Below are 49,330 nucleotides of genomic sequence, written 5' to 3' on the forward strand. Positions count from 1 at the left end.
CGCCCCCCCCGCGCCGGGGCGCGGCGGGGCCGGCGGCGGGGGGCCGGGCGGGCGGGGGGGGGGCCCCGCCCCCGGCGCCCGGCGGCCGCCGCCCGCGCGGGGCCCCGCGGCCGGCCCGCCCGCCCCGCGCGGGGCCGCGCTCCCCCCCCCGCGCCGCCGGAGGCGGCGCCTTGATCTCATACAGGCGGACTCGGCAAACGTTCCGCTGTGCGGGTGTACCAGGGCACGGCGAATCAAGCGGCGCGACTCGGGCGAGGTCGAAACGGGTTCGGCGATTCCGATCCCAGGTCCCCCGAACGCCCGCGTATATTGACCGAGTGCTCAGAAGACTCGGATCCGGCGGCAAGCACGAAGCGCGAGTGGCCGATGCCTTCGTGACACACACATACGCGTTTGACTTTGGTAGATCGATATCGCATCGCGCGCTGGCGGCCAGGTTGTTGGATGATGGCGTAGCTGAGTTGATGGTCGAGCCGTCAAGTGGTGAAGTGCGCTTGTCAGAGACTTACAAATCACTTGCGAAGTCGTTAGATCTACTGCGTGAACTCGGCAGCTACGAGAATGAAACCGCCAGCGGTTTAACTTGGCGGTATCTTCGATCCGCGAGTTGGCGGATGAGATGGATCTTGTTCAAAGCAATCTTCGGGGTCGTGACCCGTCGGGGTCAAGGCGGTTCAGAACGTGAAGAAGAAGATCCTAAGGCGGACTTCAAAGCTGAAGCCGAGGAGATGGATCGAAAAGTTAGAGACCTGTCGATTCATGACCTGATCCGTCACGCAATCGACAAGGATCTGTACCCCGGCGAGTATTTGGCTGCCAATCCATTTTATAGGTTGAAGCTAAAGTCAGTTGATCTTAAGGTATCGCTCCTAGATTCGCCGCTGTCCATCGACGATCAGCGAGCAGATTTGGAACTCGTGCTGCATGAGTCTGGCGTAGCAATCATGTCGATCGGCTACACGGTTCAGGAGCCGGTCTCGCTTCGAATGCTTGCGTCGGCGACTAGGTCGGACAAGGCGAGGCTTACTGCCCTAAGGATTCCCGAGTCTATTGCGAAGCGGTATGCAAAATTCTGGAGAAACCCTGTCTCACTTATCAGGGGCGACTGGGAGCCAGATGTTTCTGAAGGTGAGCGCTGGGTGCGACTTCGAGTTGACAGTACTGCGCGGGTCGCGGACGTCTACGACATCGTTCATTACGCGCTGGCATCATATTTTGGCAACTCGATCTCGCCTGCCTGGTTGTGTCACACGACGATTGCGATCAATCACTGGGATTGTCGATGCAGCAGCCGGGGAGCCTGGGAAGCGTTGCACGGCAGCGAGCTGGCACGTCTCCTTGCAGGGGTTCATGATGTTGATGAGGTCCGCATTGCGACCCTTGGAGAGGAATTCATGCGGGACTTCTCCATCGAGGAATCTACATCATTTTACAGTTCGGGTGGCACGTCAATTCGAGTCCAGTGGAACTTCGATGCCTCCGATACTGGGAGGGAAGGGTTTGGGCTTCTAAATAGATTGGTGGTTATCGAGAATGCTCTGATTCGCTACTGGCAGCTTCGGGTGCTTGATGCAGAGCTGGACTTGACTGTTGGCCGATCTACGTCAGAAACAGCGGAAGATCTGCAGCGGCGGCTGATCTATGGCTTGGTAGAGCAAGATCGAGTGCTTTTCATGGCTGGCACAGCCACGGATCTTGCCGACCACATCTTCGCCGAGCTTCGAGGGCCGCGCCTCAGGCAGCAGCTGAGTGATCGGATCGATCTCCTCAGGAATCTCGTCGCTTCGCAGGAAGCGAGAAGGGCATCTCGTCGATCGATCCGCCTCGCTGCGGGGGCGCTCGTCGCGGCGATAGTCCTTGGTCTCCCCGCAATTAGTCAAGCATTTGAAGTGGCAGGGAAAGCAAATCTATTGACTCTGTCCGAAGGGGATCGTTCGGTAGTCTCCGTCTGGGTCTACGTTGCGCTAGTCGGTGCAGCCACTCTTCTTGCTCTGCCCGGGCTATGGCGCGCGCGTGACGCTCCGATCTATCCCGATAGGAAACGTTCGCGGGCGCCGGGATTTGCCTGGCCGTCGGGGCAACTTGATGTCACGATCGTTAAGCCGTGGCTCGATGAGCTGCCGGAGGGGGCCGAGCCCAAACGACGCTCATTTATCCCGATGGGTGTTAAACCGATAGATAGGCGAAATAGCCGCCTAGTCACTAGCGAGGACGACAAATAGGCTTGTTACTCAGGCCTGGATTACGCGCTTCGAAAATCCCGCGGCGACAAGGTGATCGTATGCCCGCTTCACATCATCGGGAATTGCCTGGCGTGCCGCCCAGTCATAATCTGCGTATACCCACAATCGCTGGGTGTCGCCAACAAGCATGTTGATAACGCGATCGACCCCGAGCTGGCCAGCATAGGAAACTACGTCCACTGCTTGCGAGACGCAGACGACGTCGACGTCCGGCCAACGGAGGCGGCACATGGCGTAGGCGCGTCGCTGCTGGTAGGGCCGTGAGATCAACATGACCGAGCGAACCGGCGGGACCTCGTCCTCGATCAGGGCGCGGGTGAAGTCGATGTTCTCGCCTGTGTTGGTGGCGTTGGGCTCGACGAGGATGGCTTCGTCGGGGACGCCGAGGGAGAGGGCGTGTTCGCGGTAGTGGACGGCTTCGCCGCGGGGGAAGCGTTCGATGGTGGTGGGGGCGTTGGCGCCGGTGAAGACGATTCGGGGGAAGTAGCCCTGGTGGTACAGCTCGGCGGTGTAGGTGGCGACTCCGAGGTCGTGGCTGCCGAGTCCGATGCCGAGGTCGACGGGGCGTAGCTGGTGGTGCATCTGGTTGAACTCCCACAGGGTCTCCACGTCGGCGCGGAGCTCGGCGGGGATGGTGGTGTTCGGCATCGCTGGGTCCTTCTAGTCGGGGATGTCGAAGGAGTAGGTCCAGGAGAAGCGTGAGGCTGCGTGGACGCCTCGTGCGACTTCGACGAGGGTGCCGTCGGCGGTGTAGGTGCGGCGGTTGAGGATCATCACGGGCTCGCCGGCGGGGAGGTCGAGCTGCTCGGCCTCGTCCGGGGTGGGCATGCGCGCGTAGAAGGACTCGGTCATGCGGTCGGGTTCGAGGCCCTGCATGGTGAGGACGGCGAACCCTCCCCCGCGCCCGGCCGGGCCTGGTGTGGGGTCGACGAGCGGGGTGCCTTCGACGTGGGCGGGCAGGTAGTAGCTCGTGAGGGTGTGGGTGGGCTGGTCGCCGTCCTTCACGAGCCGCGCCCGTGCGTAGACCGGTGCGCCGGGTTCGATGTCGTAGGCCTCGGCGATCTCGGCGTCCGCGTCGACGAGGGAGACGGTCTGGGTCTGGTCGGTGGGCTTCCACTCGCGGCCTGAGGCCTCGCGGTCGGCTGCGAACGCGACGACGTCGCCGTACTTCCACTTCTTCTTGCTGTAGCGGTCCACGCCCAGGCGGCGCATCGGTGGCGGGGTGCGGACGACGGTTCCGCGGCGCCGGATCGGGGTCACGAGGCCTTCGGCTTCGAGCATGGCCACGGCGTTGCGGACGGTCTTGACGTTGACCCCGTGCGTGGCGGCCAGCTCGTCCTGCTTGGGCAGGGTGTCGCCGGGCGCGTAGGTGCCCTGCTGGATCGCGTCCCGCAGGATCGCTGCCAGCTCGCGGTACCCCACCGTGCTCAATGGTCCTCCCCGGTCGACTCCGATAACGGTAGCTGTACCGCCTCAGCTACGGCCCATCCGGCCGATAGAACCCCCTCTATTGACAGTGTCAGCAGGTCTTGCTTCTATAGAGGTGGTTCTAACGCGCTGACCCTCAGTGCGGACCACGAGCAGAGGAAACAGCGATGGCGATCAAGAACAGGTTCCCGGTGTCGATGGGGGACGTCTTCCCGCACGGCGCCTACGTGGTGTCCGAGGTCGAGGCAGTGCGCGACTTCGACAAGTCCAGCCAGGGCCGCCCGGTCCAGCAGCTCGACAAGGAGTCTGGGCTGCCGGTCTGGTCGGTCTCAGTGCTCGACGCGGACCCCGACGCCCGGCGGGCGGACAAGACCGTCGTGGTCAAGCTCGCCGCCACCCACCAGCCGGTGCCGCCGGAGACCCTCGCGGGGATGCCGTTCCGGCCGGTCGAGTTCGACGGTCTGACCGTGACCCCGTACGTGCAGGAGAACGGCGGTCGCCCGCGGGTGGCCTACAGCTTCCGGGCTACCGCGATGCGCGCCCCGACCGTCGGGCACAAGCCGACGCCGCGGTCCGGGGGCAACTCGGAGGCCGCCTGAGGACCAATGACCCGACCACCGATCGAGGGTGGAGGGGAGCCCGATTCCAGCGGACTCCCCTCCGTTCTCCCTCACCCGACATCACGCCCTGAGCAGGCAGTACGGCCAGACTTGGAAGGACACCGAGGCTAGATGACCCGCACCCGCACCTACCAGCCGCCCGCCTTCGTCCCCGACCACCGCGCCGCGCCGGGGTCGATCCCGGCCATCGTCGATGCCGCGTTCGGTCGCCTGCGGTTGCAGCACCAGGCGATCGACGCGATGCCCACCAAGACCCCGCTCGACTGGGCCGCCCGCGCGGATCGGCTCGCGGTCCTGCACGAGCGCGCTGCTCGGTGGTGGCGGGTCCTGTACCGCCACAGCCCTGCCGGGGTGCCGTTCGTCTACATCGCCGCGGTGGGCGGAGCCGAACAGTTCGAGCGGGACGAGGTCCGGTTCTGGCGGGAGTCCGCTTCCGACTGGCGCGCCCGTGCCGAGCAGCGCCCGACCTCGGATGCGGCCGGGTCGCTGTCGAACTGGGCAGAGCTGGGGGTGGCCTGATGCGAGTCATTGGCTTCCCCGCCGGCGCGCTGTGCGCCCGTCCCGGCACCGATCCCGAGCTGTTCTTCCCCGACAACACCGCGCTCGACTACCCGGCCCGTGTCGCCGCCGCTCGTCGTGTGTGCGCCGGCTGTCCAGTCCGTACGGCCTGCCTGGCCGATCAGATGCGCTGGGAGGCAACGGACTCGCGGTTCGGTGTCGTCGCCGGGACGACCCCGGAGGAGCGCGACGTCCTCGCCAACCCCGGCCACTCCGATCAGGCGGACGCGGCATGACCACCTCCCGCGTCGACCGCTGCGAGGTGTGCCGGACCCCGCTGTCCGAGCGGCCCGACCCGCGCCGCCGGCGCTGCGCCGATCACCTCGGCCAAGCCGTGCTGTTCCCGCTGACCGCGGTCACCACCCGGCCCCGGCGCAGGAAGGAGACCCGCTCATGAGCCGCAAGGACTGGACCTCGCCCGCCCCGTTGGAGATCGAACGCCCACGGCTGCCGTGGTGGACCATGCTGCCCAAGCCCGTCCTGACCGTGTTGTCCCCGGTCATCGCGGTCGGGGTGCTCGCCGTCGCCGTGAACTTCGCCGCCCGCCGCGTCTACCGCTACCCGATTGCCCTCACCACGTCGGTCGGGCTCGTGGTGCTCGGGTCCTGGCACGGCTGGTGGTGGCCCCTCGGCGTCGGCATGGGCGCCGTCGCGCTGCTCGCGGGCTGGTGGTGGCGCTGGCGAGACTCGTTCACCCGCACCGCCGGGGCCCAGCTCGCCTCGGAGTTCCGTCGGGCACGCGTCTACGCGATCGTCTGGCGCCGCACGATGAGGCTGTCCGGGATTGCGCGCCGCGTCGGGCGCTCTTGGTACTACCCGCGCGTCAGGCGGGTCCGCGCCGATGGCTGGCGTGACCGCGTGCTCGTCGGGCTGCTGCACGGCCAGGCCCCGAAGGACTTCGAGGCCCGCGCCGGGGAACTGGCGCACGCCTTCGGCGCCACCTCCTGCCGGGTCCGGGTCGAGAAGCCGCGCCGGATCTGGCTCGACCTGATCCACCGCGACACCCTCGCCGCGCCGGTCGCACCGGCCCTGCTCGCCGCTGCCGACGCGGTGGTCGACCTCGGGCGCCTGGTCGTCGGGATGGTCGAGACCGGGCGGGAGTTCGTGTTGCGCCTGCTCGGGAACCATCTGCTCGTCGTCGGCTCCACCGGGGCCGGGAAGTCGTCGGTGGTGTGGGCGCTGTTGTGGGCGCTCGCTCCGGCAATCCGCTCCGGTCACGTGCAGGTGTTCGGGGTGGACCCGAAGGGCGGGATGGAACTGGGCCGTGCCTCCGGTCTGTTCACCCGCCTTGTCTACGACAACGGCCCGGACGCGGTCGAGCTGCTCGAACACGTCGCCACCCTCACCCGCCAACGCGCCGCGCACTTCCGCGAGTCGAAGAAGAAGGCATGGACGCCGGGGTCGGGGCAGCCGTTCGTGCTCCTGGTCGTCGACGAGCTCGCCGACGTCGTGGCCTACCAGACCGACCGCGGGTTGAAGGCGCGCGCGAACGCGGCGTTGCAGTCCATCACGAGCCAGGGCCGTGCGCCCGGAGTGTGCGTGGTGGGGCAGGTGCAGGACCCGCGCAAGGCCGTCCTGGACTTCCGGCACCTGTTCCCGACGAAGATCGCCATGCGCTTGGACGAGCCCGACCAGGTCAACCTCGCCCTCGGTGACGGAGCCCGCGCCCGCGGTGCCGCTGCGGACGAGATCTCCGAGGACACCCCCGGCGTCGCGTGGGTGCTCAGTGAGGGCCGCCGCCAGATCGACCGCGTGCGCGCCTTCCACCTCGACGACGCCTACCTCGACGAGCTGGACACCTACGTCCGCGACGGGTCCGGCCCTGCCGTCCTGCCCGCCCCCGCCCGGCCGGAGGTCGCAGCTTGAACACGCAGATCAAGGGGGGTGAGTGGTGATGGCGTTCAGTCGCGGCCGCTCCACCGAGATCGTCATCGCTGAGGTCTGCTTCCTCGTGCTCACCGCGGCCGCGTTCGCCGCCTCGCTCAGCCCCACCGTCGAGTTCTGGTTCAACACGGTCGCCTTCGGTCTCCTCGGCACCGGCGCCCTCTGGGCCGTGGTCGCGCTCATCCGTCGGGAGCTGCGCATCCGCCGTCGCCTCGCCGCCGTCCGCAACGAGCCCGCGCCGCCTCGGCACACCGACACCCGGCACTGGCGCACCAGCCACCCCATCGACCGGAGGGACGCCGCATGACCGCCCACACGCTGCCCGACGGCATTCCCATCAACGCCGCGGGCCACGTCGACCAGGACTCACTCACCCGCGCGCAGAAGGCGCTCCTGGCCCTTTCCGACGACGTCGCCCAGCGGCTCGCCGAGGACAACGGTGTCTGCGTCCGCCCGCTCGCCATGCGGCGGATCGATATGACGACCGGACGGGTCGACGTGGTCGCCACGCCGTGCAAGTCGACGCGGGAGGACCAGTGCCGCCCGTGCGCGGAGAAGGCTCGCCGCGAACGCATGGTCCAGGCCCGCGAGGGATGGCACCTCGAGCACGAACCGTTCGACCAGCCCGCCGACCCGACCGAGCACCAGAAGCGGCTGCTCGCCTACCGCGCCGACCTGCACGCCGCCTACACGACCGCGCGCAGCGATGGCCTGGACGAGGACTGCGAGGAGATCCGGGAGGCCGTCGCAGAGCTGGACCAAGAGATCCGCGCCGCCGGCGTTCGGGGCCGCCTCGCTCCGCTCGACCCGCTGCCCAAGGCCGTCCGGCGGACCACCCGACGTCGGCAGGACGCCCCGGACCTCCCGCGCCGCCCGGTGGAGAACCGCACCGTCGGGGAGGTGTTCGGCGGCAAGTACCGACCCTCCACCTTTCTCACCCTCACCCTGGACTCGTACGGGCGGGTCGACGGGGACGGGGCCGCGCTCGACCCGGACTCCTATGACTACCGCCGTGCGGCTCGGGACGCGATCCACTTCCCGCGGCTGGTGGACCGGTTCTGGCAGAACACGCGCCGCTGTGTCGGGTGGGAGGTGCAGTACTTCGGCACCGTCGAACCGCAGAAGCGCGGGGCGCCGCACTTCCACGCCGCCATCCGCGGCAGCATCCCGCGCGCGGAACTCAAAGCGATCGCGGCTGCGACCTATCACCAGGTGTTCTGGCCCTCCCACGACGAGATCACCCACAGCGGGGACCGGCTACCCCGCTGGGCCGACGGCGACAGGGGGTTCGTCGACCCGCACACCCGCGAGCCGCTGCCGACCTTTGACGAGGCCACCGACCCGGACGTCCTCACCGAGCCCACCCACGTCGTGACGTTCGGGATGCAGGTCCACGTGAAGGGCATCCTCGGTGGCACCGAGGAAGCCGGGCGACACGTCGGCTACCTGACCAAGTACCTCACCAAGTCGATCACCCAGGCCGCTGGGCTCACCCCCGACGCTTCGACCCGGATGCGGGAGCACCACCGCCGGCTCACCGCGGAACTCGCGATCACCCCGTGCTCGCCGCGGTGCGGGATCTGGCTGCTCTACGGCATCCAACCCAAGGGCGCCCGGCTCTCGACGAAGCCGGGGCAGTGCAAGAGCAAGGCGCACAAGCCCGAACACCTGGGCATCGCCGGTCGCCGCGTCCTCGTCTCGCGGAAGTGGTCCAACAAGAGCTTGAAGGACCACCGCGCCGAGCGCGCGGAGTTCGTTCGGCAACTCCTCGACCGCGCCGGAGTGAAGCCCTCCTACCCGGTCGACGACGGCCCGTTCGCGTGGGAACGCACCGCCCCCGGTGACACCGACATCCCGCCTCGGCAGGTCCTGCTCCTGCACGCGATCAACCAGAGACAGCGATGGCGCGCCGACTACGACGCTGCGCTCATGGCCGCAGGCGACCCACCCACCGCCGAGCGTTCGGCAACCGACGATCTTGCAGCCTGAGGGGGAGCGGATGACTGCGTATCTGACGGTCGTCGAGGCGGCCGAGCACCTGAACACCTCGGTCCGCTTCGTGCGCCGGCTCGTCGCCGAACGGCGGATCGCCTTCCACAAGGTGGGCGCTCACGTGCGGATCGCGGTCGTCGACCTGGACGCGTTCGTACAGGCCGGACGGGTGGAAGCGATCACGGACGACCGCGTGCGGCGAGACCTCAGCGGGGCTGCCTGATGCCGAACGACAAAGGCAGACGGCGCCGGTTCGGCAGCATCCGAAAGACGCCGATCGGCGAGTACCAGGCCAGCTACCTCGGCCCTGACAACCGGCGCCACTTCGCTCCGCACCGCTTCAAGCGGGAGCGGGACGCCGACCGCTGGCTGAACAAGGTCGAGTCCGTGATCGTCGCCGGCGACTGGACGAACCCCGAGCGCGGCAAGGTGGCGCTCGCGGACTACGCGGAGCAGTGGATCATCCAGCGCCCGGCGCTTCGCCCCCGCACCGTTGAGCTGTACCAGTGGCTGCTGCGGCGCTACATCACTCCGGAGATCGGGACCGTGCCCCTCGCCGGTCTGACGAGCGCGACCGTTCGGCAATGGCGCTCCGACCTGCTCACCAAGCGCGGAGTGTCCGAGACCAGCGCCGCGAAGGCGTACCGGCTGCTACGCGCTGTGCTGAACACCGCGGTGGAGGAGGACAAGCTGCTCACCGCGAACCCCTGCCGCATCCGCGGCGCCGATCGCGAGAGCCGAGACGAGCGCCCTGTCCTCACCGTGGCGCAGGTCTTCCAGATCGCGGACGCCATGCCGAACCGCCGTTGGCGAGCGATGATCCTTCTCGCTGCGTTCGCCTCGTTGCGCTGGGGCGAGACCTCGGCGCTGCGCCGCCAAGATGTCGCTCCCGACGGCAGCACGGTGCGTATCGCGTTCGCCCACTCCGAGGTCCGGGGCAAGGGCCTCGTCGTCGGCCCGCCCAAGTCTCGCGCTGGCGTCCGCACTGTCGCCGTTCCGGCCGCGATCCGGAAGGATCTCATCGACCACCTGGCCGAGTTCGTCGACGCCGGTCCCGACGCTCTGCTGTTCACAGGTGTGCAGGGGAGGGCGCTTCACCGGGGTGCGTGAGGTCAGCGGGTGAAGTGGCCCGAGCTGATGCGCACGCTCGGCCTGGCCGGTGTCCACTTCCACGACCTGCGGCACGCCGGGAACATCTGGGCGTCGAAGGCGGGCATGTCGACCAAGGACCTGATGGCGCGGATGGGGCACGACGACATGCGTGCCGCGCTCATCTACCAGCGCGCGACGAGCGATGCGGACCGGCTCATCGCCGACCGGCTCTCGGCCCTTGTCGATGAGCACCGCGGCGTCGGTTGAGCAGAGCTTGTTGCTGTGCTGTTGCTACGGACGCCGATGATCTCTGGAACGACGAAGGCCCAGCTCCGGTGTGGACACCGTCTGAGCTGGGCCTTTGTTCTGAGAGCGGATGACGGGAATCGAACCCGCGTATTCAGCTTGGGAAGCTGATGTTCTACCATTGAACTACATCCGCAGTGCGTGAGAGCCGACTCTAGCATCCCCGCTGCGGCCCTCGATCCACCTCCCCGGATAGGCTGCGGGCGTGTTGCTCTCGGACCGCGACCTGCGCAAGGAGCTCGAGTCCGGGCGCCTCGGGCTCGACCCGTGGGACGAGGCGATGCTGCAGCCGTCGAGCATCGACGTGCGGCTGGACCGCTTCTTCCGGGTCTTCCAGAACTCCCGCTACACCCACATCGACCCGTCGATCCAGCAGGACGAGCTCACCACGCCGGTCGAGACGGCCGACGGGGACAACTTCGTGCTGCACCCCGGGGAGTTCGTCCTCGGGTCGACGTTCGAGCAGGTCGGCCTGCCGGACGACCTGGCCGGGCGGCTCGAGGGAAAGTCCAGCCTCGGCCGGCTGGGCCTGCTCACCCACTCCACGGCGGGGTTCATCGACCCGGGCTTCACCGGCCACATCACGCTCGAGCTCTCCAACGTCGCGAACCTGCCGATCACGCTCTGGCCGGGCATGAAGATCGGGCAGCTGTGCCTGTTCCGGCTCTCCAGCCCCGCGGAGCGGCCCTACGGCAGCGAGGGCGTCGGCTCCCGCTACCAGGGGCAGCGGGGCCCGACGCCCTCGCGTGCGTGGAAGAACTTCCACAAGGTCGACACCCGGCGCTGAGGCCCGGTCCACAGGGTCAGACCGCGGCCACCCGCGCGTCCCACCGGAAGTTCCGCGAGGCCAGCCAGCCGAACAGGACCGGCCACACGACCAGCGAGACCAGCGCGTACGGCGTCCACGGCGCGCCGTACGCGACCCGGCTCAGCGCGCCGACCGCCCCGCCCGGCAGCAGCGCGAGCATGTCGGGCCAGCCGCCCGCCGGGATCACGGCGATGATCACCGCGGACCCGACGACCACGAAGAACAGCGGCAGCGTGGTGATCTGCGCCCGCTCGGCGGAGGGCGTCACGATCGCGGTGGCGAGCGCCGCCGTCGTCACCAGCGCGAGCCCGCCCAGCACGGCGAGCAGCAGCGCGAGCGGCGCGCCGGGCGCCGGCAGGCCGGCGACGACGTCGAACACCCCGAACAGGATCAGCTGCGCCAGGGCGAGCACGGCCGCGGGCCCGACGGTCCCGACCAGCAGCCCGCCGTCGGAGATGCCGCTGGTGCGGAAGCGCTTGAGCACGCGGGACTGCCGGCGCGCGACCAGCGTCTGCGTCCCGCCGACGTACACCCCCATGCCCAGGGCGAACACGATCTGCATGGCGACGACGTAGGTCGGCGCGTCGATCTGGCTGAAGGTCAGGAAGACGCCGAGGGCGAGCGGCACGACCAGCACGGACGTCAGCAGCGTCCGGTTGCGCAGGATCAGCTTCAGCTCGGACCAGACCAGAGCGGTGATGCGGTCCATCACGCCTCCTCGTGTGCCGACGCGGTGTGCGAGTCGGTGCGGATCGAGTGGTAGATGTCGGCGAGCGACGCCGGCGCGGCCCGCAGGTCGGACAGCCGCACCCTGTGGTCCGCCGCCCAGGCCAGGAACCCGGTGAGGTCCTGCTGCAGGTCCCTGGTGCTGACCCGGATCGTCCGGCCCTCCAGCACCGCGCCGTCGGGCGGCGTGACGCCCTCGGGGAGCGTCGCCGAGAACCCGGCCGGCCGGCTCGCGAGGATCTGCTCGAGCGTGCCGGACACGGCCAGCCGCCCCTCGTGCATGATCGCGACCCGGTCGGCCAGCGCCTCGGCCTCCTCCAGGTAGTGCGTGGTGAGGACGACCGTGCGGCCGGCCTCCTGCAGCTCCTGGATCGCGTCCCAGGTGCGGCGCCGGGATCCCGGGTCGAGCCCCGTCGTCGGCTCGTCGAGGACGACCAGCTCGGGCGAGCCCCACACCGCCGTCGCCAGGTCGAGGCGCCGCTTCTCGCCGCCGGACAGGGCGCCGACGCGCACGTCGCGGCGGTGCACCAGGTCGAAACGCTCGAGCAGCCGGTCGGGCCGGTCCGGCCGGACCGCCAGCTTCCCCCACAGCTCGAGCGTCTCCCCGACCGTCAGCTCCTCGACGAACCCGCCCTCCTGCAGCTGGATCCCCATCCGCGCCCGCAGCTCGTCCCGCTGCGTGCCGGGGTCGAGGCCGAGCACCGAGACCTCGCCCCCGCTGCGCCGCTGGAACCCCTCGAGCACCTCCAGCGTGGTCGTCTTGCCCGCGCCGTTGGTGCCCAGCAGCGCGAACACCTCGCCGCGCAGGACCTCGAGGTCGACCCCCCGGACGGCCTCGAACGTCCCGTACCGCACCTGCAGCCCCCGTACCCGGATGGCCGTGTCGCGTCCCCCCGCACCGGCCACCGCCGGCTCGCTCACCGTCTCCGTCATGACCACCACGGTGCCCGGCGGGCGGGGTCCCGCGGTAGGCGCACGCATCACACGTCCTGCTGACGGTGTGCACGGCCGGCCGTGACAGCTGTCATCGGTCCCGCCGCAGCTCGGGACCGGGCCGGGCGGCTCGGATACCGTCGTCGTGTGACGACCGACCGGCCGCCGACGGCCGAGCCGAAGGGGCGGCTCGCCGCCGAGGAGCGGCAGGTCCGCGCGGCCCGGCGGTTCAGCCGGATCGGGCTGGTCATGACCGTCGGCTGGCTGCTGCTCGTGCCGGCGTTCGTGCTGTGGACGGGGCTGCCCGGGCCCGCCTGGCTGGCCGCACTCCTGCCGCTCTACCTGGCGGCGATGGTGCTGCACCTGATCCGGATCCGGCGGTACGTACGGTCGCTCGGCACCCCCGCCCCGCCCGTGTTCGTGGTCGCCGCGTGCGCGGTGGGCCTGGCGATCACGCTCGTCGGCGTCGCCTCGTCGTGGGCCGGGTGGACCTGGGCGCTCGTGGCCGGGATCCTCCTGGGCGACGTCGTCGCGGGCCGACGGGCGCGGGTCATCGCCCTGTGGGTGCTCGCCTCGGCCGCGGTGGTCGTCGGGCTGACCTACGCCCTCGGCGCGCTCGTGCAGCCGACCATCGAGGGCATCCCGGTCTCGCCGTGGTTCGCGGCCGGGATCGCCGGGTTCTACGTGGCGAGCATGTGGTGCCTCGACGTCGAGCGGCTGTGGTGGTTCAAGGCCGTCACCGACCTCGACGACTCGCGCCGCACCGCCGCCGAGCTCGCCACCGCCCGCGAACGGCTCCGGCTCGCCGACGACCTGCACGACATCCTCGGGCACGCGCTCGAGGTCGTCGCCTTCAAGAGCGAGCTCGCCGCCCGGCTGCTGGAGGCCGACCCCGACCGGGCGCGGTCCGAGATGGACGAGGTGCAACGGGTGGCGCGCGAGTCGTTGACGGAGGTCAGGGCCCTGGTCCGGAGCACCCGGGACACCGACCTCGCCGTCGAGCTCGCCGGGGCGCGGGCGGTCCTCGGCTCCGCCGGGGTGGCGCTGGAGGTACGGGGCGACCCGGAGGCCGTCGCGCCGGCCGCCCGTAACGTCCTCGGTCGCGTGCTGCGCGAGGCCATGACCAACGTCCTCCGGCACGCCGAGCCGAGCCGCTGCACCATCGAGATCGGCGCGGACCGGCTGGTCGTGTGCAACGACGGCGTGTCCGGCCCCGGCGACGGCGCCGGTACCGGGCTCGCCGGGCTGGAGCGCTACCTGGAGGAGCACGCCGGACGGCTCGCCGCCGGCTGCGACGGGCGGGGCGGCTACCGGCTCGAGGCGGTCCTCGGGAGCGGCCGGTGATCCGGCTGGTCCTCGCCGACGACGAGTCGCTCACCCGGGGAGCCGTCGGCGCCCTGCTGAACCTCGAAGCCGACCTGACCGTGGTCGCCGAGGCGTCCTCGGGCGACGAGGCGGTGGCGGCGATCGCCGCGCAGGAGCCGGACGTCGCGGTCCTCGACGTCGAGATGCCCGGCCTCGACGGCGCCGAGGTCGCCCAGTGGGTGCAGGCGAACGCCCCGGGCGTCCGGTGCATCGTGCTGACGCGGCACGCCCGGCCCGGGGTGCTGCGGCGCGCGCTGGCGGCCGGTGCGGCGGGCTTCGTGACGAAGAGTGCGCCCGCCGCGCTGCTCGCCGACGTGATCCGACGGGTGCACGGCGGCGGCCGCTACGTCGACCCCGACCTGGCCCTGACCGCCCTGACCACGGAGGACTGCCCGCTCACCGAGCGGGAGCTGCAGGTCCTGCGCAGCGTCGGGCAGGTGGGGCCGGCGGGCACGGCCGGCGACATCGCCGCGCGGGTGCACCTGTCCGCCGGCACGGTCCGCAACTACCTGTCCTCGGCGATGCAGAAGCTCGGCGTCGCGACGCGGGTGGAGGCGCTGGAGCGGGCCCGCGACCACGGCTGGTTGTGAGGCCGCTACCGGGCGCTGCGGGTCGCTAGGCTGGGCGCCGATGGAGCGCCGCGACCCTGCAGCCCGCCCCGACCCCTCCACCGGGACGGGGGCGTGGCGCAGTGGGCGGCACGCCCCGGCGCGGTCGACCGAGGAGCCGAGCGACACCGCCGAGCCGAGGCCCGTGGAGCAGCGTCCCGACCCGGGGGCCCAGGACGTCCGGCGGGACGAGGGTGACTCCGCCGCGCCCCGGGACGGCGTCGAGCGGGACCGGGGCGAGCGGGATCGGGGCGAGCGGGACCCGGGTGAGCTGGTCCGGGTTGAGCGGGACCGGGCCGAACGGGACCGGGCCGGTTCGGAGCGGGACGACCGCGGCGCTCAGCGGGACAGGGGCGGGCCGGCGCGCTCGTCGGACTCGGCCGGAGGATCCGGATCGGGTGAGCGCGAGCCGCGCGGGGACCGGGCGCCGGCGGCGGAGGCGTTGCGGATGTTCCGCCCGCGGAGCTGGCGCGGGGCCATCGGGCTCGGGATCCTGGGCGCGGCGGCCCTGCTGTTCCTCTTCGTGGCGTTCGACGACCAGACCCGCTGGTGGGTGCCGGTCGCGGCCGGGCTCGTGGTGCTCGTGCTGCTGTCGCTCCTGCGGCTGGATCGGCTGCTCAAGGGCTGGACCTGGCACGTCGCCGGGATCGCGATGCTCGCCGGGCTCGTGCACGAGACCGCCGGGAACCCGTGGTCCTGGGCCTTCGCCGCGAGCATCGGGGTGCTGATCGCCGGACTGCTGCGGTTGCCGCGCTGGCGGCTCGCGGCCGTCGGGGCGGCCTTGTGCATGGTGTCGTTCGTGGGCTACCAGTTCCGCGCCGCCGAGGTCCGCGACCAGGAGGCGCAGATCGCGCAGCAGGCCGGCACGCAGATGCGGGCGGGCTTCGGCTACGACCGTCCCGACCTCGTGCTGACCAAGCTCGGCGAGGGCCTGACCCCGGCCGACCCGGAGGCGGTGTGCCGGCTCCTCGACCCCGCCGCCCAGACCCAGTTGGCAGAGGCCACCGGTACCGCCGACTGCACCGCCGGGGTCGGCGCGGCCGCGAGCCGGGTGCCCGCGGGCAGCCCGACCGCCGCGCCCCGCGCCTCCACCTCGCCCACCCCGGTCCCGCCGCCGGGCACCGTCCTCGCCCTCGACGGCTGCTCCACCGCCTGGGGCCTCGCAGTCCCTGCACTGGGCACCGTCGACGTGGTGCGCACCGAGAACACCGCCAAGGCCACCTGGCGGGTCGCGAGCTTCCGCCCCTGCCCCTGACCCGCGGGCCGTCAGTGGGGGCTCCCCCGAGTCGCGCTGCAGCCCCCGCGAGTCGCGCTGTGGCCCTCCGCGAGTCGCGCTCTGGCCACCGGCGAGTCGCGCTTCGACCGCCCGGCTGAAGCCTTCACGATCACCGTTCGGGACGGCACCCGGCCGCGCACGGCCGCGAAACGGTCCGAACCGACGATCACAGCTTTCCCGCGGCGTCACCGAGGGCCTCGTTCTTGGGCCCCCTCGTCCCCGCCGCGCCCCGGACGTCGACGACCCCGCCCGACGCGGCGTCCGGCGATCGTGCACCACGTCCCACACCTGCGCCCCACGCACACGCCGGCCCCGAGAACACCACCGGCCCCGCGATCGACGGATCGCGGGGCCGGTGGCGGAACTGCGTCAGGAGGAGGAGTCGCCCTTGTCGCCGGTGCCCGAGGAGGCGTCGGTGCGGGCGTGGCCGTTGGTCTCCGGCTTGGGACCGGAGCCGTTGGCGCCCGTCGACTCCTTCGACGCCTCGGTCGACCCGGTCGGCGGCTCCGACGGCCCGGCCGTCTCGGCCTCCGTCTCCGCGGTCGGCTCCTTCGCCGAGCCCTCGACCGCGGCGTCGTTCATCCCGGTGGTGACCTCGGACCTGGCCGCGTCGGGCCCCGTGGCGTCCGCCTCGGCGGCCTTCTCCGCGACCGCGTCCCCGGGCGCCTCGGCCGGCTTCACCGTCTCCGCCGCGGCGTCCGCGGAGGTCGAGGCGTTGGCGGCGCCGGAGTCGGCGGCGCCGGAGTCGGCGGCGCCGGCCGGGGTGTTCTCGGTGAGGGGGGCCGAGGTCGTCTGCTCGACGTCGCCCTCGGTCGCCTCCTCGTCGGCCGGCGTCGCGACGGCGGTGTCGACAGTGCTGTCACCGCGCTGGACCGAGGCGAGCAGCATCTGTGCGACGTCCTGGACCTGGACCTGCTCGCCCTCGCCGCCGGCCTGTTTCTGGGTCAGGCCGTCGCCGATCATGGTGCGGCAGAACGGGCAGCCGACGGCGATCGTGCCGGCCGCGGCGGCCGCGCCGTCGCCCCCGGCGGGGGAGAGGGTCTCGAGCGCCTCGGTGGTGCGGGTGACGTTGATCCGCTGCCCGATCCGCTCCTCCATCCACATCCGCGCGCCGCCGGCGCCGCAGCACATGGAGCGGTCGCCGTGCCGCGGCATCTCGGTGAGCGTGCCGACGGCGGAGACCAGCTCGCGGGGCTCCTCGTAGACCTCGTTGTGCCGGCCCAGGTAGCACGGGTCGTGGTAGGTGACCTTCCTCGACGCGACTGCGGCGTCGGGGTCGGCGACCGGGACGAGCTTGCCGGTGCGGACCAGCTTGTTGAGCAGCTGGGTGTGGTGGATGACCTCGTAGTGCCCGTCCAACTGGGGGTACTCGCGCGACAGCGAGTTGAGGCAGTGCGGGCAGGTGGTGACCATCTTCCGGGTGCCCGGCTCGCGGCCCTCGAACACCGCGTTGAGCATCTCGGCGGTCTGCTGGGCCATCATCTGGAACAGGAACTCGTTGCCCGCGCGCCGCGCCGGGTCACCGGTGCAGGTCTCCTCGGTGCCCAGGACCACGTAGTTGACCCCGGCCCGGTGCAGCAGCTCGGCGGTGGCCCGGGTGGTCTTCTTGGCGTTGTCGTCGAACGCGCCGGCGCAGCCGACCCAGAAGATGTACTCGGTGTCGGCGGAGAGCTCGCCGTCGAACACCGGGACCTCGAAGGGCAGGTCCTGGGTCCAGGCCAGCCGGTCCTTCTGGTTGGAGCCCCAGGGGTTGCCCTTGTTCTCCAGGTTCTTGAACAGCCCGGACAGCTCGGTGGGGAACTCCGTCTCGATCATGACCTGGTAGCGGCGCATGTCGACGATGTGGTCGACGTGCTCGATGTCGACCGGGCACTGCTCCACACACGCCCCGCAGGTGGTGCAGGACCACAGGATGTCCGGGTCGATCACACCGAGGACGTCCTCGCCGCCGACCAGCGGGCGCTCGGCCTCCTTGACCGCGGCCTCCGGGATCGCCGCGAGGCGGGCCTCGGCGTCGTCGCCGGTCAGCCCGACCTCGTCGCCGGTCATGTCCTTGCGCCCGCCGGCGAGCAGGTACGGGGCCTTGGCGTAGGCGTGGTCGCGCAGCGCGTTGACCAGCAGCTTGGGCGAGAGCGGCTTCTCGGTGTTCCACGCCGGGCACTGCGACTGGCACCGCCCGCACTCGGTGCAGGTGGTGAAGTCCAGCAAGCCCTTCCAGGTGAAGTCCTCGACCCGCCCGGCGCCGAAGGTGTCGGTGTCCGGGTCGGCCTCCTCCAGGTCGAGCACCTTGCCCTGGCTGGTCATCGGCTTGACGTTGCCGAGGGCCTTGCGCCCGTCGTCCTCGCGCTTGAAGTAGATGTTCGGGAACGCGGTGAACCGGTGCCAGGCCACCCCCATCGTGGGCTTGGCCGCGATCACGATCAGCCACAGCGTGGCCGAGAGGACCTTCACCGCGGCGAACACCGAGATCAGCGTCTCCGAACCGGGCAGGATCGTCGACAGCGGCCCGGAGACGAAGGTCGACCACTCCGGCGCGTCGAACGCGCCGAGGGCGAGCTTGGACGCGCGCACGATCAGGATCCCGGCGCCCTCGAGGAACACGATGGCCTCGACGAAGTACGCCCGGCCCATGTTCGAGCCGTAGAACCGCGACGCCCGCCCCAACCGCTTGGGGTTCTTCACCTGGCGGTAGACGATCAGCGGGATGATGCCGACCACCGTGCCGACGCCGAGGATCTCCACCCACAGGCTGTAGGGGCCCCACTCGCCGATGACCGGCAGGTGCCAGGTCGGGTTCCACACCTCGACGAACGCCTCGATCAGCGCCAGGAACAGCCCGCCGAAGCCGACCATCACCAGCCAGTGGAACACCCCGACGTGGCTCCACTTCAGCATCCGGGTGTGGCCCAGGGTCTCCTTGAGCATGGTGACCAACCGCGGCCCGAACGGGCCGTTGCGCGTCGCGTCGGCCTGGCCCAGGCGGATGATGCTCACCATGCTCGCCACCGTGCGCCACACCAGCGCCACGGCCACCACGGCGGACAACACCGTGACGATGCCGAGCACGTACTGCACCCAGGTCATGTGGACGAACCTCCCTGTCGTGGTCCCGGCAAGAAGGCTATACGCGTGGTTACTGACGAGTAGCAACACGAAAAGGCCTCGTTGCGGTTCGCGACGACAATCGCGTGAGCGGGAGAATAGGTCACCGAGGTGGCCCTGTGCGCTGTGACGGGCACGGCACGCTGCGCAGACGAGGGGTGCCGGACGCGCTCCGCAACCGCTGCTCCCCCGGTCAGGGCGGCGAGGTCAGGGTACCCTTCTGAGAGCGGAATCACCGAATGTCCGGGTCGTCCGGCCCACCGGGCGGGACGACCGGTCACCGGAGCGCACGCTGCTAGCCCGATCGGCGGGGCCTCGCTTCACGGTCGGTGGGAGAGCTGGCGCGAACGGGTGCCGCAGGGGACCCGGAAACGCGTGCGAACGGGTGGCTCTGGCGTGGTCGCACCAGGTCCTCGAGCCGTCGTGGCTACCCTGGTCCGCTGGCGGCCCGTGCTCCCCCCATTCCCGCAGGGTGCCCGCTCGATCACGGCAGGAGACGACTGATGAACGGACCAGGGGCCCGCACCCTCTGGTACGCCCAGAACCTCACGACGAACGGCCTGCAGGGGTGGATCCAGGACAACATCGTCCCACTCATCCTGCTGGGCATCGCCATCATCCTGCTGTGGATCGGCGGCAAGGGGGACAACGCCGGCGTCGCCCGCCGGAGCGTCGGACTCCTCGTCGGCCTGGTCGCGCTGGGTATCGCGGTGTCGGGCAACGGGCCGCAGGTCGGCGCCTTCCTCGCCAGCCTGATCACCGGTTAGCCCGTGCTGGTCCGCACCGACGACGAGGTGTACCGGGTCGACTCCGTCTGGCTGGGTCCGCCGCGCGCGACCTTTCCCTGGCGCGCGCGGTACGTCTCCTACGGTGTCGGCCTGCTCGTCATGATCGTGATCATGTTCCTGCAGCGCCGGATCGGCATCGGGCTGGACTTCTTCTCCGTGGCCTGGGCGCTGGTGCTGACCGTGGTCGCCACCCGCTTCCTGGGCAAGAAGATCGGCTACGAGCGCCCGCTGAGCCAGGTCGCCGAGCACTTCCGGCACGAGGTCACGGGTCCCCGCCGGCGCCGGCGCGGCGCGGGCGGGCCCGTGCGGTTCGCGCACGTCCGCACCCGGCGGGCCCTGCCGCGGAAGGGCCGCCCGGCCGTCCCGGAGCCGCGGCCGGCCGAGCGGACCGCACCCGAAGCCGAGCTCGAGCCCGTCCCGCAGGTCGTCGAGGCCGCGCCCGTGCTGCGGGACGTCGCCCCGGTCGAGGCCACCCCGCAGGCCGCCCCGACGACGGCGCCGAACACCGCACCGGACACCGCACCGAGGCCCGCTCCGGAGCCCGCTCCGAGAGCCGCCCCGCGTCGCGTCGGGCGCAGGCCCGCCGCGCCGCAGCCCTGGGCGACCTCGGCGCAGCGCCGCGAGGCCGCCGCGAACAACGGGTGGAAGGGGTCCGGCCGTGGCCGCGCGTGAGAAGCGCGATCCCTTCCGCGACGGCCGCCGCCCCGCCGGTCGCTCCCTGCAGGGCGACGCCAAGCTCCCCAAGTTCAGCCCCACGATCGCGCTGCGCAGCATCGACGGGCACGTCACCCGCACGTCCACCCAGGTCATGGCCTGGTACCGGCTGTCCCCGCAGGCATGGAGCTTCCGCAGCGACAGCCAGCGCGAGATCCTCATCCGGCAGATCGCGGCGCAGCTCGGCGAGCTGCAGGGCCGGTGGCTGCACCTGCGCGTGACCACCCGCCCGTACCCGGTGCACATGTGGGCGGAGTCGTTCGACAAGAACGCCCTCGGCCGGATGCCCGACGTCCCGGGCGCCCTGGGCTGGGACGGCTTCCTGGAGGGCGAGCAGCGCCACCTCATGGGACTGTCCATGAGCGACAAGGAGGTCTTCCTCGGCGTCGAGGTGTCGGGCCGCAGCATGCTCGACCGCTGGGTCGAGCGGGCGGCTCCGGTGCTGGGGCGGGTCGTGCCGGCGGCGGTGCGGGCCGAGCTGTCCGCGCTGGAGTCCGAGCTCAACCACCTCGACGCGCTCGTGGCGGGCTCGGGGCTCGACGGCGTGCCCGCCTCGGCGTCGGACATGGCCTGGCTGATGCACCGCTCGGTCGCGCTCGGCCTGCCCGCCCCGCGCAGCCTGTCGTCGGTCCCGGTGGGTGTGACCCGCTGGGAGGAGGAGGACCTCGCGGCCTTCACGGACGGCGTCGAGCTGCACCAGGAGCCCTACGCCCCCACGGTGAAGGTGACCGGCCGCGTGCGCGGCCAGGCCGTCACCCGGGACGTCGCGGTCCTCTCCCTCGGCCTGATGGAGGGCCTGCGCATCCCCGAGGTCGACGACCCGTGGATGCAGCACTCCGACCGGCTCCCCTTCCCCGTGGAGTGGTCGGCGCGGATGTACATCCGCAAGCCGGAGGAGGTGGCCGGGGAGCTGCAGCGCCAGATGGGGAAGGTGCGCAGCCAGATCCGGCACTACACCCACGACCACGACCTCGAGCCGCCGATGTCGCTGGCCCGCCAGGCCGACCGCGTGCTCGAGGTCGAGGACGAGCTCACCAGCGGCCTGACCCAGCTCAACACGCGGCTCTACGGCTGGTGGCGCATCGCCGTCTCCGGGCCGGACGAGGGCGAGGCCATCCAGCGCGCCCAGCAGGTGCTGGACCTGTACTCGCCGAAGGTGCAGATCGAGCACCCGGAGGCGCAGTACCGCTACGCCCGCGAGTTCATCCCCGGCGAGGCGATGGCGTCCACGGCGTACCGCCGGCGCGGGTCGGTGACCTGGGCGGCGGCCGCGGTGCCGGCCGCGACGGCCAGCGTGGGCGACCGGCGCGGGATCATGCTCGGCGAGACCTGCACCGCGACCCGACGGCCCGTGGCCTGGGACCCCTGGCTCGCGCAGGAGGTCCGGCGGGCCTCCGGCCTCACGGCCGTCGTCGGCGGGCTGGGGTCCGGCAAATCCTTCCTCACCGGCCTGATCGTCTACAAGACGCTCCGCGCGGGTGCACGGTGGACGGTGCTCGACCCGTCGGGCCCGCTGGCCGAGCTGACCCGGCTGCCGGAGCTGGCCTCCTTCTCCCGGCACATCAACCTGCTCCGTGCCGACCCGGGCATCCTCAACCCGTACCGGGTGGTCGCCGAGCCGCGGCCCGAGCACTTCGCCGACGACGAGGACCCCGAACGGTCCTGGCGCCGCGAGCGGTCCCTGGCCGCCGCCACCCGCCGCCGCCTGGTGCTCGACGTGCTCACCGGCCTGCTGCCCTACGACGTCGCCCGGCTCCCGCACACCCGGATCGTGCTGCTCCGCGCGGTGCGCGAGGTCGGCGGCGCCCCGGACCGGCACCCCGGCCTGGTGATCGACGCGCTGCGCCGGCACCAGCGCGACGGCGAGGAGCACGCCGGGGTGGTCGCGGACTTCCTCGAGGAGCGCCGCGAGCTCCCGCAGGCCGCGCTGCTATTCCCGGACACGAGCCGGGACGACCCCTGGGCCGCCGACCGGGACTACCGGCTGACCGTGCTCACCATGCAGGGCATGACGCTGCCGCGGCCCGGCAGCCCGCGCGAGGAGTGGACGGACAACGAGGCGCTGGCCGTCGAGCTGCTCAACCTGGCGTCCTGGCTGACCCAGCGCACGATCTACGACGCCGACCGCAACCTGCGCAAGGGCGTCGCGCTCGACGAGACGCACTTCCTGTCCCAGGTGCCCACCGGCAAGGTGCTGATCGACCGGCTCGCCCGCGACTCCCGCAAGTTCAACGTCCGGGCGCTGTTCGCCTCCCAGCTGGCGGGCGACCTGCTGCGGGTCTCCGGGTTCGCGTCGCTGGTCAACGCCGTGTTCGTCGGCCGCACGGACGACGAGGAGGCCCAGACGGACGCGCTGCGCCTGCTCCGGGTCCCCACCGGCGTCGGCTACGAGCAGATGCTGAGCACGCTCTCCCCACGCCCGCGGCACGACGACCGGCCGGACGACACCCCGCGGCAGTTCGTGTTCGCCGACGGGCACGGCGGCGTCGAGAAGATCCGGATCGACCTCGAGGCGCCCCACCTGGACCACGTCCGCGAGGCTCTCGACACCAACCCCGACGCCAGCCGGGTCGCCGTCAGCGGCGCCCCGGTGCTCGCGGCGGACTCCGGGCGGGCGCCCGACGAGCCGCGCCCCGTCGGCGCGCGGCAGGTGGTCGTGCCACCGGGCGGAATCGATCTGGACGAGGACCTGGACCCCGTCGACCTGTCCGCCCCCGAGATCCGCACCGGTGAGGCCACCCGCGTCGGGCCGGGCCGGCCGGGCTGGGACGACGGGGTGCGGGTGGTCCCGGGCTCGCCGGAGCCGGACCTCGACGCCCTCGACGACGAGCAGCTCGACCTCCTCGACGACCTGGAGGAGGGCTGGGCGGACCTGGACGACGACCTCGCCGAGCCGACGTCGGTCGGGGAGGACCGCCCGGTCCACGACGGGCACGGGAGCGACGGCCGTCCGGCCACGGACGATCCCGGCGACGTCGCCGCCGAGCGCGCCCGCTCCGGCGCCCCCGGCGAGGGCGGGCGGTGAGCGCCGCGGCGTCCGTCACGGCGTCGACCGGCGGGACCACCGGGCTCCTGGCGGTACTGCTCGTCCTGGTCGCCGCCGTGGTGGTCGCCCTGCGCAAGGACCGTGCCCGCCGAAGGGCTCGCGAGCAGGCCGGGGCCCCGCGCCGTCGCCGCGGCGCCGCCCTCCTGCTGGTCCTCGCCGTGGTGGCGGGCAGCGGACTGGTCGGCAGCCCGGCCGTCGCGCAGGGCTTCGACTGCAAGCAGAGCCCCGAGCCGGACCGCCCCGGCACCGGGCTCGTCGGCTCGCTGGACCCGCCCCGGCCCGACGGCGGCGAGCCCGGCTCGGTGTACCGCGAGGTCGGCTACGCCGGGATGACCTGGCACAACTACGACCTGGGCTGCGCCGGCGGCGTCCTCAACCCGGCGACGACCACGGACACGTGGCTCGGCAACCAGACGTTCAACGTCGCGAAGTTCGCCGTGGGCGGCGTGAACTGGGCGCACTACCTGATCGCCGACGGCGGGGCCCTGCTCGACCCGCTGGACAACGTGATCACCGCGGCCACCCGGGCCATGTACGACTCGGTGTTCACGCTCTGGATCGGCGTGGCGCTGGTGATCCTCGCGGTGATCCTGCTGGTCCTGGCGCTGCGCGGCGACCTGGCCCGGCAGACGCAGCGGGCGGCGTTCGCGCTCGGCGCCCTGGTGCTGGCCGGCGCGGCCTACCTGGCCCCGGTGAACTGGGCGCGGGCGGCGGACACGCTGCTGCTCGACGGCGTCACGCAGATGCAGGAGGGCTTCCTCTCCCAGGTCGGCCTGGGCGACCGGGACACGCTGCCGACGGTGCTGGTCGACCAGGTCGTCTACACGAACTGGCTGCGCGGCAACTTCGGCTCGCCGGACGTCCCGCAGGCCACGGACCTCGGCCGGCCGCTGCTGCGGGCGTCGACCTTCACGATCAACGAGGTCGCCGAGGGGCAGGACACCCCGCAGCTGGCCGAGCAGAAGAAGAACGACTACGCCACGCTCGCCGGGCAGATGGGCGACCGGTACAGCTACTTCCAGGGCGAGTCCGGCAGCCGGGTCGGCGTCGGCGTGCTCTCGGTGGTGCAGGCCGTGTGCATCGCGCTGTTCCAGCTGCTGTCGAAGGTGCTCGTGCTGGTCGCGATGCTGCTGCTGCGGCTGATGGTGATGACGGCGCCGGCGATCGCCGTGGTGGCCGTGCTGAAGCCGGACGTGCTGCCCGCGCTGCTGCGCGTGGCCGGTGCCGCGATCGTCAACACGATCATCGTGGGGGCGCTCGCCGGGCTGCACGCGCTGCTGGTGGTGTCGCTGTTCCGGCCCGGCGCCGGCATCGACCTCTGGTTGTCGTTGCTGGTCACGGGTGTGGTCACGGTGGTGCTGTGGGCAGTGGCGCGGCCCTTCCGGCGGCTGGTGTCGATGGTGTCGCTGACCAGGGACCAGTTCGGCGGGATCGTGCCGTCGATCGGCGGCGGCCCCATGTCGCGGGTGTGGCAGCGGGTCCGCGGCGCGGATCCCGAGGACCGGCAGGGCCGCTGGTGGAACGAGCGCCGCGGGTCCGGCGCCGGGGACGACCCCGACGCCGTGCGACCCGAGGCCGAGTACTCCCGCGTCCCTCCCGTGCAGGCCACGGTCACCCCGGCGGGTCCGGGTGCGCGCACCCCGCGGCGGCACGCCGAGGTCACCGGCGCGGACGCCGCCGCCATCTCGGCCGCGCGCCGTCCGGCCCTGCCCGCGGGCGGGTCCCCGGCCCCCGCGGCGACCGGCGCGTACCCCGCGCGCACCGACCCCAGCGAGATCGACGAGCGCGTGATCTACCGCAGGTCGGACGCGGGGGCGGCCCGGGCCGTCCAGGCCCGCCCGGTCGACGCCGAGCTCGTCGACGGCGTCCCGGTCTACCGCATCTACCGCCCCGCCCGGACGGGCCGCGATGCCGATTAGGTCCCCGCGCGGGCGCGCGGCCGCCTACCGGGCGGTGTGGTCGTGGCCCCTGCGCACCCCGCTGCGGCTCGCGGTCACCGTCGTCGTCGTGCTGGGCCTGGCCGTGCTGGTCAGCCTGGGCGTGGGCGCGCTCCGCCCGCCCGCGCAGGCGCCGTTGGTGAAGCAGCCCGGCGCGACGACGACCACGACCGGGGCGCGGGCCCCCGCCTCGCCCACCCCGACGGCCCTCCCGCCGGTGGCGGCCCTGACCCCGACCACCCTGCCGCTCTCCGCCGCCCCGGCCGAGGCGCTGCAGGTGGCGCAGAACTGGGCCACCGCCTGGGCCACGCACCCCGCGGGCACCACGAACCAGCAGTGGGTGGACTCGCTCGTCCCGTACACGACGCCGGAGTACGTCGGCACGCTCACCGGCGTCGACCCGGCCAACATCCCGGCGACCCGGGTGACCGGCTCGGCGACGGCCACCCAGGTGTCCCCCGCGTCCGTCGTCGTCGACGTGCCGACGGACGCGCTGACCCTGCAGGTCACGGTCGTCGACACCGAGGCGGGTTGGCGCGTCTCCGGCTACGACCGGGCCTGATGCCGTGCGCCTGCTCCGGCCGCTGCGGCTGCTGCTGCCCTTCGTCGCGATCGGCGTCGCGCTCGTCGTCTTCCTGACGCTCGGTTTCCTCGCCTTCGCGCCCAACGCCGGACAGCAGCGGGTCACCAGCGGGTGCGACGCCGGCATCGGGCCGATCGGAACCGTCGGGCGCGGGGGCGCGGCGGGCGCCACCATCGACACGCTGACGGACGAGCAGCGGCAGAACGCCGCGACGATCATCGGCGTCGGCAAGGAGCTGCAGGCTCCGCCGCGGGCGTGGCTGGTGGCGCTGGCCACGGCGATGCAGGAGTCGACCCTGCGCAACATCGACTACGGCGACCGGGACTCGCTGGGGCTGTTCCAGCAGCGGCCCTCCCAGGGCTGGGGCTCGCCGGCGCAGGTCACCGACCCGAACTACAGCGCGCGGATCTTCTACGACCGGCTGCTGCAGGTGCCGGACTGGGAGGACCAGCCGGTCACGGTGGCCGCGCAGACCGTGCAGCGGTCGGCCTTCCCCAGCGCCTACGCGAAGTGGGAGGGGCTCGCGGCGGACCTCGTCGAGCAGCTCGGCGACGTCACCGACCCCGCCGGTTGCGGGAGCGGCTCGGCCGAGCTCCCGGCGGGGGTCGCCCGGACGGCCGTCGAGTTCGCCCTGGGCGAGGTCGGCAAGCCGTACGTCTGGGGCGCCACCGGCCCGAACACCTACGACTGCTCGGGGCTGATGCTGCGGGCGTTCGAGAAGGCCGGGATCAAGCTCCCCCGGGTGTCCCGGGACCAGTACAAGGCCGGCGGGCACCTCCCCGTCCGCCAGGCGCAGGCCGGTGACCTGATGTTCTACGCCTACGACCGCACCGACCCGACGACGATCCACCACGTGTTCCTGTACCTGGGCAACGACCAGATGGTCGAGGCGCCCTACAGCGGGCAGAACGTCCGGGTGCAGCCCGTAAACTGGGACTACAAGGAGCTGGTGCCCCTCGCGACCCGTCCCGGCACCCCCTCCAACACCGCCTGAACCCCATTCGGGAGCACGCACGATGGCCCGCCCGGACGCGTCCCGTCCGTCCCGCCCGCGCTCGACCACGCCCCTGGCCGACTACCTCGACCGCCCGGCGCCGGGCGCCGGCCCGGACTACCTGGTGGTGCCGCGCGGGCTCGCCGAGGCGATGCCGTTGCGCTGGCAGCAGGTGTTCGCCGGGCTGCTGGCCGACCTGCACGACGCCTACGGCCACCTGGACTGGCCGGACTACCGCGTGGTGCCGAGCCGCTGGGAGCTGCTGCGCGACCTCGACGAGGAGCAGCTGGCCGCGGCCGGGTACGTCGCCGACCTCGACCCCGAGGGCGGGCTGGAGTACCGGGACGCCACCGGCGAGGCGGTGGCCGACCCGGAGCACCACCGGGCCCTGGCCCCGGTCGAGGAGACGCTCCCGCGCCCGGGGGACGAGGTGCCGCCGCCGCGGCCCGCTCCCGCGTTGTAAGGGGCTCTACGGCTTTCTCGTTCCTCCGCTAGACGACGGCAGACTCCGCGATCCACGCAAAAGTTGAGTCGGGTGGGAACAAGTCGGGTACGCCGCCCGTTGGATCGGGCAGCAAGTTGAGTGAGCTAGGCTCAAGGCCGGGTTGACGGCAAGCGCCTCGATTCGCGAAACTTGAGCCCGATCCGCTCAACGGCGGTACGGAACCCGACAGTTCTACACAGTGTTCGACACGGAGGCACACACCATGGCTCGTGCGGTCGGTATCGACCTCGGGACCACCAACTCCGTCGTCTCCGTCCTGGAGGGCGGGGAGCCGACGGTGATCGCCAACTCCGAGGGCAGCCGCACCACGCCCTCGGTCGTGGCGTTCGCGCGCAACGGCGAGGTCCTCGTCGGCCAGTCCGCGAAGAACCAGGCCGTCACCAACGCGGACCGGACGTTCCGCTCGGTGAAGCGGTTCATCGGCTCGGACTGGAAGACCCCCGAGATCGACGGGAAGAGCTACGCCGCGCAGGAGATCAGCGCCCGCGTGCTGCAGAAGCTCAAGCGGGACGCGGAGGCGTACCTGGGCGAGGAGGTCACCGACGCGGTGGTCACCGTCCCGGCGTACTTCGAGGACGCGCAGCGCCAGGCCACCAAGGAGGCCGGCCAGATCGCGGGACTCAACGTCCTGCGGATCGTCAACGAGCCCACCGCGGCCGCGCTGGCCTACGGGCTCGACAAGGGCGAGACCGAGCAGACGATCCTCGTCTTCGACCTCGGCGGCGGCACCTTCGACGTCTCGCTGCTCGAGATCGGCGACGGCGTCGTGGAGGTCAAGGCCACCAACGGCGACAACCACCTCGGTGGCGACGACTGGGACGAGCGGATCGTCACCTGGCTCGTCGACAAGTTCAAGGGCAGCCACGGCATCGACCTGACCAAGGACAAGATGGCGATGCAGCGGCTCCGCGAGGCCGCGGAGAAGGCCAAGATCGAGCTCTCCAGCTCCTCGAGCGCCACGATCAACCTGCCCTACATCACCGTCGACAGCGACAAGAACCCGCTGTTCCTCGACGAGACGCTGTCCCGCGCCGAGTTCCAGCGCATCACCTCGGACCTGCTCGACCGCACCCGCGCGCCGTTCAACCAGGTGATCAAGGACGCCGGCATCGCGGTCAAGGACATCGACCACGTGGTCCTCGTCGGCGGCTCGACCCGCATGCCGGCCGTGACCGAGCTCGTCAAGGAGCTGACCGGCGGCAAGGAGCCGAACAAGGGCGTCAACCCGGACGAGGTCGTCGCCGTCGGTGCCGCGCTGCAGGCCGGTGTCCTGCGCGGTGAGGTCAAGGACGTCCTGCTGCTCGACGTCACCCCGCTGTCCCTCGGCATCGAGACCAAGGGCGGCGTGATGACCAAGCTGATCGAGCGCAACACCACGATCCCGACCAAGAAGTCCGAGATCTTCACGACGGCGGACGACAACCAGCCGTCGGTGCAGATCCAGGTCTACCAGGGCGAGCGCGAGATCGCGGCCTACAACAAGAAGCTCGGCATGTTCGAGCTGACCGGGCTGCCGCCGGCCCCGCGCGGCGTGCCGCAGATCGAGGTCTCCTTCGACATCGACGCCAACGGCATCGTGAAGGTCTCCGCGGTCGACAAGGGCACCGGCAAGAGCCAGGACATGACGATCACCGGCGGGTCCGCCCTGGGCAAGGACGAGATCGACCGGATGATGCGCGAGGCCGAGCTGCACGCCGAGGAGGACAAGAAGCGGCGTGAGGAGGCCGAGGTCCGCAACCAGGCCGAGACCCTCGTGTACCAGACGGAGAAGTTCGTCAAGGACAACGAGGACAAGGTCCCGGCGGACGTCAAGGACTCGGTGAACTCCGCGCTCGGCGAGGTGCAGGAGGCCCTCAAGGGCACCGACACCGACGCGATCAAGTCCGCGATGGAGAAGCTCGCCACCGAGTCGCAGAAGCTCGGCCAGGCCCTCTACCAGCAGCCGGGCGCCGAGGGCGCCCCGGGCGGCGCGGCCGGGGAGAACCCGGGCGCCGGCGCCACGGGTCAGCAGGCCGGTGCCGACGACGTGGTGGACGCCGAGATCGTCGACGACGAGGAGAAGAAGGACAAGTGAGCACCCCGTACGGATCCGACCGCAGGCCGGGCCCGGTGGGGGAGCAGGAGGAGCCGGTCCGCGTCCGCGACCGGCGCCGGATCGACCCCCTGACGGGGGAGGTCCGGTCCTCGGCCGACGTCGGCAGCCAGCAGGCTGCCGGCGCCCCGGCCGGGGCCGCCCCCGGTGGTGAGCCCGAGCCCGAGATCGAGCTGGACGACCCCCGGATCGCCGACCTCGAGAAGCAGCTGGAGGAGCGCACCGCGGACCTGCAGCGCGTCTCCGCCGAGTACGCCAACTACCGGCGCCGGGTGGACCGGGACCGGGAGGGCGTGGTCGTGGCCGCGCGCGTCTCGTTCGTGTCCGACCTGCTCACGGTGCTCGACGACATCGAGCGCGCCGAGCAGCACGGCGACCTCAACGGCCCGTTCAAGTCGGTGGCGGACAAGGTCGTGGGCGTGGCGACCCGTCTCGGGCTCGAGGCCTTCGGGGCGGACGGCGAGCCGTTCGACCCGGCGCTGCACGAGGCCGTCCAGCACGAGCCGGCCGAGGCCCCCGGGCCCACGGTCACCGTGCTGACCGCGGTGCTGCGGCGCGGCTACCGCATGGCGGACCGCGTGCTGCGGCCCGCGATGGTCACCGTCGCCGACCGGCCCGAGTCCGAGGTGCCGGCCGCCGCCGAGGTGCCCGACGCGCCGGCCGGTGAGCCGGGCCCGGCGCCCTCGCCGGACGAGCCCACCAACCCGGCCTGAGCCGGGCACTCGGACACCCCACACGGACACACCGGAAGGAGGCGGGATGACCCAGCGGGACTGGATCGAGAAGGATTTCTACCGTGAGCTGGGCGTCTCGTCCTCGGCGTCGGACTCGGAGATCAAGAAGGCGTACCGCAAGCTCGCCCGCGAGCTGCACCCCGACGCCAACCCGGGCGACGCCGCGGCCGAGACCCGGTTCAAGGCCGTCTCCGAGGCCTACGGCGTGCTCTCCGACCCGGAGAAGCGCACGGAGTACGACGAGACCCGCAAGCTGTTCGCCGGCGGCGGGTTCTCCGGCGGCTTCCCGGGCGGCCAGGGCTTCCCGGGCGGGTTCCCCGGTCAGGGCGGCGCCCAGGGCTTCGACCTGGGCGACCTGTTCGGCCAGGGGGCCGGCTCGGGGGGCGCCGGTGGTCTCGGCGACCTCTTCGGCAACCTGTTCGGCAACCGCGGCGGCGGCCCCGCCGCCGGGGGCTACTCCGGCGGGCAGCGCCCGCAGCAGGGTGCGGACGTCGAGAGCAGGCTGACGATCCCGTTCGAGGACGCGGTGCGCGGCGCCACCATGACGCTGAACATCTCCTCGCCCGGGACCTGCGACACCTGCCACGGCTCCGGGGCCAAGCCCGGCACCGGTTCCCACACCTGCCCGATCTGCGGCGGTGCGGGCGTGGTCAGCCGCAGCCAGGGGGCGTTCGCCTTCTCCGAGCCGTGCCGCGACTGCCGCGGCACCGGCCGGGTCGTCGACGAGCCCTGCCCGGAGTGCGGCGGCGACGGCGTGAGCACCAAGGTGCGCACGCTGACCGTCCGCGTGCCGGCGGGGGTCGACGACGGGCAGCGCATCCGGCTGCCCGGCAAGGGCGAGCCGGGCCGTTTCGGCGGGCCGCCCGGCGACCTCTACGTGCGGATGAGCGTCACGCCGCACCGGGTCTTCGGGCGCTCGGCGAAGAACCCGAACGACCTCACCCTGAAGGTGCCGGTGACCTTCCCCGAGCTCGTCCAGGGTGCGACGCTGACCGTGCCGACGCTCGACTCCACGGTGTCGCTCAAGATCCCCGCGGGGACCCAGAGCGGCCGGACCTTCCGGGTCCGCGGGCGCGGCGTGCAGGCGAAGAAGGGCGCCGGCGACCTCCTCGTCACCGTCGAGGTCGCGATCCCGCAGCGGCTCGACGAGGCCGCCGCGGCGGCGCTGCAGGAGTACGCGGACGCGACGAAGGCGTCCGACCCGCGGGCGGACCTGCTCGCGGGCGAACGCTGAGCACGAGGACGAGGTGAGGGGACATGTCGGATCGTGACGGCCGTGGCCCCGAGGGCGCCCTCCCGCCCGGCGCGGGCCAGGACACCCCGGTCTTCGTGATCTCCATCGCCGCCGAGCTGTCGGGCCTGCACGCGCAGACCCTGCGCAGCTACGACCGGCTGGGGCTGGTGAGCCCCGGCCGGTCCCCCGGCGGCGGCCGGCGCTACTCGGCCCGCGACATCGCGCTGCTCCGCGAGGTCCAGCGGCTCTCCCAGGAGGAGGGCGTGAACCTCGCCGGGGTGAAGCGGATCATCGAGCTGGAGCAGCTGGTCGACCAGCTGCGCTCCCGGGTCGAGGAGCTGACCGAGGAGCTGGCGGCCGCGCACGCGGCGGCCGAGCAGGCGGCCGCGATGGTGCACCAGAGCTACCGCCGCGACCTGGTCCCGACGGAACGGGGCTCGCAGGTCGTGGTGTGGAAGCCGCGGGCCCCGCGCCGCCGTTCCGACCCGCAGGACTGAGACAGGTGTGCCGGACCCCGTACCGCGCGGTGCGGGGTTCAGCCGTTCTCGGCGGAGCCCTCGCGGGTCGCGTCGATCTCCCGCTCGACGTCCGCGTAGGGGCGCCGGGCCAGGGTCGCGCCCGGCAGCTTCGCGTCGAGCAGGCCGGGGTCCGGCTCGTCGACGTCGGCGATCACGGCCGTGCCGCCGGCCGGCACCGTCCGGGCCAGGTGCCCGATCGCCAGCTCCTCCGGGCTCTGCTCGGCGGCGCCGTAGAGGGACACCAGCTGGTTGCCGAACAGCAGGGTGTCGATCGGCCCGAGCAGCAGCGTGACCAGCGCGCCGAGGCGCGGGTGCCGCTCGGTGAAGGACACCGCGTCGCCGGTCTCGTGGTCGAGGGAGAGCGCGCCGTCGGCGTCGCGGTGCACGATCGCCGCGGCCCGCAGCTCCAGCGAGCCCGCGCCGTCGAGCGCGCCGAGCACGTCGAGCACCTCCCCGGGCTCGGCACCGGTCACCACCACGACGTTCTCTGCCATGCGGTGCACGCTAGCGCGCCGATCATGCTCCCGCCGCGACCGCGGCCGGCGGCCCGCCGGCCATCCCGGGGGCGCGATGCGTAGACTTTCTCCGCGTTGAGTGGAACAGACTCAACTTTCCTGCCGTTGAGGAGTACGAGAGGGCACACCACGTGCCCGGAGACCGCACGATCCGAGGAGACACGGGGATGGATTCCTTCAACCCCACCACCAAGACCCAGCAGGCGATCTCGGCCGCCGCGCAGGCCGCCGCGCTGGCCGGCAACCCGGACGTCGGTCCCACCCACCTGCTCGGCGCCTTGCTGGCCCAGGGGGACGGGATCGCCGCTCCGCTGCTCGCCGCCGTCGGCGCCGACGCCGCGGCCGTGCGCGCCGAGCTGACCCAGCTCGGCAACCGGCTGCCGTCGGCCTCCGGCTCCACGGTGGCCGCACCCCAGCTCAACCGGGACGCGCTGGCCGCGATCAACGCCGCCCAGCAGCTCGCCACCGAGATGGGGGACGAGTACGTCTCGACCGAGCACCTCCTCGTCGGCCTGGCCGACAAGGGCGGCCCGGTGAGCCAGCTGCTGCGCCGCCACGGCGCCACCCCCGAGGCGCTGCGCGAGGCGTTCGGCAAGGTCCGCGGTTCGTCCCGCGTCACCAGCCCCGACCCCGAGGGCACCTACCAGGCGCTGGAGAAGTACGGCCAGGACCTGACCGCCCGCGCCCGCGAGGGCAAGCTCGACCCCGTCATCGGACGGGACACCGAGATCCGCCGCGTGGTGCAGGTGCTGTCCCGGCGCACCAAGAACAACCCGGTGCTGATCGGCGAGCCCGGCGTCGGCAAGACCGCGATCGTCGAGGGCCTGGCCCAGCGGATCGTGGCGGGCGACGTCCCGGAGTCGCTGCGCGGCAAGCGCGTCGTGGCCCTGGACCTGGGCTCGATGGTCGCCGGCGCGAAGTACCGCGGCGAGTTCGAGGAGCGGCTCAAGGCCGTCCTGAAGGAGATCACGGACTCCGCCGGTGAGGTCATCACCTTCATCGACGAGCTGCACACCATCGTCGGTGCAGGCGCGACCGGCGAGGGCGCGATGGACGCCGGCAACATGATCAAGCCGATGCTCGCGCGCGGCGAGCTGCGGATGGTCGGCGCCACCACGCTCGACGAGTACCGCCAGCACATCGAGAAGGACCCGGCCCTCGAGCGCCGCTTCCAGCAGGTGCTGGTCGGCGAGCCGAGCGTCGAGGACACCGTCGGCATCCTGCGCGGGCTCAAGGAGCGCTACGAGGTGCACCACGGCGTGCGGATCACCGACGCCGCCCTGGTCGCCGCGGCCACGCTCTCGGACCGCTACATCACCGCCCGGTTCCTCCCGGACAAGGCCATCGACCTGGTCGACGAGGCCGCGTCCCGGCTCCGGATGGAGATCGACTCCCGGCCCGTCGAGATCGACACGGTCGAGCGCTCCGTGCGCCGGCTGGAGATCGAGGAGATGGCGCTGGCCAAGGAGTCCGACGAGGCGTCGAAGGAGCGGCTGTCGGCCCTGCGCGCCGAGCTCGCCGAGAAGCGCGAGGAGCTCTCGGCGCTCACCGCGCGCTGGCAGAACGAGAAGACGGCCATCGAGGCCACCCGTGAGCTCAAGGAGCAGCTCGAGCAGCTGAAGGGCGAGTCGGAGCGCGCCGAGCGCGACGGCGACCTCGGCCGCGCCGCCGAGCTGCGCTACGGCCGCATCCCGCAGCTGGAGAAGGAGCTCGCCGAGAAGACCGCCGTCGTGGAGCGCCACGAGGAGGTCATGCTCAAGGAGGAGGTCGGCCCGGACGACGTCGCGGACGTCGTGAGCGCCTGGACCGGCATCCCCGCGGGCCGGATGCTCGAGGGCGAGACCGCCAAGCTCCTGCGCATGGAGGACGAGCTCGGCCGGCGCGTCGTCGGCCAGACCGAGGCGGTGCGCGCGGTGTCCGACGCCGTCCGCCGGGCGCGCGCGGGCATCGCGGACGAGAACCGGCCCACCGGCTCGTTCCTGTTCCTCGGCCCCACCGGCGTCGGCAAGACCGAGCTGGCCAAGGCGCTCGCCGAGTTCCTGTTCGACGACGAGCGGGCGATGGTCCGCATCGACATGAGCGAGTACTCGGAGAAGCACTCCGTGGCCCGGCTCGTCGGTGCGCCCCCCGGCTACGTCGGCTACGACCAGGGCGGCCAGCTCACCGAGGCCGTGCGGCGCCGCCCGTACACGGTGGTGCTGCTCGACGAGGTGGAGAAGGCCCACCCGGACGTCTTCGACACGCTCCTGCAGGTGCTCGACGACGGGCGGCTGACGGACGGCCAGGGCCGGACCGTCGACTTCCGGAACACGATCCTGGTGCTGACCTCCAACCTGGGCAGCCAGGCGATCGCGAACCCGGCGCTCGACGACCAGGGCCGCAGGGACGCCGTCATGTCGGTGGTGCGCGGGCACTTCAAGCCCGAGTTCCTCAACCGGCTCGACGACGTGGTGGTCTTCCACGCCCTGTCCACCGAGGAGCTCACGCACATCGTCGACATCCAGCTCGACGTGCTGCGGCGGCGGCTGGCGAAGCGCCGGCTCACCCTCGAGGTGTCCGACGGCGCCCGCGAGTGGCTGGCGATGAACGGCTTCGACCCGGTCTTCGGTGCCCGCCCGCTGCGCAGGCTGGTGCAGTCCGCGATCGGTGACCAGCTCGCGAAGGAGCTGCTCTCCGGCGCGGTGCGCGAGGGCGACACCGTGCGTGTCGACCTCGACCCCACGGCCGAGGGCGGCACCGGCGGCCTGATCGTCGGCCGGGGCGTGCCGGCGGCCGTCTGAGCACACCGTTGACGATCGTGAAGTGATCGTCCGAAGCGCCATGGGCGCGGACCGTGAACCCTACGGTCCGCGCCCATGAGTGTTCCCAGCAGCAGTCTTCTCAGCGACGGGCAGGCCTGGCTCGACGCCTACCGGCGCCGGATCGAGGAGCTGCGGGGCCGCGCCGAGCTGGCGCAGGCCGAGATCGCGGCCTTGACCGCCACCGCCGCCAGCCCCGACGGCGCCGTCCGGGCCACCGTGGACAGCACCGGCGCGTTGACCGGGCTGGTCTTCGGGCCCGCGGCCGACGGCCTGGGCCGCGGCGCCCTGGCCGACCTGGTCGTTGCGACGACCACGAGCGCCGCCGCCGAGGTGTCCCGCCGGGCGACGGCCGCCCTCGGCCCGCTGCTGGAGCAGCGATGAGCAGCGGGTCCGGCGGGTTCGCCGTGGACCCCGCGGTGCTGGAGGCGCACGCCGCCGCGCTCGAGGCGGCGGAGCGGCGGCTCGCGGGCGGGGCGCCCGGCCCGGCCGCCCTGTCGTCCGACGCGTTCGGTCTGGTCGGGCGGCTGTTCGCGGGGGCGGCGAGCGAGGCGGCGGGGGTCGGGGTGGCCGCGCTGGAGGGCGCGCGGCGGGGCCTGGTCGCCGCCGCGGCGTCGGCGCGGGAGGCGGCCGTGGCCTACCGGGAGGCGGACCTGGCCGCGGCACTCGCGCTGGAGCGGGCGGTCGGCCCGGGCTCGCCGTGACCGGCCCGGCGGCCGGCTCCGTCCCGGTGGACGTCGCCCCCGTCGCCCCGCCCTTCGTCCCCGCGGCGACCGCGGCGCCCGGGACGTTCGACGGCGCGGGTCTGGCGTCGAGCGTCGCCGACCTCGCCGACGCGGCCGCGGCGGACCGGCCCGATCCGGCCGCGCTGGCGTGGACCGCCGCGGGCGCCGGGCTCGACGCGCTCGGGTTCGTCGCGGACCCGTTCGGCGAGCTCGCGACGGCGGGGATCGGCTGGCTGATCGAGCACGTCGGGTTCCTGCGCGAGCCCCTCGACCGGCTCGCCGGGAACCCGGCCGAGGTCGTCGCGCGGGCAACGGACTGGCACCGCGGGGCGCAGGCCGCGGCCGCCGAGGCGGCGGAGCGGAGCCGCCCGGACCTCGGGGGCTGGACCGGAACTGCGGCCGACGCCGCGCGCGCCGCGGCCGCCCGGGAAGCGGAGGCGCTGACCGGCCTCGCCGCCGGCTGCGCCGCCGTGGCCGACCGGCTGCTGGAGGCCGGGGCGACGATCGGGGTGGAGCGGGCGCTGATCCGCGACACCGTCGCCGGGTTCCTCTGGGACCTCGCCCGCTGGGCCGTGGCCTCGATCGCGAGCGCCGGCACCCTGACCCCGCTCGCCGTCGCCTCCGCGGTCGGCGAGGCCGCGACCCTCGCCGCCCGGATCGCCGACGGGATCCGGACGCTGCTCGCCCGGCTCGACGAGCTCCTCGCCGCCCTCTCGCAGGTCACGGGCAGGTTCACCGTGCCCGGCGCGGCCCGGGTCCTCGAGCCCCTCGGCGGCTCCGGCGACGCGCTGCTCGGCCCCGGCCGCGATGTCGTCGTCGAGACGGGGAAGGAAGGTACGAAGGCCGACGGCGTGCGCGCGGGCTGGGCGGGCGAGCCCGCGCGACCGCTCGCGTGAGGACGGTCCGATGTGCCGTTCGGCGCCCGTCCGGCCGCGTTCGACCGTCTTCCCCGGACGGGTGATCGTGGCGTTCCCGCACGTTCCGGGCCTGCGGCGCTAGGGTCGCCGCGTGGGTGTTCCGTCGTGGGTCTGGTTCGTGATCGCCGTGGTCGCGCTGTTCGCCGGCGCCGCGCTGCTCCTCGCCGACCGCCGGCGCGGCGGGGCCGGGGAGCCCGGGGTGCGCGACCGCAGGCGATGGGCCGCGCTGCACGACTGGGAGTACCTCGACAGCGACCCCGTGCTGCCCAGCCGCTGGCGCTACGGGACCGTGCAGAACGGCGGGCCGGGCATCGCCCGCAACCTGGCCAGCGGCACCGTCCCCACCCCGGAGGGCGGCCGGCACGGCTTCATCTTCGACCACGAGCAGCAGGGCAGGGTCAACGCCGTGGTCGTGGCCGTGCAGCTGCGCGAGGGCCTGCCGGCGGCCGTCGAGCTGCGGCTGCCGTCGGCCCCGCTGCCCGAGACGGACGGCGCCGGGCTGGACCTGCTCGAGCCCGTGGGCGAGCGGTACTCGTTCGTCTCCGACGCCGAGGCCATCCGCCCGCTGCTCACCGCGCGCGTGGCCGACGCCGCCGACGCGGTGGGGGACGACATCGAGCTGCTGTGGGCCGAGGACACCTGGGTGCTCGCCGCGGCGCCGGTCGACGTCACCCCGGAGCGCGGCCAGGACCTGCTCGCCGACCTCGCCGAGGTCGCGACCGCCCTCGAGCACGCGCTCGACGGCACACGCCACACCACGGGCAGCTGAGCCCGGCCCCCGGGCCGACTAGTGTCGCCCGCGTGCCCTCCGTCCTGATCACCGGCGCCACCTCCGGCATCGGTGCCGCCTTCGCCGACCGGCTCGCCGCCGAGGGGCGCGACCTCGTGCTCGTGGCCCGCACCGTCGAGCGCCTCGAGGAGGCGGCCGCGCGGTACCGCGAGGCGGGTGTCTCGGTGGAGGTCCTGCCCGCCGACCTGATCGCGCCGGACGAGCGCGCCCGCGTGGTCCGCCGGCTCGCCGACCCCGACCGCGCACCGGTGGACCTGCTCGTGAACAACGCGGGCATGGGCCAGCGGGGCAGCTTCCTCGCCACCTCCGCCGAGGACCTGCAGGCGCAGCACGACCTCAACGTCACCGCGGTGCTGCAGCTGACCCGGGCGGTCGTGCCGGGGATGGTCGACCGCGGCCGCGGCGCCGTCGTCAACGTGTCGAGCGTGGCGGGGTTCCTGCCCGGCAGCGGCTCGACCTACACGGCCGACAAGGCGTGGGTCACCGCGTTCACCGAGGGCGTCGCCGCCTCGCTCGCCGGCACCGGGGTGCGGGCGCTGGCCCTCTGCCCCGGGTTCGTCCGCACGGAGTTCCACGAGCGCGCCGGCATCGACGTCGGCGCGCGCACCGGGCCGCTGTGGCTCGACGCCGCCCGGGTGGTCGACGACTGCCTCGCCGACCTGGCCGACGGGCGCGTCGTGTCCGTCCCGAGCCTGCAGTACAAGGCGATCTCGTCGGTGGTGGGCGTGCTGCCGCGCCGCGTGGTCCGCCGGCTGGTCGCCACCTTCGACCGGGAGCGCTGAAGCATGAGCACCGCCACCGACCCCACCGACGACACCGACCGGCTGCGGCTGGCCGAGCTCGTGCGCGAGCACGGGGTCGTGCACGGGAAGGTCACGCTGTCCTCCGGCCGCGAGGCCGACTACTACGTCGACCTGCGCCGGGTCACGCTGCACCACGAGGCCGCGCCGCTGGTCGGCCGGCTGCTGCGCACGCTGACCGCGGACTGGGGGTACTCCGCCGTCGGCGGGCTGACCCTGGGCGCGGACCCGGTGGCCGACGCGGTGCTGCACGCCGCCGCGGCCGAGCGGGCCGCCGACCCGGGCGTCCCGCCCGTCGACGCGTTCGTGGTCCGCAAGTCGACCAAGGAGCACGGGCTGCAGCGGCTGATCGAGGGCCCGGACATCACGGGCCGGCCGGTGCTCGTCGTCGAGGACACCTCCACGACGGGCGGGTCGGTGCTGCAGGCCGTCCGCGCGGTGCGCGAGGCCGGGGCCACCGTCGTCGGCGTGGCGACCGTGGTCGACCGCGCCACCGGTGCCCGGGAAGCGATCGAGGCCGAGGGCGCGCCGTACCGCGCGCTCCTCGGCCTCGCCGACCTGGGGCTGTAGAGAGGTCCCGACCCCCGCCCGGCCCGCCCCATTCCCGGCCGTCGTACCGGGTCTTCGGGCAGGACGGGGACCGGAACCGGCCCCTGCCGGGATCAGACGACCCGGATGCGGACCGAGTCGAAGGCGGGGGTCTGGTCGGCCCGCTCCATCATCGGGATGCGGTGCGAGCCGTCACCGGCCCACGAGCTGCACTGGGCGACGCCCTTCGGCAGCCCCGTGACGTCGATGGTCACCGTGCTGTCGCCGGCGCCGCCCTTGTTGTCCTGGGTGGCCACGAAGAAGGCCGGCTTGTCGCCCGGGGCGGGCGCCTCGTCGAGCGAGATCATCCGGCAGGCCGTGTGGAAGTGGCCGCGCTGGATGCCGTTGTCGTCGAGCAGTGAGCTCTCCAGGTAGTAGCCGCCCGCCGCGGCGCCGAGGAACCGGTCGCGCTTCAGGTTGCGCGTGGTCACGTCGATGCTGAAGGGCTGGTCCGCCTGCACCTGCTGGGGGAACTTCGTGATCAGCAGGGACGGGTTCTGGTTCGCGTCACCGACCTCGCCGAACTCGGTGGAGACGCAGCGGTCGCCCTTCTGGAAGCCGTCGTGCGGCGGCAGGTTGCTCTTCGAGCAGTCGCGGGCGAGCACGTCGAGACCGTTGATCTTCTCACCGCCCTCGGCGGCCGGGGCGTCCTCCGCGGCGGCCTGCTCGTCCTCCTGGGCGGCCTGGCCCCCGTTCTCCTGCCCGTTCTGTGCGTTCGCGTTCGCCTGGTCGGCGCGGTTCTGCCCGCCCCGGCCCTGCTGCTGCGCGTCGGCGGCGGCGTCGTCCGTGCCGGCGGCGTCCTCCCCGGCACCAGCGGTACCAGTGGCACCAGTGGCACCGGTGGCACCGGCGGCGTCCTCGGTCCCGGCGGTGCCCTCCTGGTCCTCCTGGTCGGCGACCGGCGCGGCGGCGCTGGCGCCCTGCCCGCTGCCACCGGTGGAGATCCGGTCGGCGGCGGCGGCGTACCCGCAGGCCGTCGGGACGACGAGCATGGCGGCGGCCGCGGTGGTCAGCAGGACGCGCCGCAGGCGGGCGGACCGGGCGGTGCGCCCGACGCGGGGGGTCTCGGGGGTGTCTGGGGTGTCGGTCCGGGTTGCCATCAGCGGGTCATTCCTCGGGTAGCGGATCGGGGGGAGCGGGCGGCCGGGTCGGACTCGTCGAGCCGGTGGCCGCCGGTGTCGGTGGAGCGCGGCACGCGGTGGCCGCCGGTCTGGCCGGCCCGGTCGGAACCGAGCAGGTCGTCGAAGCGGAACCCGCCCGAGTCGGCGCCGCGGCGCCGCCGGTGCGAGCCCGTGTCGGACACGGAGGGGAAGCCGCCGGAGTCGCTGACGGCCGTCGCGGTGCGGGCGGTGGGGAATCCGCCCGAGTCGGCCGCGTTCCGGGCGCGGTGGCCGCCGGTGTCCGAGGCCGACCGGGTCAGCCGGTGGCCGCCGGTGTCGGCGCGGCGGAAGCCGCCCGAGTCGTCGACGCGGAAGCCGCCGGAGTCGTCGACCCGCAGGCCGCCGCTGTGCGAACCGCTGTGCGAACCGCTGTGCGAACCACCCTGCGACCCGCGCCGCCGCGCGCGGTGGCCGCCGGTCGAGGTCGCGCCCGAGGGCTGGGCGGCGCCGCCCACCGGCAGCGGCGCGCGCTTGCCGCGTCTGCCCGACGACTCCTCCCGCGGGGCGGGGATGGTCAGCACCGGCGCCGAGTGCAGGGCCGCGAGCTGGCTGCCGGTGGCCGGGGCCGCGGCCGCCGGGGCCTTCTTCTTCCCGCGGCGCAGGGTGACCAGCAGGCCGATCGCCGCAGCGGCGCAGGCCAGGAACACGATCGCGGGGACGATCATGTCGGCGGGCGTGGTGGCCCCGCTGAGCAGGCCGGGCGAGGGCGCCTCGGGCAGGGCCGAGTAGTCGACGAGGCCGGTGGCCTCCAGCATCGCGATGTGCCCGGTCACGTACTGGAACGCGGTGTCGGCGAACTGCCGGACGAGCTCGTTGCGGGTGCTGACCCGCACGTCGGCGATGACCGGCAGCACGTTGCCGTGGGCCAGGCGCACGATCTGCACGGCGGTCTTGTCGTAGTCCGTGCCGGTCGTGTTCGTGATCTGGTTCATCCAGCCGATCTGCTGGTCCGACGGCCGGCTCGGCAGCTGCACGCCCAGCTTGTCCGCGACGTCGCGGTCGATCTGGTCGAGCACCGCGTGCTGCTCGGCCAGGTGCTGACCGGTCTCGCGGACCTGCTGGTTGGTGGCCTGCTGGGCCATCTGCTGGCCGGTCGGCGCCTCCCACAGGCCGGCCTGCCGGACCTTGATCAGCAGGTCGCGGTCGGCGGGTCCGAGCGGACCCCACTGGGTCTGCTGCCAGCCGCCGGTGCCGGGGGCGCCGGACGTCCAGGACTGCAGGACGGACACCGTGACGGCGCCGAGGACGGCGACGAGCAGGGCCCAGCGCACGGAGCGCGGGATGCGGTGCAACATCGATGGACCTTTCGGGGAGCGGCCCGTGGGGAGCGGGTGCGTGCCGGCCGCGAGGGGGAGCGTGGCCGGGTCCTTCGTGGTACAGGGTCGTGCGTCCGCCGGGCGGCACCGGCCGGCGGAGGGCTCGGGGGTCAGGCCATGTCGAACTGCTCGGTGTGGATGTGGTCGTCGGCGACGCCCATGACGGTCAGCGCGCCGTGCACGTCGGAGACCATCGAGGGCGGGCCGCAGAGGAAGTAGTCGTTGCGCGCGCCCACGTCGAGGGTGCGCAGGACGGTGGTCAGCAGCGCGACGTCGATCTCGCCCGTCGCGCCCGTCCAGGCCGCGGACGGCCGGCGGAGGACCTCGGTGACCTCCAGGTCGAGGTAGCTGCGCAGCATCGCGAGCTCGTCGCGGAACAGCAGGTCGCCGGTGTCCCGGGCGACGTAGATCAGCCGGTGCGGCCGCTGGTCGCCGCGGTCCGCCGCGGTCCGCAGCATGCTCATCATCGGGGTGATGCCCACGCCGCCGGCGATCAGGACCAGCCCGGCCGCCGGGACGTCGTCGCAGGTGAAGGAGCCGTACGGGCCGTCGACCCACACCGACTCGCCGGGGCGCAGGTCCCGCACGCCGGTCGCGAAGTCGCCCGTGCCGCGGATGGTGAACTCGGTGTACCGCGGATCGTGCGCGCTGCTGGCGATGGTGAAGGGGTGCTCCTCCACCGCCGAGCGCTGCAGCCGGACCCACGCGAACTGGCCGGGCGAGAAGCGCAGGCCCTCGCCGCCGTCGCGCGGGGACAGCACCAGCGTGGTCACGGTCGGGTTCTCGGCCCGCACCGCCTGCACGGCGAACTCGCCGCCGTGCTCGAGCACCGACCGCCCCCACCAGCGCATCGCGAACACGACCACGACGAGCATGCCGAGCGCGGTGAGGATCGGACCCATCACGGCGTCGTTCACCAGGTGCTGCAGCCACAGGACGTGCAGCGCGGAGCCGCCCAGCACGAACACGGCCAGCATCAGGTGCAGCCAGCGCCACACCTCGTAGCGCAGGTTGAACTTGCGCCGCCAGAGCGCCAGCGCGACCAGCAGCGCGATCGACACCGTGGCGGCGACGGCCGCGCGGGCCCGGTTCGGCGCGGTCGGCACCATCAGCAGCGAGACCTGGGCGGGGTTGGCCGCGACGACGGCCGCCAGGTGCACCGCGATGAGGACGGCGGAGAGGATGCCGAGCTGGCGGTGCAGCCCGACGACCGTCTCGATGCCGAAGGCCCGGGTCAGCCCGCGCAGCCGGGAGGGCAGCGCGGCGGTGCAGACGAGCGCGGACAGGGCCACCAGCCCGGTGACGGACGACAGCTGCCGCCACATGCCCATGGGCTCGGAGGTCAGCAGGTGCACCAGCGCGGGGCCGGCCAGCACCACGAGCAGTGCCGTCACCCATGCCGTGCGTGCGCCCGCCGCCGGGGCCGCCGAGACCGTCGTCCTGTCCACGGCGAAGGACGGTAGGCAAGCCTCGTCGGAGGGGTACGGAAGCTTAAGGGCCCGCCGGGCGACGGCGCCCGGCGCGGGCCCGGCGGTCGACGACGGGCGCGAAAATGATCCGAACGCCCGGGCAATTGCTCCGAACGCCGAGCAACCCCCTCAGATTCGGGCCTCGCGTGCGCCGGACGGTCGCCCACCGCCACCGCTCGCAGACCGACCGTGTCCGCACGGCGCAGGGCGCGCGGCGGAGCGCGGAAGGTCACCCCCTCACCGGCCGTTGACCCCGCCGCCCCTAGCGTGGCTCCCGACGGCCGCAGAGGTCACACTTCGGGCGGTGGGAAACGCCTTCGCAACCTGAACGGTGCAGTGTCGGGGACGTTTCGTGCCGCATACTCGAAGGTCACGGAAGAGTCACGGTGGGGGAGTGCTCATGGCAGGACGAGCGGGGCGCCGGGCACGGCGTGGACCCGCGCTGCTCGCGCCGATGCTGCTGGCGACGGGGATGGTGGTCGCGCTCCTCGCCGGCTGCGGGGCGCCGTCCTGGACCTACGTGACCAACTCCGCCGACCGTACCTATCTGAAGGTGCCCACGTCGTGGAAGCAGGTCCCCCCGACCGAGGTGGAGAGCCAGCTCGGCGTCGAGCCCGCGAAGGACTCCAGCGAGGGCGTGTGGATCCAGGCGTACGACTCGGACGCGCAGCCGTCGCTGAACCACATCATCGGTGAGTCCGCCGAGTCGCCGGCCATCCTGGTGACCGTCCAGCCCATCCCGGAGAAGTCGCGCGGGCAGATCTCGCTCGACACGATCAGGGACTTCATCTACCCGGTGTCCGACACGGCGCGCCAGACGATGCAGCTGGGCGGGCAGCAGAGCGGGCTGACCGGCTTCACCCTGCTCGGGGACGAGGTGCTGACCCCGGGCGAGGGGATCCGAGGCGTGCACACGGTCTTCTCGTACCGGGTCAACGGCGGAGCGCCGCAGATCTTCGACCAGACCGGCTATCTCAACGACGACGCCAGCAAGCTCTACCTCGCGCTGGCCCGCTGCTCGGCGGACTGCTTCGAGAAGCGGCAGTCCGAGATCGACGGCGTCGTCTCCTCGTTCACGGTTCGGGAGGGCCCATGACCATCACCGACGACCCGGCCGACCCCGGGAAGCCGGGGCAGCCGGAGGGCCCGCCGCCCGAGCAGCACGCACACCACGAGCCGCCGCCGGAGAAGTACGAGCCCCGGCGCAAGAAGGCGTCGCTGTGGGACCGCGGCAAGCTGCTGCTGCTGTTCGTCGTCGCGTTCCTGGTGATCGTGTGGTCGCAGGTCGCGGACAACCCGCTGATCACCTTCACGGACGCGTTCCGCATCGAGACCGTCGAGTCGCAGTGGCTGCTGTGGCTCGCCGGGCTGGAGCTGCTGCGGCAGATCCACTACTTCGTGTCGGAGCGGTGGTCGGCCTACCACGTCTTCTGGACGCGGAAGGTCTTCGGCGGCACCGACCGAGCGCTCAAGAAGCGGTTCTCGGACTGGACCCGGTTCCGGCTCGCCCGCGTGATCAAGATCGTGCTGCTGCTGGTGCTGGTCGCCCTGGTCGCCGGCGCGGCCCTGGGCACCTCGCCCTTCCTGGCGATCTTCCAGGCCCCGGCGCTGATCTGGCAGGCGCTGCCGTTCATCCTGCAGCTGGCCTTCGCGTTCTTCTTCATCGCGTTCCAGTTCATCGGCCTGTTCTGGCTGCTCTCGCGCGGCGGCGTGGACACCTACTACCCGGACGACATCAAGACCCGGTTCGCCGACGTCTGGGGTCAGGACCACGTGGTCCAGCGGATCCGCGAGAACATCATGTTCCTGGAGAAGCCGGACGAGATCGAGGCCAAGGGCGGCTACGTCCCCGGCGGCCTCCTGCTCTGGGGCCCGCCCGGCACCGGCAAGACGCTGATGGCCGAGGCCGTCGCGGGCGAGACCGGCAAGCCCTACGTCTTCGTCGACCCGGGCGCCTTCATCAACATGTTCATGGGCGTCGGCATCCTCAAGGTGAAGTCGCTGTTCCGGAAGCTGCGCAAGCTCTCGCTGCGCTACGGCGGCGTCATCGTCTTCTTCGACGAGGCGGACGCGCTGGGCAACCGCGGCTCGCTGGCGGTCACGGGGCCCGGCGGCGCGCCCCGCGGGTTCGGCCCGGCGCCCTTCCACGGGACCGGCTGCCACGGCTTCTCCTACCTGTCGCGGGACACGCAGTCGATGCTGTTCCGGCAGTCCATGGGCAGCACCCCGCCGGTCGAGGAGCCGCGCAGCCGCTTCGTGATGGGCGGCGCGATGAACGGCGGCGGCGGGGGCGGCATGGGCACGCTGCAGGCGCTGCTCACCGAGCTCTCCGGCCTGAAGAAGCCCCGCGGCCTGCTCAACCGGTGGGGCCGGCGGGCGCTGGGCATGCGGCCGAAGCCGCCGCCCAAGTACCGGATCCTCGTCATGATGGCCACGAACATGCCGGAGTCGCTCGACGAGGCGCTGCTGCGGCCGGGCCGCATCGACCGGATCTACCGCGTCGGCTACCCCTCGAAGGCCGGCCGGATCCGCACCTACCAGGGCTACCTGGACAAGGTGCCGCACGAGATCACGGACGAGCACCTCGACAAGCTCGCGACGATCACCCCGTACGCCACCGGCGCGACGATCAAGGACCTGGTCAACGAGGCCCTGATCACCGCGATCCGGGACGGCCGCGAGGTCATCACCTACCGCGACCTGATGAAGGCCAAGCAGCTCAAGGAGCTCGGCCCGCCCGAGGACGTGGAGTACATCGAGCGCGAGCGGCACGCCGTCGCCGTGCACGAGGGCTGCCACGCCGTCGTCGCCTTCCGGGTGCGCGAGCACATGGAGATCGACCTCGCGACGATCGAGAAGGGCTCGGACTACCTGGGCATGGTCGCGAGCATCCCGCCGGAGGACCAGTTCACCCGGTGGCGCTCGGAGTACGAGGCGGACATCCTCGTCTCGCTCGCGTCGCTGGCGGGCGAGCGGATGTTCTTCGACGGCGACAGCTCGTCCGGCGTCTCCGGCGACCTCGAGTCGGCGACGACCGTGGCGTCGTTCATGGAGGGCTTCTGGGGCATGGGGTCGACGGTGTCGTCGTACTCGTCGGCCCGGCGGCTCGAGGTCGGCGCCCCGGGCGGCGGCAAGGGCGTGCCGGGCAAGGACGGCAGCGCCGAGGAGGTGCTCCGCCGGGCGCTCGCCGACCGGATCGAGGACCACCTCGACGGGCTGTTGGACAAGGCCGCGGAGATCCTCCGGGAGAACCGCTCCTCGGTGCTCGCCATCGCGCACGCGCTGGAGACGCACAAGACGCTGACCGGCGAGGACGTCGAGGCGGTGCTCACCGGGCGGGAGGGCCCGACGATCGACGGCCGCATCTACGCCGACCCGGACTTCCTGGCTCAGCTGGAGGAGTACCACGCCGCGGCGGCCGGGGCGCACCGCGCCCACGCGCCCGTCCGGCTGGCGCTGCCCGCGATCCGCGAGCGGGAGGAGGGCAGCTCGGCCGCGGCCACGCCGCCGCCGTCCGCCCCGTAACCGAGCACGCGTCGGACGCCGGCCCGCGGACCACTCGCGGGCCGGCGTTTTTTCTCGCGTGCAACTCCGTACGGCGTACTGATGGAGTTTTCCGTACGCCGTACTGAGATGGGGGACATGATGACGATCCTGGTGACGGGCGCGACGGCGAACATCGGACGGAAGGTCGTCGACCACCTGGTGGCGGCAGGGGCGGGCGCGGTCCGCGCGCTCACCACGGACCCGGCCAGGGCGGCACTGCCCGAGGGCGTGGAGGTCGCCCTCGGCTACCTGCGGGAGCCCGAGACCCTGCCCGCGGCGCTGGAAGGCGTCTCCGCGATGTACCTCGCGCCGACGCCGGACACGGTCGAGGAGGTGCTGCGGCTGGCCCGCGAGGCGGGGGTGGAGCGGGTCGTGGACCTCTCCGGTGAGCACGAGAGCTGGTGGGGCGGGGTCGCGAAGGCGGTGGAGGCGAGCGGCCCGGCCTGGACGCACCTGTCCCCCGGCGACTTCATGGAGAACACCCTGAGTTGGGCGCCGCAGATCATCGCGACGGACGCCGTGCGCGAGCCCTACCCGGAGGGCCGCAGCACCCCGATCGCGATGGACGACATCCCCCGGGTGGCCGCGGTCGCCCTGACGACGCCCGGGCACGAGGGCAGGTCGTACCCGCTCACCGGTCGGAGGTGCTCACCCGCGTCGACCTGGCGGAGCGGATCGGGGCGGCCCGCGGGAAGCCGGTGGAGTTCGTGCAGGTCAGCCGGGACGAGGCCGTCGAGGTCCTGCGGCCGGAGATGGGCGGCAGCGCGGAGTGGTACGTGGACACGATCCTGAAGGGCGGCGTCGACCGGCCCGCCCGGGTGCAGTCCACCGTCGAGGAGCTCACGGGCGCGCCGGCGACGACCTTCGCCGAGTGGGCCGCCGCGCACGCAACAGCCTTCCGCGCCCAGCGCCCCGCGCCGAAACTCCCGACTCGCGGTGCCAGATCTCCCGACTCGCGGAGTCCTGCCCGCGAGTCGGGAGATGTGGACGCGCGAGTCGGGAGATGTGGACGCGCGAGTCGCCAGATCCGGTCAGGGGACGAGGATCGCCCGCCCGCGGACCCGGCCGGCGTCGAGGTCGTCGATCGCCTGCTGGAAGTCGTCCAGCCTGTAGCGGGCGGTGTGCAGCGTGACCAGGCCGCGCGCGGCGAGCTCCATCAGGTCGCACAGGTCGTTGTAGCTGCCGACCAGGTTGCCCACGATGTTCTTCTCGGCGGAGATCAGGTCGATCGTCGGCACGTCGACGTTCTCGCCGTACCCGACCACGTGGTAGTCCCCGGCCTGCTTGGTCATCTGCAGGCCCTCGGACGTGCTGCCGCCCTCGCCCACGAAGTCCACGACGACCTCGGCGCCCTCCCCGCGGGTGAGCTCCAGGACGTGGTCCACGTGTCCGCCGTCCGCCACGACCCCGAGGTCCGCGCCGATGGACTCGGCCAGCTTCACGGCCTCCGGATTCCGGTCCACCACGACGATCGTCGCCGGCGTCGACGCCTTCAGCACCTGGATCCCGATGTGTCCCAGCCCGCCGGCGCCGATCACCACGCAGGTGTCGCGCGGGCCGAGCCGCCGGGCCGCCTTGGCCGCCGCGTGGTAGGCGGTCAGACCCGCGTCGGCGAGCGCGGCGACGTCGGCCGGCTCCAGCGCGTCGTCCAGCTTGACGACGCTGCGGGCGGAGGTCCGCAGGTACTCGGCGTACCCGCCGTTGGTGTCGATGCCCGGGAACTGCGACTGGGTGCAGTGCACGTCGTCGCCGGAGCGGCAGGCGCGGCAGAGCCCGCAGGTGATCAGCGGGTGCACGATCACCTTGTCGCCCTCGGCCACGTTGGTCACCGCCGACCCGACGGCGGCGACCCAGCCCGCGTTCTCGTGCCCGATCGTGTACGGCAGCGTGACCTGCGACTTCTCGGCCCACTGCCCCTCGAGGATGTGCAGGTCGGTCCGGCACACTCCCGCGCCGCCGATCTTGACGATCACGTCGTACGGCGCGACGACGGTCGGATCCGGCACGTCGGTCATCTCGAGGTTGCGGTGGTACCCCACCACCTGGACGGCCCTCATCACGCGGTCTCCCTGCTCTCTGTTCCGGCCAAGTCGTAACGGGTGGCCAGCAGGCCACGGCAGAAGTGGGCGTTGCCCTCGATCGAGATCCGGGTGGACCGCGCCAGGCGCAGCTGCAGCGGCAGTTCGACCTGCGGGTACGGCGTGCCGCTGTGGTCGACGAACACCGGCAGGTCCTCGCCGGTCCGCAGCCCGATCGCGGCGCGGCGGCGGAGCAGGGCGCGGGTGGCGTCGTCGAGCGGCAGGTCGCCGATCGTGACGCGGCCCAGGTCCTCGACCGCGCACCCGCCCCGGACCATCCGGGTCAGCACCCGCTCCATCGCGGCCGTGTGGGCCTTGCGCCGGAACGTGGTCCGCAGCTCCTCGAGGTCCTGCTCGGCCTCGTGGGCGAAGGTGCCGCGGTAGCCGGCGTCGGCGGCCAGCCCGGTGTTGATCAGGTCGGAGTCGTGGTGGGGGGGGGGGGGGGGGGCCCCCCCGCCGGGGGCGCGGCGCGCCCGGGGCGCCCCGCTATCGGGGCAGGCCACCACCTAGGCGCGGAGAGCGGGGCCCGCGCGGGGGGGGAG

Annotated in this window: 47 protein-coding genes and 1 tRNA gene; 36 read left to right on the top strand and 12 right to left on the bottom strand. The window is 72.6% G+C overall.

Annotated features, from left to right (window positions below):
- Nucleotides 1–359 precede the first annotated feature (359 nt).
- Nucleotides 360–2,222 (top strand): hypothetical protein, encoded by a 1,863-nt coding sequence (locus tag AB0B41_RS03610; RefSeq protein ID WP_358198541.1) that lies wholly within the window; start codon nucleotides 360–362, stop codon nucleotides 2,220–2,222.
- 9 nt (nucleotides 2,223–2,231) lie between these two features.
- Here AB0B41_RS03610 and AB0B41_RS03615 read toward each other — a convergent pair whose 3' ends face one another.
- Both AB0B41_RS03615 and AB0B41_RS03620 read right to left on the bottom strand, forming a co-directional pair.
- Nucleotides 2,232–2,891, bottom strand: coding sequence for a YdcF family protein (locus AB0B41_RS03615; protein WP_358198543.1), 660 nt, complete (start codon nucleotides 2,889–2,891; stop codon nucleotides 2,232–2,234).
- 12 nt (nucleotides 2,892–2,903) lie between these two features.
- Nucleotides 2,904–3,665 (bottom strand): GntR family transcriptional regulator, encoded by a 762-nt coding sequence (locus AB0B41_RS03620; protein WP_358198870.1) that lies wholly within the window; start codon nucleotides 3,663–3,665, stop codon nucleotides 2,904–2,906.
- Between the two features lie 173 nt (nucleotides 3,666–3,838).
- Here AB0B41_RS03620 and AB0B41_RS03625 point away from each other — a divergent pair, with 173 nt between their 5' ends.
- The 10 genes from AB0B41_RS03625 to AB0B41_RS03670 all read left to right on the top strand — a co-directional run bounded on the left by AB0B41_RS03625 (nucleotide 3,839) and on the right by AB0B41_RS03670 (nucleotide 10,084).
- Nucleotides 3,839–4,270: a plasmid replication, integration and excision activator gene (locus AB0B41_RS03625; protein WP_358198545.1), complete on the top strand. Its 432-nt coding sequence runs from the start codon at nucleotides 3,839–3,841 to the stop codon at nucleotides 4,268–4,270.
- Nucleotides 4,271–4,402: 132 nt separating this feature from the next.
- A complete protein-coding gene (locus AB0B41_RS03630; RefSeq protein WP_358198549.1) occupies nucleotides 4,403–4,810 on the top strand; it encodes a hypothetical protein in 408 nt (135 codons plus the stop codon).
- Nucleotides 4,810–5,085, top strand: coding sequence for a WhiB family transcriptional regulator (locus tag AB0B41_RS03635; RefSeq protein ID WP_358198551.1), 276 nt, complete (start codon nucleotides 4,810–4,812; stop codon nucleotides 5,083–5,085). The genes AB0B41_RS03630 and AB0B41_RS03635 overlap by 1 nt, the downstream gene beginning before the upstream one ends.
- The gene (locus AB0B41_RS03640; protein WP_358198553.1) at nucleotides 5,082–5,246 is read left to right on the top strand and encodes a hypothetical protein; all 165 of its coding nucleotides are present in this window, start codon (nucleotides 5,082–5,084) and stop codon (nucleotides 5,244–5,246) included. The genes AB0B41_RS03635 and AB0B41_RS03640 overlap by 4 nt, the downstream gene beginning before the upstream one ends.
- Complete coding sequence (locus AB0B41_RS03645) at nucleotides 5,243–6,715, top strand: FtsK/SpoIIIE domain-containing protein (protein WP_358198555.1); 1,473 nt, start codon at nucleotides 5,243–5,245, stop codon at nucleotides 6,713–6,715. The genes AB0B41_RS03640 and AB0B41_RS03645 overlap by 4 nt, the downstream gene beginning before the upstream one ends.
- Before the next feature lie 28 nt (nucleotides 6,716–6,743).
- Nucleotides 6,744–7,040, top strand: coding sequence for a hypothetical protein (locus AB0B41_RS03650; protein WP_358198557.1), 297 nt, complete (start codon nucleotides 6,744–6,746; stop codon nucleotides 7,038–7,040).
- The gene (locus AB0B41_RS03655) at nucleotides 7,037–8,722 is read left to right on the top strand and encodes a replication initiator (RefSeq protein WP_358198559.1); all 1,686 of its coding nucleotides are present in this window, start codon (nucleotides 7,037–7,039) and stop codon (nucleotides 8,720–8,722) included. The genes AB0B41_RS03650 and AB0B41_RS03655 overlap by 4 nt, the downstream gene beginning before the upstream one ends.
- A 10-nt stretch (nucleotides 8,723–8,732) precedes the next feature.
- Nucleotides 8,733–8,948, top strand: a complete 216-nt coding sequence (locus AB0B41_RS03660) for a helix-turn-helix domain-containing protein (protein WP_358198562.1) — start codon at nucleotides 8,733–8,735, stop codon at nucleotides 8,946–8,948.
- A gap of 164 nt (nucleotides 8,949–9,112) precedes the next feature.
- Nucleotides 9,113–9,835, top strand: coding sequence for a hypothetical protein (locus tag AB0B41_RS03665; protein ID WP_358198564.1), 723 nt, complete (start codon nucleotides 9,113–9,115; stop codon nucleotides 9,833–9,835).
- Between the two features lie 9 nt (nucleotides 9,836–9,844).
- Entirely contained in the window at nucleotides 9,845–10,084 is a 240-nt protein-coding gene (locus AB0B41_RS03670; protein ID WP_358198566.1) for a hypothetical protein, read from the top strand.
- Between the two features lie 104 nt (nucleotides 10,085–10,188).
- Here AB0B41_RS03670 and AB0B41_RS03675 read toward each other — a convergent pair.
- Nucleotides 10,189–10,259 (bottom strand) — tRNA-Gly (locus AB0B41_RS03675).
- Between the two features lie 69 nt (nucleotides 10,260–10,328).
- Here AB0B41_RS03675 and dcd point away from each other — a divergent pair.
- Nucleotides 10,329–10,910 carry a dCTP deaminase gene (gene dcd, locus AB0B41_RS03680; protein ID WP_358198568.1) on the top strand — a complete coding sequence of 194 codons (582 nt, stop codon included), beginning with the start codon at nucleotides 10,329–10,331 and terminating at the stop codon, nucleotides 10,908–10,910.
- A 16-nt stretch (nucleotides 10,911–10,926) separates the two neighbouring features.
- On the opposite strand, the gene AB0B41_RS03685 is transcribed toward dcd, so the two are convergent.
- Nucleotides 10,927–11,640 carry an ABC transporter permease gene (locus AB0B41_RS03685; RefSeq protein WP_358198571.1) on the bottom strand — a complete coding sequence of 238 codons (714 nt, stop codon included), beginning with the start codon at nucleotides 11,638–11,640 and terminating at the stop codon, nucleotides 10,927–10,929.
- Complete coding sequence (locus tag AB0B41_RS03690) at nucleotides 11,640–12,590, bottom strand: ABC transporter ATP-binding protein (protein ID WP_358198573.1); 951 nt, start codon at nucleotides 12,588–12,590, stop codon at nucleotides 11,640–11,642. The genes AB0B41_RS03685 and AB0B41_RS03690 overlap by 1 nt, the downstream gene beginning before the upstream one ends.
- Before the next feature lie 147 nt (nucleotides 12,591–12,737).
- On the opposite strand from AB0B41_RS03690, the gene AB0B41_RS03695 reads away from it, so the two are divergent.
- Genes AB0B41_RS03695 through AB0B41_RS03705 form a run of 3 tightly spaced genes read left to right on the top strand, consistent with a single transcriptional unit; the run spans nucleotide 12,738 to nucleotide 15,818 of the window.
- Nucleotides 12,738–13,934, top strand: a complete 1,197-nt coding sequence (locus AB0B41_RS03695; protein ID WP_358198575.1) for a histidine kinase — start codon at nucleotides 12,738–12,740, stop codon at nucleotides 13,932–13,934.
- Nucleotides 13,931–14,545 carry a response regulator transcription factor gene (locus tag AB0B41_RS03700; RefSeq protein ID WP_358198577.1) on the top strand — a complete coding sequence of 205 codons (615 nt, stop codon included), beginning with the start codon at nucleotides 13,931–13,933 and terminating at the stop codon, nucleotides 14,543–14,545. Before AB0B41_RS03695 ends, AB0B41_RS03700 begins: the two co-directional genes overlap by 4 nt.
- 40 nt (nucleotides 14,546–14,585) lie before the next feature.
- A complete protein-coding gene (locus AB0B41_RS03705) occupies nucleotides 14,586–15,818 on the top strand; it encodes a hypothetical protein (protein WP_358198579.1) in 1,233 nt (410 codons plus the stop codon).
- Nucleotides 15,819–16,208: 390 nt separating this feature from the next.
- On the opposite strand, the gene AB0B41_RS03710 is transcribed toward AB0B41_RS03705, so the two are convergent.
- Entirely contained in the window at nucleotides 16,209–18,923 is a 2,715-nt protein-coding gene (locus AB0B41_RS03710) for a heterodisulfide reductase-related iron-sulfur binding cluster (protein ID WP_358198581.1), read from the bottom strand.
- 521 nt (nucleotides 18,924–19,444) lie between these two features.
- On the opposite strand from AB0B41_RS03710, the gene AB0B41_RS03715 reads away from it, so the two are divergent.
- From AB0B41_RS03715 to AB0B41_RS03765, 11 genes are all read left to right on the top strand, one after another.
- On the top strand, nucleotides 19,445–19,708 hold the full coding sequence (locus AB0B41_RS03715) for a hypothetical protein (protein WP_358198583.1): 264 nt from the start codon (nucleotides 19,445–19,447) through the stop codon (nucleotides 19,706–19,708).
- A gap of 3 nt (nucleotides 19,709–19,711) precedes the next feature.
- A complete protein-coding gene (locus AB0B41_RS03720) occupies nucleotides 19,712–20,401 on the top strand; it encodes a hypothetical protein (protein ID WP_358198585.1) in 690 nt (229 codons plus the stop codon).
- A 136-nt stretch (nucleotides 20,402–20,537) separates the two neighbouring features.
- Nucleotides 20,538–23,468, top strand: a complete 2,931-nt coding sequence (locus AB0B41_RS03725; RefSeq protein ID WP_358198872.1) for an ATP-binding protein — start codon at nucleotides 20,538–20,540, stop codon at nucleotides 23,466–23,468.
- Nucleotides 23,465–25,408 carry a hypothetical protein gene (locus tag AB0B41_RS03730; protein ID WP_358198587.1) on the top strand — a complete coding sequence of 648 codons (1,944 nt, stop codon included), beginning with the start codon at nucleotides 23,465–23,467 and terminating at the stop codon, nucleotides 25,406–25,408. The genes AB0B41_RS03725 and AB0B41_RS03730 overlap by 4 nt, the downstream gene beginning before the upstream one ends.
- Nucleotides 25,398–25,988 (top strand): hypothetical protein, encoded by a 591-nt coding sequence (locus AB0B41_RS03735; protein WP_358198589.1) that lies wholly within the window; start codon nucleotides 25,398–25,400, stop codon nucleotides 25,986–25,988. The genes AB0B41_RS03730 and AB0B41_RS03735 overlap by 11 nt, the downstream gene beginning before the upstream one ends.
- A 4-nt stretch (nucleotides 25,989–25,992) precedes the next feature.
- Nucleotides 25,993–27,003 carry a C40 family peptidase gene (locus AB0B41_RS03740; RefSeq protein ID WP_358198592.1) on the top strand — a complete coding sequence of 337 codons (1,011 nt, stop codon included), beginning with the start codon at nucleotides 25,993–25,995 and terminating at the stop codon, nucleotides 27,001–27,003.
- A 22-nt stretch (nucleotides 27,004–27,025) separates the two neighbouring features.
- Nucleotides 27,026–27,466 carry a hypothetical protein gene (locus tag AB0B41_RS03745; protein ID WP_037041957.1) on the top strand — a complete coding sequence of 147 codons (441 nt, stop codon included), beginning with the start codon at nucleotides 27,026–27,028 and terminating at the stop codon, nucleotides 27,464–27,466.
- A gap of 244 nt (nucleotides 27,467–27,710) precedes the next feature.
- Nucleotides 27,711–29,582 carry a molecular chaperone DnaK gene (dnaK, locus tag AB0B41_RS03750; protein ID WP_358198594.1) on the top strand — a complete coding sequence of 624 codons (1,872 nt, stop codon included), beginning with the start codon at nucleotides 27,711–27,713 and terminating at the stop codon, nucleotides 29,580–29,582.
- Nucleotides 29,579–30,313, top strand: a complete 735-nt coding sequence (gene grpE / locus AB0B41_RS03755; RefSeq protein ID WP_358198596.1) for a nucleotide exchange factor GrpE — start codon at nucleotides 29,579–29,581, stop codon at nucleotides 30,311–30,313. The genes dnaK and grpE overlap by 4 nt, the downstream gene beginning before the upstream one ends.
- 46 nt (nucleotides 30,314–30,359) lie before the next feature.
- The gene (gene dnaJ, locus AB0B41_RS03760; protein ID WP_358198598.1) at nucleotides 30,360–31,568 is read left to right on the top strand and encodes a molecular chaperone DnaJ; all 1,209 of its coding nucleotides are present in this window, start codon (nucleotides 30,360–30,362) and stop codon (nucleotides 31,566–31,568) included.
- Between the two features lie 23 nt (nucleotides 31,569–31,591).
- Nucleotides 31,592–32,065: a helix-turn-helix transcriptional regulator gene (locus AB0B41_RS03765; protein ID WP_358198600.1), complete on the top strand. Its 474-nt coding sequence runs from the start codon at nucleotides 31,592–31,594 to the stop codon at nucleotides 32,063–32,065.
- A gap of 38 nt (nucleotides 32,066–32,103) precedes the next feature.
- Here the strand turns inward: AB0B41_RS03765 and AB0B41_RS03770 are convergent, their stop codons facing one another.
- Nucleotides 32,104–32,580 carry a hypothetical protein gene (locus AB0B41_RS03770; protein ID WP_358198602.1) on the bottom strand — a complete coding sequence of 159 codons (477 nt, stop codon included), beginning with the start codon at nucleotides 32,578–32,580 and terminating at the stop codon, nucleotides 32,104–32,106.
- 188 nt (nucleotides 32,581–32,768) lie between these two features.
- Between AB0B41_RS03770 and clpB the strand changes: the two genes are divergently transcribed.
- The 7 genes from clpB to pyrE all read left to right on the top strand — a co-directional run bounded on the left by clpB (nucleotide 32,769) and on the right by pyrE (nucleotide 39,201).
- Nucleotides 32,769–35,381 (top strand): ATP-dependent chaperone ClpB, encoded by a 2,613-nt coding sequence (gene clpB / locus AB0B41_RS03775; RefSeq protein ID WP_358198604.1) that lies wholly within the window; start codon nucleotides 32,769–32,771, stop codon nucleotides 35,379–35,381.
- Nucleotides 35,382–35,456: 75 nt separating this feature from the next.
- Nucleotides 35,457–35,783: a YbaB/EbfC family nucleoid-associated protein gene (locus tag AB0B41_RS03780; protein WP_358198607.1), complete on the top strand. Its 327-nt coding sequence runs from the start codon at nucleotides 35,457–35,459 to the stop codon at nucleotides 35,781–35,783.
- Entirely contained in the window at nucleotides 35,780–36,103 is a 324-nt protein-coding gene (locus tag AB0B41_RS03785) for a hypothetical protein (RefSeq protein WP_358198609.1), read from the top strand. The genes AB0B41_RS03780 and AB0B41_RS03785 overlap by 4 nt, the downstream gene beginning before the upstream one ends.
- Nucleotides 36,100–37,020: a hypothetical protein gene (locus AB0B41_RS03790; protein WP_358198611.1), complete on the top strand. Its 921-nt coding sequence runs from the start codon at nucleotides 36,100–36,102 to the stop codon at nucleotides 37,018–37,020. The genes AB0B41_RS03785 and AB0B41_RS03790 overlap by 4 nt, the downstream gene beginning before the upstream one ends.
- 112 nt (nucleotides 37,021–37,132) lie before the next feature.
- A complete protein-coding gene (locus tag AB0B41_RS03795; protein ID WP_358198613.1) occupies nucleotides 37,133–37,810 on the top strand; it encodes a hypothetical protein in 678 nt (225 codons plus the stop codon).
- Nucleotides 37,811–37,842: 32 nt separating this feature from the next.
- A complete protein-coding gene (locus AB0B41_RS03800; RefSeq protein WP_358198615.1) occupies nucleotides 37,843–38,613 on the top strand; it encodes an SDR family oxidoreductase in 771 nt (256 codons plus the stop codon).
- 3 nt (nucleotides 38,614–38,616) lie between these two features.
- Nucleotides 38,617–39,201, top strand: a complete 585-nt coding sequence (gene pyrE, locus AB0B41_RS03805) for an orotate phosphoribosyltransferase (protein WP_358198618.1) — start codon at nucleotides 38,617–38,619, stop codon at nucleotides 39,199–39,201.
- 92 nt (nucleotides 39,202–39,293) lie between these two features.
- Here the strand turns inward: pyrE and AB0B41_RS03810 are convergent, their stop codons facing one another.
- The 3 genes from AB0B41_RS03810 to AB0B41_RS03820 all read right to left on the bottom strand — a co-directional run bounded on the left by AB0B41_RS03810 (nucleotide 39,294) and on the right by AB0B41_RS03820 (nucleotide 43,143).
- Nucleotides 39,294–40,319 carry a hypothetical protein gene (locus AB0B41_RS03810; protein ID WP_358198619.1) on the bottom strand — a complete coding sequence of 342 codons (1,026 nt, stop codon included), beginning with the start codon at nucleotides 40,317–40,319 and terminating at the stop codon, nucleotides 39,294–39,296.
- Nucleotides 40,319–41,674: a DUF4142 domain-containing protein gene (locus AB0B41_RS03815; protein WP_358198620.1), complete on the bottom strand. Its 1,356-nt coding sequence runs from the start codon at nucleotides 41,672–41,674 to the stop codon at nucleotides 40,319–40,321. The genes AB0B41_RS03810 and AB0B41_RS03815 overlap by 1 nt, the downstream gene beginning before the upstream one ends.
- Nucleotides 41,675–41,805: 131 nt before the next feature.
- Nucleotides 41,806–43,143 (bottom strand): ferredoxin reductase family protein, encoded by a 1,338-nt coding sequence (locus AB0B41_RS03820; RefSeq protein ID WP_358198621.1) that lies wholly within the window; start codon nucleotides 43,141–43,143, stop codon nucleotides 41,806–41,808.
- A gap of 421 nt (nucleotides 43,144–43,564) precedes the next feature.
- Here AB0B41_RS03820 and AB0B41_RS03825 point away from each other — a divergent pair, with 421 nt between their 5' ends.
- The 3 genes from AB0B41_RS03825 (at nucleotide 43,565) to AB0B41_RS03835 (ending at nucleotide 47,502) form a co-directional block, all read left to right on the top strand.
- The gene (locus AB0B41_RS03825; RefSeq protein WP_358198623.1) at nucleotides 43,565–44,260 is read left to right on the top strand and encodes a hypothetical protein; all 696 of its coding nucleotides are present in this window, start codon (nucleotides 43,565–43,567) and stop codon (nucleotides 44,258–44,260) included.
- Nucleotides 44,257–46,689, top strand: a complete 2,433-nt coding sequence (locus tag AB0B41_RS03830) for an AAA family ATPase (protein WP_358198625.1) — start codon at nucleotides 44,257–44,259, stop codon at nucleotides 46,687–46,689. The genes AB0B41_RS03825 and AB0B41_RS03830 overlap by 4 nt, the downstream gene beginning before the upstream one ends.
- 81 nt (nucleotides 46,690–46,770) lie before the next feature.
- The gene (locus tag AB0B41_RS03835; RefSeq protein ID WP_358198627.1) at nucleotides 46,771–47,502 is read left to right on the top strand and encodes an NAD(P)H-binding protein; all 732 of its coding nucleotides are present in this window, start codon (nucleotides 46,771–46,773) and stop codon (nucleotides 47,500–47,502) included.
- A 239-nt stretch (nucleotides 47,503–47,741) separates the two neighbouring features.
- Here AB0B41_RS03835 and AB0B41_RS03840 read toward each other — a convergent pair whose 3' ends face one another.
- Both AB0B41_RS03840 and AB0B41_RS03845 read right to left on the bottom strand, forming a co-directional pair.
- Nucleotides 47,742–48,767: an NAD(P)-dependent alcohol dehydrogenase gene (locus AB0B41_RS03840; protein ID WP_358198629.1), complete on the bottom strand. Its 1,026-nt coding sequence runs from the start codon at nucleotides 48,765–48,767 to the stop codon at nucleotides 47,742–47,744.
- The gene (locus AB0B41_RS03845) at nucleotides 48,767–49,291 is read right to left on the bottom strand and encodes a hypothetical protein (protein WP_358198631.1); all 525 of its coding nucleotides are present in this window, start codon (nucleotides 49,289–49,291) and stop codon (nucleotides 48,767–48,769) included. The genes AB0B41_RS03840 and AB0B41_RS03845 overlap by 1 nt, the downstream gene beginning before the upstream one ends.
- Between the last annotated feature and the right edge of the window lie 39 nt (nucleotides 49,292–49,330).

The sequence above is a fragment of the Pseudonocardia sp. NPDC049154 genome (genome assembly GCF_040648315.1).
Classification (GTDB): Bacteria; Actinomycetota; Actinomycetes; order Mycobacteriales; family Pseudonocardiaceae; genus Pseudonocardia.

Excerpts from the sequence above, each read along its gene's own strand:
- AB0B41_RS03615 (WP_358198543.1), bottom strand. The coding sequence starts at position 2,891 with ATGCCGAACACCACCATCCCCGCCGAGCTCCGCGCCGACGTGGAGACC.
- AB0B41_RS03625 (WP_358198545.1), top strand. The coding sequence starts at position 3,839 with ATGGCGATCAAGAACAGGTTCCCGGTGTCGATGGGGGACGTCTTCCCG.
- AB0B41_RS03630 (WP_358198549.1), top strand. The coding sequence starts at position 4,403 with ATGACCCGCACCCGCACCTACCAGCCGCCCGCCTTCGTCCCCGACCAC.
- AB0B41_RS03635 (WP_358198551.1), top strand. The coding sequence starts at position 4,810 with ATGCGAGTCATTGGCTTCCCCGCCGGCGCGCTGTGCGCCCGTCCCGGC.
- AB0B41_RS03640 (WP_358198553.1), top strand. The coding sequence starts at position 5,082 with ATGACCACCTCCCGCGTCGACCGCTGCGAGGTGTGCCGGACCCCGCTG.
- AB0B41_RS03645 (WP_358198555.1), top strand. The coding sequence starts at position 5,243 with ATGAGCCGCAAGGACTGGACCTCGCCCGCCCCGTTGGAGATCGAACGC.
- AB0B41_RS03650 (WP_358198557.1), top strand. The coding sequence starts at position 6,744 with ATGGCGTTCAGTCGCGGCCGCTCCACCGAGATCGTCATCGCTGAGGTC.
- AB0B41_RS03655 (WP_358198559.1), top strand. The coding sequence starts at position 7,037 with ATGACCGCCCACACGCTGCCCGACGGCATTCCCATCAACGCCGCGGGC.
- AB0B41_RS03660 (WP_358198562.1), top strand. The coding sequence starts at position 8,733 with ATGACTGCGTATCTGACGGTCGTCGAGGCGGCCGAGCACCTGAACACC.
- AB0B41_RS03685 (WP_358198571.1), bottom strand. The coding sequence starts at position 11,640 with ATGGACCGCATCACCGCTCTGGTCTGGTCCGAGCTGAAGCTGATCCTG.
- AB0B41_RS03690 (WP_358198573.1), bottom strand. The coding sequence starts at position 12,590 with ATGACGGAGACGGTGAGCGAGCCGGCGGTGGCCGGTGCGGGGGGACGC.
- AB0B41_RS03705 (WP_358198579.1), top strand. The coding sequence starts at position 14,586 with ATGGAGCGCCGCGACCCTGCAGCCCGCCCCGACCCCTCCACCGGGACG.
- AB0B41_RS03710 (WP_358198581.1), bottom strand. The coding sequence starts at position 18,923 with ATGACCTGGGTGCAGTACGTGCTCGGCATCGTCACGGTGTTGTCCGCC.
- AB0B41_RS03715 (WP_358198583.1), top strand. The coding sequence starts at position 19,445 with ATGAACGGACCAGGGGCCCGCACCCTCTGGTACGCCCAGAACCTCACG.
- AB0B41_RS03725 (WP_358198872.1), top strand. The coding sequence starts at position 20,538 with ATGGCCTGGTACCGGCTGTCCCCGCAGGCATGGAGCTTCCGCAGCGAC.
- AB0B41_RS03735 (WP_358198589.1), top strand. The coding sequence starts at position 25,398 with ATGCCGATTAGGTCCCCGCGCGGGCGCGCGGCCGCCTACCGGGCGGTG.
- AB0B41_RS03745 (WP_037041957.1), top strand. The coding sequence starts at position 27,026 with ATGGCCCGCCCGGACGCGTCCCGTCCGTCCCGCCCGCGCTCGACCACG.
- dnaK (WP_358198594.1), top strand. The coding sequence starts at position 27,711 with ATGGCTCGTGCGGTCGGTATCGACCTCGGGACCACCAACTCCGTCGTC.
- dnaJ (WP_358198598.1), top strand. The coding sequence starts at position 30,360 with ATGACCCAGCGGGACTGGATCGAGAAGGATTTCTACCGTGAGCTGGGC.
- AB0B41_RS03765 (WP_358198600.1), top strand. The coding sequence starts at position 31,592 with ATGTCGGATCGTGACGGCCGTGGCCCCGAGGGCGCCCTCCCGCCCGGC.
- AB0B41_RS03770 (WP_358198602.1), bottom strand. The coding sequence starts at position 32,580 with ATGGCAGAGAACGTCGTGGTGGTGACCGGTGCCGAGCCCGGGGAGGTG.
- clpB (WP_358198604.1), top strand. The coding sequence starts at position 32,769 with ATGGATTCCTTCAACCCCACCACCAAGACCCAGCAGGCGATCTCGGCC.
- AB0B41_RS03780 (WP_358198607.1), top strand. The coding sequence starts at position 35,457 with ATGAGTGTTCCCAGCAGCAGTCTTCTCAGCGACGGGCAGGCCTGGCTC.
- AB0B41_RS03785 (WP_358198609.1), top strand. The coding sequence starts at position 35,780 with ATGAGCAGCGGGTCCGGCGGGTTCGCCGTGGACCCCGCGGTGCTGGAG.
- pyrE (WP_358198618.1), top strand. The coding sequence starts at position 38,617 with ATGAGCACCGCCACCGACCCCACCGACGACACCGACCGGCTGCGGCTG.
- AB0B41_RS03810 (WP_358198619.1), bottom strand. The coding sequence starts at position 40,319 with ATGGCAACCCGGACCGACACCCCAGACACCCCCGAGACCCCCCGCGTC.
- AB0B41_RS03815 (WP_358198620.1), bottom strand. The coding sequence starts at position 41,674 with ATGTTGCACCGCATCCCGCGCTCCGTGCGCTGGGCCCTGCTCGTCGCC.
- AB0B41_RS03825 (WP_358198623.1), top strand. The coding sequence starts at position 43,565 with ATGGCAGGACGAGCGGGGCGCCGGGCACGGCGTGGACCCGCGCTGCTC.
- AB0B41_RS03830 (WP_358198625.1), top strand. The coding sequence starts at position 44,257 with ATGACCATCACCGACGACCCGGCCGACCCCGGGAAGCCGGGGCAGCCG.
- AB0B41_RS03835 (WP_358198627.1), top strand. The coding sequence starts at position 46,771 with ATGGAGTTTTCCGTACGCCGTACTGAGATGGGGGACATGATGACGATC.
- AB0B41_RS03840 (WP_358198629.1), bottom strand. The coding sequence starts at position 48,767 with ATGAGGGCCGTCCAGGTGGTGGGGTACCACCGCAACCTCGAGATGACC.